Raw genomic sequence first — 57,671 nt, forward strand, 5'->3', positions numbered from 1 at the left:
CCCGGTGTATGTCGCCCCTGCGGCGGAACCGCAGCCGTTGGTGCATGCCACGCTGCAGGCCGCCAGCGCGTTTGGCATCCCGCGTTTTGACAGCCCGAACGGTGAGATGATGGAAGGCCCCGGCGGCGTGGCGATTGCCGATTTGCGCATTCGCGATGGCCGTCGCCAGTCGCTCTATCGATCCTATGTCTATCCGCGGATGTATCAGCCCAACCTGACGGTGGTGACCCACGCGCTGGTGACGCGCCTGTTGTTTGAAGGCAAACAGGTGGTTGGCGTTGAGGCGGTGATTAACGGTCAGCTCTGCCGTATTGGTGCGCTGTGTGAAGTGATCCTGTCGATGGGCGCGATCCAGACCCCGAAAGTGCTGATGCAGTCGGGGATCGGCCCGCAGCATGAACTGCGCAAACACGGCATTGAGGTGGTCGAACACCACCCGGGCGTGGGGCAAAACCATCAGGATCATATCGCTTTCGGCTGCACATGGGAGTACCGCACACCGCAGCCGATCAACGCGGGCGGCTGCGAGTCGACACTGTACTGGAAGAGCGATTCGCGGCTTGATGCGCCGGATCTTCTGCAGTGCCAGCTTGAATTCGCCGTGCCGTCACCGCCGGAAGTGGGTATTGACCCGCCCGAGCATGGCTGGACCATGTTCGCCGGGCTGGCGCGACCGAAAAGCCGTGGCAGCCTGCGACTGACGGGCGCGAATCCTGACGATCCGCTGTTGATTGATCCTAACGTGCTCAGTGAGCCGGAGGATCTCGAAGCAGCCTTTGCGACCGTTGAGCTGTGTCGGGCCATTGGCAACCATTTGCGTTTTGACAACCTCATCAAGCGCGAAGTGACGCCGTTGTACCGCGAGCGCCGCGAGATGGAACAGTTCCTGCGCAACTCGGCGGTGACCTTCTGGCATCAGTCCTGTACGGCAAAAATGGGGCGCGATGCGATGTCGGTCGTCGACGGGCAACTGCGGGTGTATGGCATTAAGAATTTACGCATCGCCGATGCGTCAATTATGCCGAGAATCCCCGTTGGCAACATCATGGCGCCTTGCGTGGTGATCGGTGAACGAGCTGCCGATCTCATCAAAGCGACGCATGGATTGCAGACGATGGGATCGCATTATTTCTGAGAGGTGGCGACTGGAGCGCTCATTGTGAAGGATGAGCGCTCTTTTTATTTTCGTTATGTCGAGCCTGTTGTGTTAAGCCAGTACGCCAATCGGCCAGGGAACGAACTCGTTTTCGCCTAATCCAAGTGCTTCACTTTTACTCTGTTCTCCCGAAGCGACTGCGATAATTTTCTCAAAAATGGCTTCTCCCATCTGGCGCAATGTTGCGTCTCCGTCAATGACGACACCGCAGTTGAGATCCATATCTTCTTCCATGCGCTGATACATGGGGGTGTTACTGGCTAGTTTGACGGTCGGCGCAGGCATTGAGCCAAAACAGGAACCGCGTCCGGTGGTAAAAGCAATCATATTGGCGCCGCCGGCAACCTGTCCCGTTGCCGAGACCGGGTCGTAGCCCGGGGTATCCATAAATACCAGGCCTTTTTGCGTAACGGGATAAGCGTAACGGTATACTTCCATCAGCGGAGAGCTCCCGCCTTTTTTCGCCCCGCCCAGCGATTTTTCCAGTACGTTTGCCAGCCCGCCCGCATTATTGCCAGGGCTGACCCGACCATTAATCTGGCAATCACGTCCTTTGTTGTACTCCAGCCACCAGTTGATGCAATCGACGAGTTTTTGCCCCACTTCCGGTGTGACTGCACGTGCAGTAAGCGTGTGCTCAACACCGAATATTTCGGTGGTTTCTGAGAGGATTGCGGTTCCACCTTGCTCCACCAGCAGGTCCATCGCGACACCCAACGCCGGGTTTGCCGAAAGGCCGGAGAATCCGTCGGAACCTCCGCACTGAAGCCCTACGGTCAGATGCTCCACGGAGACCGGCTGGCGTTTGATCGCATTAGCATGAGGTAACATGGATTCGATAATGGTGATACCTTCGTCAATGGTTTTTCGCGTACCGCCGGTATCCTGAATCACCAGTTTGCGCAGCATCGGATTCTCTTCGAGTCCCATTTGTTCAAAGAACCCGTGAATATTATTGCGCTCACATCCTAACGCGACGACCAACGCACCCGCAGTATTCGGGTTATTGATGTACCCGGCCAGCGTACGACGCAGCAGGTCCATCGGTTCGCCGCTCATTTCCATACCGCAGCCGAGTTCGTGAACATAGGGGACAACGTTATCAACGTTTGGCCAGGCCTGAAGACGTTCTTGCGTAAAGTGTGCGGCAATTTTGCGCGCCACTGTTGCGCCACAGTTTCCAACCACAAACACACCGAGAATATTACGCGTTCCCACACGACCATCTTCGCGAACATAGCCGTTGAAGGTACGTCGCTGCTCTGGTGGTACGGTTTGTACAGGGTGATAATCGCGGCTGAAGGCGTAATCACGCTGAAAATCTTCAAATACAATGTTGTGACTGTGCAGCCAGGTACCTGCGGGTAGATCGTCTGACGCAAAACCAATGACGGTATTGTATTTGAGAATAGGTTCGTCCTTTTTAATCAGTCTTGTCGCGACCTTATGACCTAATGGCACATCCTGCAGAGTTACAATATTTTCACCGACGATAGGTGTGCCAGCTGCGATAGCGACCCGGGCGACAACAACGTTATCTTTTTCATCAAGGCGAATAACCGGAGATTTTGTCATTACAGTGCTTCCTTATTTTATTCAGCGTCTGCCCGCGCATTGGCGAGCAGAACTCAGGGTTCAGACTTCACGTTTTTGCAGGGCTGTTGCGCCTTCACGCGGGGCGATTTTCAGACGCTCAATTTTGCCTACGATGAACCAATAGCTGCAGACAGCGATGATGCCGTGGGTACCCACGAAGACCAGCGCATTGGCAAAGGAGTTAGTTTCCTGCAGGATGTAGCCAATCACCACCGGCGTGACGATGCCTGCAATGTTGCCCAGGGAATTGAACAGACCGCCAGTGGTGCCGATAATCTCTTTCGGCGCGGTATCCGCAACAACCGCCCAGCCCAGTGAACCGAAGCCTTTGCCAAAGAAAGCGGCGCTCATCAGGAACATTACCAGCGCTTCTGACCCCACGTAGTTACAGAGGATCATGCTGGCGCTCATGGTCAGACCGATGGTAATCGGCACTTTACGCGCCAGGCTCAGGTTATTGGTTTTACGCAGCAACCAGTCGGAGAAAAAACCACTCAGTATGCCGCCTACCAGCCCACAGATTGCCGGGACCGAGGCCATAAATCCGGCCTGTAAAATCGACATACCGCGTTCTTTCACCAGATAAATTGGAAACCAGGTCATAAAGAACCAGGTGATCGCCGAGATACAGTATTGGCCAATAAAAATGCCGATCAGCATCCTGCTTTTAAACAGTTGAGCGATTTCCTGCAGCCCGGCACGTTTACGCTCATCTTTTATACTGGGGACGGTATCAAGTTCCACCAGCGCGCCACCTTCTTTCAGATATTCCATTTCTTCGTTGTTGATCCCGGGATGCTTAGTGGGGACATGGAAGAACTTTGACCAGCAGAAGGCAATCACGATGCCAATGACCCCCATCACGATAAACACGTGATCCCAACCGAAGGCATGGCATAACCAGGCCATCAGCGGCGTGAAAATGGCGAGGGAGGCGTATTGCGCGCTGTTAAAGATGGCACCGGCCACACCGCGTTCCTGAGAAGGAAACCAGGCGGCGATGATACGTCCGGCAGAAGGACCAACCGGGGACTCGCACACACCCAGCAGAAAACGCAGGATTAGCAGGGCAGGGACAACAAACGTGATATAGCTGACCAGCCCCATCAGAACGGTCATTACTGACCACAGTAAGATGCCCAGAAACATGGCGCGTTTAGAGCCAATTTTATCCGCGACCCAGCCCGCGGGCGTCATACTGATGACGTACGCCCAACTGAACGCGGAAAAGAGATAGCCTATTTCAACAGCGCTAATACCCAGCTCTTTTTGCATTTCTGGACCCGCGACGGATAACGTAGCGCGATCGCCGGTGGCCAGCGTTAACACCAGGGTAATCATAAACAGAATGTAATAGCGGGCATGCGTTTTATTATTTTTAGTGCTCATAATGCACTCTCCAGTTCTGACTCTCTCAGCCAGATGATGTTGTAGGGTAGTGAAGGCAAATGCGTTATTTTTTTATTTGTAAGTAGTGTTTCGCGCCGTTCACCATATGCGGGGTGATAGCCGTCACCAGGTAGTGTGCGCCCCAGTTTATCGCTTCTGCCGCGCGTTCCGGTGTACCGACATACGTCCCGGCGATATTGCCACTGGCGGCGATTTTGCGGATACAGCGTTCAATGGTGTCCAGTACGTCACGATGGTTCAAATCGCGTCCGTAACCCATTGATACGGCTAAATCTCCCGGGCCGACGAAATAAACGTCAGCCAGTCCCGCAGCCAGAATGTCATCCAGGTTATCTACCGCCTCCACGGTTTCAATATGTACAGACAGCACCCGCGACGCGTTGGCTTCGGTCAGATAACGTGCTTTATCTGCGCACATACCATAATTTGCCGCTCGTGGCAGGAAGGCGACTCCGCGATCGCCTTGCGGCGGAAACAGCGTTGGCCGACTGGCGAGGCGGGCGTCTTCTACGGTATTGATCAGCGGTACCTGCACCCCGTCAGCACCAAAATCCAGCGCTTTTCGCGTGTATTCGGCACGGTTGTACGGAACCCGTACCAGACAAGGCACTTGCTGGCTGTGCGAGGCGCGTACCATATCTTCTACCGTCTCTGGATTCATATTGCCGTGCTCGTTATCGATAAGCACAAAATCAAACCCCATCGCGGCGGTAAATTCAGTGAGCGCCGCAGAGGGGAAAGTGACAAAGCAACCGTGTAGTGGCCCCTCGCGGAGCCGTTGTTTGAAATCAGGGAAACGCATCATTAACTCCTTGCCTGCACTTCGATGCCGGAAAGCTGCTCAAAGACTTTAATAATGTTTGAATGGTCTTCGTTTCCTGTCCCCTGGGCCATGCACGTTTTGTACAACTCACGCACCAGGCTTGCGATCGGCATCGGGGAGTCAATACCCTGGCTGAGTTCCATCGCCAGATTGAGATCTTTGTACTGTAAGCGGGTCATGAAACCGGGGTCGAAGTTACGTTCCAGGATCAGGTTTCCACGGATATCCAGTGCGCCGCAGCGTGCGTAACCCGCAGAGAGCACTTCCACAATTTTGGCCGGATCCACGCCCGCTTTGGCACCCATGACCAGCGATTCACCCAGCGCGGCCATGGTGGCAGCGGCCAGTACCTGGTTGCAGGATTTCACTACCTGACCTGCGCCATGACTGCCAACATGCGTTACCCGCCCACCTAACACCTCAAAGATGGGTTGGCAGCGGGCAAAAACGTCCGCGTCGCCGCCGACCATGATCGACAGTGTTCCGCCCTTCGCCCCTTTGTCGCCGCCGCTTACCGGGGCATCCAGCATATTCGCGCCCAGCGCTTTGATCTTTTCCGCAAAGTGACGGGTGGCGAGGGACGATATAGTGCTCATATCGATAACCACTTTGCCTTCCCGCAGCGCAGAGGCGAGGCCGTTTTCCCCAAACAGTACGTCTTCGACCTGTGGCGTATTGGGTACCATGGTGATGGTAATCTCTGCTGCTTCCGCCACGGCACGCGCCGAGGTCTGACCGACGGCACCATCGCGGGAAATCTCTTCCACATCCTGTGCCACAATGCTGTAGGCATGGACGGTGTAGCCCGCTTTCAACAGGTTGCGCACCATCGGTTTGCCCATAATGCCCAGACCAATAAAGCCTAAAACTGGTTTCATGCGTATCACCCTTAATAAGTTTGGTATTCAATAATGCTGCGTAATTCCGCAACATCTATTTCATCGAAGGCGCAACAATCTCGATGGCTCAGATAGGCTGCAGTGCCTGCGGCATATCCGGTTAAAAAGCACTGCGCGGTCACTCTTGCCGAAGCCAGAGCTTCATGTTCTGCACAGAGTGTTCTGCCCGCAGTGATGAGGTTAGGAACGTCCTCTGGCAGTAATGTGTCATAGGGAATGTCATACCAGTCGTTGTCGAGATAGAACATGAAGATGCCGTCCTGCCCGTGCGCTTCAATGCACCAGGCGCTGCTGGCAACGGCTCTCTGACTTTTTTTGGCCTGAAAGACATCATCATTAGACAGGCAACGTTGACCTTCGATCGTCCGACTCTGGCGGATGCCAATTTGCGCCGCGACATCGTTGAGCCGGGCGTTTTCGAACCCCGGCACCCATGCACGCAGAAAACGTTCATATTCACGTACCTGCTTACGCCCTTGCTGCTCGGCAAAGGTCAAATCTTCCGCGCAGGTCGCGTCAATGGGCCTACCGTCATCGCGTAATATGCTGGTGACGTTGCACATGACTTCGCCGGGACGTGGGGAGGGCAGCAGATAAATATGCTTGCGTGGCAGGTAGAAACCCTGGGCCTGCGCGGCTTCCACCCATGTCTCTAGTTGATCCACAGGATGGCCGATGCCGCGCGCGATATCGACATTGCCCATGCGGAACACCATCGTGGGGTACTGCACCATCCCGTTACGTCCGCAGGTATAAGGCACCCCGGCTTTTACGCACAGATCACCGTCACCAGTGGCATCAATAAAACGGCGCGCGGTAATTAACTGCCGGCCGTTTTTATTTTCAATAATCACCCCGCGCAGCTGATTGCCTTCCATCACCACGTCGGTGGCGAGGGTGTGAAACAACACCTTAGCGCCGCTGTCGGCCAGCAGATCGTCGGCGATCTCTTTCCAGGTGTGTGGTTCATGAACCACCAGACAGGTCTCGCCGAACGGGAAGGGATCACTGACGGCGCCGCGATGCTTCAGATGCTGGTAAAACTCACCGGCAAAGCCGTGTACTAACTGCTCATGAGGACCTTTACCCGAGGTAAATAGTCCGCAAATTGCTCCTGACATGCCTGCGGTCGCCATACCACCGCAAAAACCATAGCGTTCGATCAGCAGTGTCTTTTCCCCGGCGCGCGCAGCTGCGGTGGCTGCGGCAACACCGGTTGGACCACCACCCACAATCAGAACTTCAACGTCGTATGCGATGGGGAGTTCCCTGGCGGCTTCGTACCAGATTTGCATGATGTGCCTCCTTCACAACAAGGGTGAACATTCACCCTTGTTGTGTGATGTTTAATCGACGTTTTTTGCATGGATGCGGCGTTTACCCAGCACCGCGCCCTGTGCAATCGGCTGTACCAGTTGCGCATATTGCGACAGGTATGTGCCGCTGCCGCCGCCGAGAGGCAGAGGTTTGGGTTGCCACTGCGCCAACCGGGTGTCAATCACCTCCTGCGGCACGTCCATATTGATACTGAGATCGACGAAGTTGATGTGTACGGTCTCACCCTGTTCGATCACCGCCAGTGGCCCGCCAGCAGCCGCTTCTGGCATCAGTTGACCGACGATAATGCCGCGGTTCAGACCGGAAAGTTCGCCATCGGTGATCACCGCGACATATTCAGCGATCCCTGCGCCGTTCAGCGCCGCCACGAAACTACAGGCGAATACTGTGCCGGGGCCGCCTGCCGGGCCCATGTTGCGCAGGACAATCACATCGCCTTTCTGGATCTTGCCTTCACCCAATGCCTCAATGGCTTCGTCTTCGCCTTCGTAGATATTGGCTGGGCCGGTAAACTGCTCCAGTTCCCCCGGCACGGCAGAAAGTTTGACGATGGCACCATCCGGGGCGAGATTGCCGCGCAGGATCGCCACGCCAGGGCGCTGGCTGACCGGGTTATTCAGGCTGCGGATCACTTCATGGTTTTTCACCACTGCGTCTTTAATGTTCTCACCCACGGTTTGTTGCGTGACGGTCAGCGCATCCAGATTGAGGAAATCGCGCAGCTGGTTCATCACCGCGGTGGTACCCCCCGCTGCTTCCAGATCTTCTGTACGGAACGGACCGTTAGGGCGAACAGAAGTTAGTAACTTGATGTTTTTACCGTATTTTTCATACAGGCTGACGACATCGATCGGCAGTTCAGCTTCGGTGGCGATTGCGGAGAGATGACGAACGGTGTTCACCGAACCACCGACGGCCAGCACTGTCATGACCGCGTTCTGGATAGCTTTTTCTGTGAGGATTTCGCGTGGTAGAACCTGCTGTTGGGTCAGTTCAACGATGCGTTTCCCGGCGGCCTGTGCGTACTCTTTCACTTTGCGGCCGTTGGCCCAGATGGGCGAGTTGCCAGGTAGCGTCATGCCTAATGCTTCAGCCACGATGTGCATAGAGTTGGCCGTCCCCAGACCCGCGCAAACGCCCGGCGACTGGATCGCGACATCGGTCATGTCGGTCAGATCTTTTTCACTGATCGCACCGGTTGCCAGGGCTCCTACCTGCTCGTAAACGTCATCGATATCGAAGAACTGGTCGTCAAATTTCTCGTTCGAGCACTTGCCACCCACCTGGTAGCCGCAGGTCAGCAGCAGGGACGGCACATTCAGTCGTGCGGCTGACATCAGGTGTGCCGGTGTTGTTTTGTCGCAGGAGGAGAGACAGATCATGCCGTCCAGCACGGCGCCTTCCATCATGCATTCCACTTCATTCACCATCAGGTCGCGGGTCGGCATCAGATACCGCGCTTTTTTTCCCGCGCTGGTCACGAAGTCGCTGGGTGCGACAGTGCGCACTTCAAAGGGTAATCCCCCTGCGTCACGAATGGCCTGCTCAACGATCCGGCAAAGTTCGTCCAGATGGACATAACAGCAGGAGAGCTTGTTGGAGGTATTGATGATCGCGATCTTCGGTTTATGCATGTCTTCTTCGCGGATCCCCATGCTGCGCCATTGCGCACGACGTACTGCCCAGCGGGTCGAGCCCGGCTTAAAATTGCTTCTGTACATCATGAATTCCTTTATTGGGTTGTGGTTTTATGATTCGAAATATCCTCTTGTTGGGTTGGTTGTCCAACCAATTTTTAAGGGAAATGCAATAAAGGTCACAAAACGGGGGGGTTTTTGCCTTTTTGATCCTTGTGGAGGGAAAGATAGGGCGCAGAACGGCCAACAATGATATAGTGGTCCATCCAATTTTTTCGCCGCAGTGATTGAGTACGACGTAATGCAGTGAAAGCCACTGCTCACAAGTGTGATATGTCGTTGTGAAGAGGTAATGGTATGCCGGATAAAAATAAATTCACGATGATCCCCATTAAGCGCACGGACGTTTTTCAGTCGATCATCCAACACATCACTAATTTCCTCGACAGTAAACAGATCAAACCGGGTGAGCGTCTGCCATCCGAGCGCGAGCTCGCCAGTATGCTCAATGTCAGCCGTACCTCGGTGCGTCAGGCGCTGAAGGTACTCGAATCGTCCGGACGTATTGAGACGCGCGTGGGCAGCGGAACCTTCCTGACGGAACCCCCGGCGGTGTCGCTTAGCGATACCCATAGTCTTGAAAGGTTGATCGAAGGTGGGGTGACAAAAGAGTTCTTGCGTAATCTGATTGTGGCACGGACGTCAATCGAGCGAGCCATCTTTGAAGACTACGCCTGGCGCGCCAATAAGTCTGGGATTAACCAGCTACGGGAGCTGATCGAGCTTAACCGGGAAAAATTCTCGAGCCAGGATTGCGATGATGATGACAGCGCGCTGGATCTGAGTTTTGAAAAAAAAGTGGCCCGGTTGGGCGGCAATCCGATCCTGATCAACATGCAGGAGCAGTTGCACCATTTATGGGTGCTGGCATGGCGGCAGTATGGTTTCACACCGGAGCAGACCGAGGTGCTGCATGAAGAGCACTTAGCGATTATGGACGCGCTGGCGGCGAAGAACTCAGCGCGCGTTGCCGATCTGATCGTCCAGCATGTGGATAAAGAGATCGACTGATTGCGCACAAAGCCCGGTGATACCGGGCTGCTCGAGTTAAACCGGTAAGGATTGACGGAAAAACAGGAGGCCTTCCTCAACGGATGACTGCGTGATTTTATGCCCTGCGTGTGGATCGATGATGCAGGTCAGTGAATCACTGTTGATAGCCTCCCGGAGGCGTTCGGTGTACTGTACGTCGACAATCGTATCTTGCTCACCGTGCCAGAGAAAAAGGGGGCGTTGAGCCAGAATAGCTTCTTTTCCTGCGACGTCGTAAGGGGCCAATCCGCACAGGCAATCTGCACTCATATTGCCTGAAGGAGGATGAATCGCAGGGATGGCGTCGGTAAAATAACCGCTTGCCATGTAGGCGGCGCCGGCCTGAATAGCCGGATAACGTGCCATCGCCCCCAGCACCGCAAAACCGCCCATTGAGGTACCCAGCAAGCCGAGTCGAGAAATATCGCCCAGATTATCCTGCTGACACGCTGCGATTAATACGGGAAGCTCATCCAGGGTGTGTTGCAGGATCGGCCAGAAAGAGGCGGCGCGACGCGTTGCATCATCCTTCACCCCATGCAGCGCCGCCTGTGGACAAACCACGCTGTAACCTGCCTTCGCGAGCATATAACCCAGATTGGCATCTAACTCGCGGGAGGCCATAAAGCGATGAAACAGTACGATGAGCGGTCTGCGGCTGGCATTACCGTCTGCTGGACGAAACCAGAGCGCAGGCGTGTTGGCAATCAGACGGTCAGAAATAACAATGTCCACTTTTATCCCTTCGCAATCAGATGGCGTTCCAGTACGTCGATATCCGGGTTAAAACCCAGACCCGGCGCTTGTGGCAGTTCCATCACAGGTTCGAAATGCATAAACGGATGCAGGATTTGTTCAAACATCAGCCATGGTACTTCCAGTGGAACGGGTTTTGGCAACACGCTGAGCAGATGGGCGCTGGCAAGGAGCCCGGGACCATAATAAAAACAGTGTGGCAGTAGGCTGACGTTCTTATGCGCGCGCGCGTGTTTGATAATGTCCAGTACGGCGGAGATACCGCCAATTTTGGCGACACTGGGCTGAAGTACATCTACTGCATCAAGCGCCATACTCAACACAAACTCTTCGCTGTTGTTAAAGTTTTCTCCTGCGGCAACGCGTGCGCCCGTCATCTGACGCAGGTAACGGAGCTGGCTTATGTTTTCTGGTGGGAATGTCGGTTCTTCAACAAAGTCGACACCTGCAGCATGGAGTTGAGGGAGAATCTCTTCTGCCTGCTGCGCGTTCCATGCGCAGTTGGTGTCAACCATCAGAGTGACCTCATCCGGCAGCGCCTGGGCAACCGCCACAATAGCCTGCGGATCTCGTTCGTGCAGTTTAATATGCCGATAACCCTTTTCAATTAAGGGATTAATACACTCCATGAGTTTAGCGACATTTCCGTCGAAACTGGCGAGGCTGGGATACAACTCAACCTCGGAGCGCGTGCCGCCGAGCAATTTCCACAGCGGCAGGTTCTCTGCTTTGCCACGCAGATCCCACAGGGCGATATCCAGTGCGGAAAGTGCATACATCATGGCGCCGCCACGACCATAGCTGTGAAAGGCATAGTGTGCTTTCTGCATCAACACCTCTGTGTCGTCGCACGTTTCGCCTGTAAAGAATGGGGCGAGTAATCCGCTTAACAGCGCCATACTGGCGGGATTACAGGCGTGACCAAATGCTTCTCCCCAACCGGTAAGTCCGCTATCGGTTTCGACCCTCACCAGCAGCGCATCCAGGGTGGGGTTTAGCGACCGCGCGGCATTAAAGAGACCTTCTTTATCGGTGGTGCGCGTCATTGTTGGCGTATAAGGCAGACGGACCAGAAAGCTATCTATGTTCGTAATACGCATAAAATGTCCTTAATGATGAGAGAGCGCGAACTGCACACCCAGAGATGCGGGATGCTGAGGCGTGCTGACAAGAGGGCGATCGATCGCCGCCGTTTCCAGACAGACAAAGTGTTGCCAGCCGTCATCCGGTATGTCGCTTGTCTGTGCAGCCCGTTGCTGCCAGGGATTCCACACCACCACGTTGCTGTTATTGACATGGGTGAGCGTCAGGGTTCTGTCCGGGGTGACGAGCATCGTCTGCGGTTCCGCATCCGAACAGATCGCGCCAAATTCGCCCTTCAGGGAGAGTGGCGATGGCAGATTTTGTCGCGGTTTCCCGGCAACAGTGTCGTAGCCTTGCGTTCCCACTCCGTGAATACGCGTAGTACGAATATCTGACGTCGCGAGATAGCTGTGCAGGGCGGCGGTGGTGCTGTAATTACCGTGAGCGGTTAGCAGCAATTCGCAGATCTCTGCCGTGAAATTCAGCGTCAGCTCCAGTTGAAAAGTGTGGTTCCACCACTGGCGAGTTTGCGGTGTCTCACAAAGGCGCAATGTCAGAGAAAGGGCGGTTCTGGCACTGTCGAGCGTCGTTAACTGCCACGGCATAATTCGGGCAAAACCATGAAATGGCTCACCGCCAAGGTCGGTGAACCACGGCCAGCAAACGGGCACTCCGCCACGAAGGGGAATGCCGGCTTTAAACGGCGTGTTATCGCTTAACCACAGTACGGAATTTGTTTGTCGCAACGGTCTCCAGGCGAGCAGATGCGCACCCTGTAAGGCTACGGCGGCGTCGCAGTAGGGCGTCTGTATCACCAGAATATCCAGTTCATCCATTTTCCGCCGGGTAATACCGGGGCTGAGCGTCTCCAGCACCGGTAGAGCGAATAGCTGTTTAATTATGTTCATCGTCAGACATCCGTCCGTGTAGTGACATTTTGCTGCCGTAACAGATCGTCGTTCATCGCATAGCGCGCCAGCGCGGGACGATCGAACGTGATGCCATGTCCTGGTGCTTCGCCTGGGCGAATGGTGCCGTTTACGACCTGACAGGATTGAGAAATTATTCCCATCTCGTGCAGACTCGCCCCCTTTAACCCCTCGAAGAGCTGGATATTGGGCAAGCCACAGCCCAGATGCGCCATCAGTTCCATACCGAAATGCGGGATTACGGGGATGTTGTGGCTTTCAGCTAATTTCGCGATTTTCACAAACTCGGTAATTCCCCCCACCCGATACACATCCGGCTGAATGTAGTCACAGGCCTCCTGTCTGATCCAGTGAGCGAACTGGTATTTGGTGTACAGGCTTTCACCAACGGCCACCGGAATCGGGCATTTCTGGCACAGCAGACGGTGACCGTTGATGTCGTCGCTGAGCAGAGGCTCTTCCAGCCAGTACAGCCCGACCTGATTNCATCCGACGAGCCGCATCACCCGAGGACCACTTCTTGTTGGCATCTACGGCGATGTTAATCGATGGTCCTACAAAGTTACGTACCGCCAACAGGCGAACCAGATCGTCCTCAACATCCTCGCTGCCGATTTTCATTTTGACCGTGCGATAGCCTGCGCTGAGGAAACCTTCCATTTGGGCAAGCAGGGCATCAATGGAGAGATGCAGGTTCACGCCGCTGCCGTAACCCGGTAAGGTATCCCGATAGCCGCCGAGCAGTCGGTATAGCGGCTGGTTTAACTGCTGANNAGATAATGGTCAATCAGGTTTTTAAACGCGCTGCCACCGTTACCGGTACTGAATGTCCAGCCGGTGCCTGTATGTCCGGTATCGGTTTTTAACCACACGACCACAAATTCCAGACTGGAGAACGCGTAGTTTGACGACCCCCAGTTCTCAGTGAGCGGGACGCGGTACAGCCCGGATTCAAAATCGATAATTTTCACGTTGTCCGCCTCTTGCGCTATGCGAGGGATTTATGTCCGTCACGCTGGGCCGCTTTTTTCACAAACAGCGCCACCACAGTCGCTCCCAATACGCCGAGGCAACCGGCGAGAATAAAGGCAGCGGCGTAAGAGCCTGAGCCGACAATAAAGCCGGTCACGGTAGGCGCGACGATGCCAGAGATATTGGCCAGACCGTGCATCAGTCCACCCGCACTTCCGACGTATTCCTTCGGCGCGGCGTCCTGAATCAACGTCCAGTAGGCTGGGGCAGCAATTTGCATGAAACCAAAGGCGATAGTCATCAATGCGACAGCCCCCATCGCGGTTTGCGTCTGACTGATCAGCCCCACGCAGACGGAGCAGATGCCGAAACAGGTCACCAGTACCACTTTGCGGGAGAAGAGCTGTTTGCCGGTTTTACGGTAGATGAAGTCAATAATGAAGCCACCGGAAACGTAGCCGAGCGTCCCGGCAACCCACGGCAGCACGCCGACCAGGCTCATGTCTTTCAGGCTGATCCCCGTGGTATCGACGAGGAATGTCGGGAACCAGTTCATGAAAAAAAACAGCACGTAGTTGAAGCAGAACAGCGACAGCGCTGTGGCGAGAATAGACGGCTGGAGGATCGCACTCCACATGGAAGGGGCCGGGGCGCCAGGCTTCGCATCTGGAATGAGCACGTCCTCATCGCCTTCAATCAGTTGGGCTTCATCAGCAGATACCCGTTTGTTATCCCGGGGCCTGTCGGTGGCAATCAGCGCCCAGATAATGGCCCAGGTAATGCCGATGAAGGCAATGATGACAAAGGAAATACGCCAGTTGAACGTGATACACAGAAAACCGACGATCGGACCGGATATCGCCCCGCCCAGCGGCCCGCCAGCCTGGTTAATGCCAACCGCACGGGCGCGCTCATTCAGCGGAAACCAGTTATTCACCACTTTGTTAGCCGTGGTAGAAATAGGACCTTCCCCGGCACCGAAGAAGGCGCGAGCAATAAACATGGTCCAGAAGTTAAAACAGCCTGCCGTCAGGCCGCAAATAATCGACCAGATGGACATTGACCAGGTAAACACCCGTTTGGGGCCAAATTTATCAGCCAGCACGCCGCCGATAAAATTAAATAAGGCATAACCAATCGAGAAACTGCCGAAAATAATACCTTTTTCTTCAGGTGTCAGATGAAAGTCTTGAGTAATAAAAGGCATGGCGTAGGCTAATGCCGAACGGTCGAGATAATTAATGATCATCGCCAGCGTCAGCATGACCAGAATGACACGACGGAATTGCGTATTCATAGGGGGACCCTTCACTAATATGAGGTTAGCGGTAAAAATAATGCACAATTTTTCGTAATGATTATTTTATCGTTATTTTATCCAGTCATTCCCTGACCGGATCCAGATAGCGTATTTTTCGGGTGACATAAAAACCACCATCGAGCGTTAACATAGCTCCGTTAAAACTGTGAATATCCGGATCGGTTAACAGCATACTGGTTTTGGCAATGTCTTCAGCGTTAACATATTCCAATAGTGGAATGCCATCGTCTTTATGCAGTTGCTTTAATTGCTCGACAAACGCTTTTTGTTGCGGATCTTCTTCACTAAAACCACGGAATATCGTATTGATTTTAATGCCATAAGGTACCATTTCCTGAATAGCGGAGCGGCAGATATTCATCAGGGCCAACTGGCTGGCGGCACCATAAGAGTAGTACTCAGTGGGCACTAGCGCCGCAATATGTGCGAGCGTGACAACGCGTCCTTGCACGCCTTGTTGCACCATTTTTTTACAGGCATTTTGTACCCACCATAATCCTCTTTCCAGATCGTCATTCATCGTTTCGGCAATGATATGTTCGTCATCGTCCAACATTGAACCCTGGCGTGGTGGCGGGGAAATGTAGATAAACGCATTCAGTTTTTTCTCGCCGTTAGTCATCTCGTCAATAGCCATGGCCATTTTGTGAAATTCAGTTTCCTGACTAAAATAAACGCTCCATCCCTGTTGGGAATAATATTTTTCCAGCGTGGATAACAGGTTGGGTTCAGCCTGACCGCCGGTAATCAGAATGGTATTTTTGTTTTCCATTTCTATTCTCCTGATTAAATGCAGCGGATATGCTGGCCGCCATCAATTTTAATAAAATCACCCGTTACGACGGCACCGTGTTTTCCTGCCAGATAGACTGCGGCGGCACCCAACTCTTCAATAGTTGCGGGCTGGCCAACAGGAATGGTTGCCAGCAACTTCTTCCGTCCTTCATCGGTTGCCAGTTCGGGCTTCGGATCATTGATATTTGTATCGACGAACCCGGGCCAGAGTTGGTTTACTGTAATGCCATAGCGTGCCAGTTCGAAGGCCATTGACTGACTCATCTGATCAATTGCAGCTTTGGTCGCAGCATAAACGCCCATCAACGCCATTGGGCGGCGAGCATGTCCGGAAGCAACATTGATGATGCGACCACGAATACCTTTTTTTACCATCATGCGTGCAGCGTGGCGTGCACAATCGTAGGTACCTTTGATGTTGATGTTTACCGCATGGTCAAAGGCGGGTTTACTGATATCAAGGAAGGGTTCCCAGACGCAAACGCCGGCGTTGTTCACCAAAATATCCAGGCGACCGAAGTGGGTGTCGACGTCCTCAAACATCTGGCGAACCTGCTCTGGATGAGAAATATCGGCCTGAACCAGCAGCGCGCGCCTGCCAAGCCCGCGAATGATGTTGGCAACCTGCTCGGCTTCCTGTGGGTTGATAACGTAGTTGATGACAATATCTGCACCCGCCTCAGCAAGGGCGCAGGCGATGCCTTTTCCTATCCCTTTCATGTTTCCCGCACCGGTCACCAGTGCAACCTGGTTTTGTAGACTCACGACCTTCTCCTTTTAAGTGTGCAACACGCGATAGCACTGTATAGAGCCTTGTGTTGACGATATCTTAATCGATTAATCAACAACTGATATATTAGTTGGTTATTAGATTTGCACTTTGCAAAAAAAACATCCATCATCTGTTGGGTTAATTACGATGGAGATCACAAATTTTGTCGTAACTGTCTAATTAACAGAGAATTTCTAATTTTCATTTTTGTTGTGTTAGAGGGATAATGCCCGCAACTCAGCAGGGAGAACGCCCATGAATCCGCCCGTCAATAAAATGAACCAGGCCTATGAAGCCATTGAAAGCATGATTATTTTTCAGGATCTTGCGCCAGGTTCGATGGTGTCCGAAGCGCAGCTGATGGAGCTGACAGGCTTTGGACGTAGCCCGGTGAGGGAAGCGTTACAGCGTCTGGCAAATGACCGGCTGGTGGAGATCTATCCGTATAAAGGCGTATTTATCCCTGCCATTTCTGTTGAGGTACAGCTCAAAGTGTTGGAACTGCGCCGCTGCGTGGGAGAGTTCGCGGTGCGTCTGGCAACCCGACGCGGTACGCATCAGCAGAAGAAAGAAATGCTGCAACTGGCGGAGGCCTTTGAGGCGATTAACAATATTTCTCAGATGCGTCAGTTTGGCGCATTGCTAAAGCAATCCTATGCATTGATTGGCCTGGCGGCAGAGAATGAGTACTTGCAGCCGTGTCTTTCCCCTCTACAGGGGCTTTCCAGCCGCTTCTGGTTTGCGCAGCTTAGCGCCAGTAATCAGCATGAGCTGGTGAAAGCCTCGCAACTGAACGCTGTAATGCTGCGCAATATCTGTCATGGCGATGAAGAACTGGCCGCCAGCGCCTCGAAAAACGTCAACGATTACTTCACCGAATTTACTTATAAAGTGCTGGCCCGCTGATGCGATTTTCTGAAATGTGAACGATACATCCAGAGCTGTGGCTGGATTAATATAAAGCTATGCACTTGTTAATTCTTCTTTAACCAGGAAGCTAAGAAAATAGGCGAGTTGGATTTGCCCCTATATATCCAGACGCGTTTTCTCTCCATCGTTTTTTCGTTGGGCCTATCGATGGGCCTAAAAGGTTCGGATTTAATTAGTTGGCTTCAGACTTCGCGGGACAAATTGAGGGCACAAAAAAGCCCGCAGGGCTTGCGCCGTGCGGGCTCTCAGGACTTCATCGGATGACTCTGGTAATCACCGATGGAGAATTTTGGTGGGCTGGCGGAGTCTGAATTGATGCTGTAATTGTTTGAAATATTTAATTTAATGTCTGGTTCAACTTCCTTGGGTACCTATATAGGTGCCTAAAAATTTTTTCACTCCTTTTGATGAGAAAAGAAGATGGGATACAGACTGTGCGAGGTGATATCAAGTTGAGTAGCCACACTGAAAAAAAGAATGGCCGCGATCAATAACCTGTTTGACTGCTTCAATTTTAACTGTTTGGGATAACGTTTACCGCTCATGGACACCTCTCTTTAAGTCATCTTAAATGGAATGATTTCGAGGTTTCTGTTAAACCCGTGGCGATTCACACCTCCGTGCCTCTTGATCTCTCGGCTAATCGTTGAGGGAGTTCTTGATAATTTGGCAGCGATGTCCCTGATGCTGTGTTTTGCTACCAGCCCTCTGGATATCTCCTATCTTTCATTAAGCGAAAGCGCTAACCGGTACCGCTTTCGGAGAGGGGGACGGTACCCACCAGTCTGGTGGATAGTGGGCATGATAGAAGAATGATATCTGTCGAACATTCTGGCGATATCATGCAGGGAATCATCTTGCTTATATCTGTCCCAGATAATCGCCTTCTGTTCTGGAGTGTAGTAAATGCGCGTTCTTCGTTTCAAGGCAACGTCCCCCCTTGATTAAGGATAGCGTTGCACCGACCCATTGAACTCGCAGCCAAGAGCGGACATCAAGATGTGTTAATCAATCGGGAACAGGTCAGAGATACAGATTAACCGTCCCGTTACAGATACCAAACTGCATGGGCATTGCAACTACCATTCTCTTTTCAGGTCTTACTGAAAATAATTTTTAAAAGTAGAGTACTAGGAAACCGACTTAGCCAAAAAATGGGATTTGAAGATTATGATCTTACCTCTTATCGACTTGTTTAGAACTCCATACACAAACAGTTACATGAACTGCTGTTTGATATCCCCATATCAGGCAGCAGTTCATGCTGCCAAAACTGTGGGTACAGACCAAGGATTAACTTTCCATATCGAAGACGCTATAAAGCAACACCCTTCGTGGTTGTCTTACATGCCAGAAACTACACCTAAGCCGATTGCAGAATATCAAGGAGATACTTATTGCTGTGATCTAAAGGCAGTATCAGAAGCAATTTGCTTAATTGGTAGGCCGGTGATGCCAGGTCAATATCTATTTCATGGCGGAAAGTGGCCCACTGAATATAAACACGGCGCTATATTTGAAACCACTCGGCCATTATCAACAACATTATGTCCCAATATCGCTATGGGAGTTCCACAGTGGCATGGTAGAGCATATCGTAATAATGCAATTGATCTATTTGTACTTCGGGTTAGTGAACCACGTGCAAAAGGTTTTTTCTTTAACAGTAAAGATATAGATACAGGGCACGAGAAAGAACTGGTTTTTGAGCAAGGGGTAAAATTAACACTTACAAGCTGTGAGGATATTCAGGAAATTCCTGTTGCCGATTTTAATCTTAGTAGCTCAGTACAAAAGACCAAAGACGTAACTGTAAGAGTTTTAGCTATCGAAATATCCTGATTTCAAAACATTGGTCAGGGGATGGGGCTACGAAATACAGCTCGGTTTTTTTTCATTGCCCCGTTCTCTTCACAATGCTTAACTGTTTTGTTTACAATGGTCCTAAAAATTAAAAATGCAAATATAATAATTCTATCTTTAATAAGGTATAATTATTTGCCCGAAAAGTTAGATGAATTGATTAATTACCTCCTTATCGGAATTACTTTTCAATGGATTGTACGTTATCAGTTTTTCAGGGTCTAATATCCATATATCTCGCGGGCCATAATTAGTAAGCCTTCGGCCCGATAAATATATGCTCGGTTCACTATCCATCCTGTTCATCCACAGAACACCAAGTTTTTGACTTGATAAATGTTCATAGATTTTTAGGACTTGGGGCGCACCTCCAATTGATGAGTTTTTGAATTCATAAGAACTTTCATTAACCTTGTAAAGCATGTCTCGAATAACTTCAAATGGTTCCCATTCAAATTTAACAGTATTTTTTATGCCTCTTTCTAAATTATCCAGCTTCCCTCTCGATTTTAATTTTTCACGAAGCATAGCATTAGCTTTAATTACATGTTCTTCATCACCAGTAAATACAACAGGTGATCCATATATTTCACGTGCAGGATCCGCACGAAATGAGTTGGTACTCTTTTGGTAGGTGATGTGCCAAATCATGAATTTTTTTCTTATCCATGAATATCCCCCGAATATGAATTTTGCATCGGGTATATCCATGTCACCTATAGCATCGTGAATTTGCTCTCTCAGTCGTTCAAAAATTTTAAGAATATGGGTTTTGAGTTCTTTAATATCTTGGGCTCGTGAGGAGCAACGATCATATATGTCAATTGCTGATGCCACTTGATGCATCAAGGGATATGCCCAACTAGTATCACCCGCGAAACATATGAAAGCATCTGAACGAGGCAGAGTTATTATCTTCTGCCCACAATCCATTTTCATACCACCATTTAATCTACTATCTGATACTACAATCAATTCTTTGCAATTTCTTAAAGTTCTTACCCAAGCTGCGGCTATAGTCATCTCAAGATCCTTAATTAATTGATTTTGTAGCCTACTCCAGTTGTTAAACATAACACAATGCTTGGTTAGATTCTCACTCAGGACAGGCTTTCATCCCAAATGCTTGCCTAACTCGTACCAGATTGTGGTGCAAGATTGCGATCTGACCGCTTTTCGCTCTAACCTGCCGTTCAGTTGCCTCTTAAAGGAAAACGTCAATCTCTGACTTGGGCTGCAGATAGGTATACCATCGAGCCTATCTGATACTGGATACAATTACAGATTACCCCACAGCGCTTTTCTGACAGAGGCTGGTCTGATCCCCATTAGTTCAAGATTATGGGATTTCTCATCCCACTCCTCTTCGCTGCGGCACGCTATTACCCACTGTGCTGCTGCAACGGATTTCTGCAGAAAAAGAGCCTGGAAATAAGCCGCATCAACTTCAGACAGAGAATGGCCTAAAATCACCACCTGCTTAACCTCGCTCAACTCCTCAAAAACAAGCCGGTGTTTAGCAATAAGCTTCTGTGAAGGCTTAAAAGTCGCGAAGAAATAGTCATCAATGATGCTGTTCGCTTCCATGATCCGGGTATCAATCTCTGCGATATCGGCTCTTTCGTTGAGAGAGGGGCGGGATCCCGGCTCCCAGGCATGCCCCAGAATCAAATCATCGTCCCTCGTCTCCGCAGAACCGTGGATGTGAAGAACACGCTCCGGTTCGACTCCGTAGACACGACTAAGTGTATTGGTGTAATTAAAGCTCAGAAAGGTTGCCTGTGGATCCAGCGTAGTCAAGCGGTTAGGTGCATTTGTACACGAGGGTATCGGCAACTGACGGATCCACAGTCCGAATTGGTAACGCAGACCCTTAGAAAGGCGTCTGACTACCTGCTCCACCTCATACTGAAAATCATGATGACCTGCATCACTCCAGTCTTCATCGCCGTAAGAGCTCATGAAATGGCCAAGATTGTTGATAAGCATGTCGGCATCAAGACCTGCTAATGCAGTTTCAAGATCACACCAGTCATCATCCACGGGTAGATATTCTTCAACGTCCCGGTAGATATCCGAATCCCTCGCCCGAAGGAATTCCTTAAAATGCCACAGGCTTGAGGGGATGCAATGCCTGAGATCGAAGCCATTCCCGATAACATAGAGTGTTGTTGTCTGCATAGATCCTCTCACGACGCATTGCCAGTTTGCGTTGAAATAACTGAACATCTCCTGTTTTATATCAGTAGATACCCTAACCACACCGGAACATTATGGAAAAAATCATCCCGACAGTAGTTCAGTTTATCAAGCTTGGTGAGGCTGGTGAATGGGAGCGGCAGTGTCTGTCAGATGGCACACTTCGGTTTGGTTATAATCAAACACCGAACAGTCTCTGTGTTGAGGAACGATGGGAAGATGTTCATGATATTTGGCTTAACATCCGTGATAGGCGTCAAGCCGTCGCGACCAGTGACGTAAGGCAGATTAAAACTTTCTACACGGCAGGAGCAGAGACAGTATTCATCACCTTTTGGGGCGGGTTTCTTTACTGGTGTCGCCCCATAGGTCAGGTAGAGGTCCTGGAGGATGGAAGTCGACTCCGAAAGACGGTTGAAGGGTGGAAAAATACCAGTATTGGTGGTGCACAGCTAACGACAGATCATCTGAGCGGTGACCTCTTAAGGGTTCAGGGGTACCGGGGAACGATATGCAACGTAAGCGCACATGATTATGTTGTTCGTAAAATAAATGATGAAGATCTATCTGCCGTTTCAGCTGCGAAAAAGGCTGAGGAGGCATATCTAATCGCAATAAAAAATCTGTGCCAATTGCTGACTTGGCAGGATTTTGAACTACTGATTGACCTTATTTTTTCAACCAGTGGGTGGCGACGCACCAGCATTGTCGGGAAAACACAAAAAACGCTGGATCTTGAGCTTGAATTGCCCACCACCGGTGAGAAAGCGTTTGTACAGATAAAATCGTATGCAAACGCAGGTACTCTAAGTGAGTATGAAAAACGTTTCAGGGAAACTACTGCTTATAAAAGAATGTTTTTTATCTGGCACAGCGGGCCTTTATCCGAAAGTATCAAAGCTGACTGCATTACGTTAATCGGCCCCGATAAGTTAGCCGGGCTCATTCTGGACAGTGGCTTAACAAGATGGCTTCGTAAAAAAGTTTCGTGATATTCCGACCTTACCGTTGACCCATATGCAAAGCATCTACGTGACAAAACCTGCAACGCTATCTTACGCTACAACACCATTAGCCCCAACCGTCAGACTCGAAACGCATTCCTTGGCAATTCGGCGGCGTGCCTGTTATCCATATATTAATCACCTACGGAGCACTACGCCTGCGATATCTCCCACCGTAAAACCCAGTGTCATAAGCTCATCAATACTCTGTAACAGCTCGCCGGTCATGTTCATGGTCGGTGGCTCGCTATTTCGGAAATACAGACCTCTATAGTCGGGATACGGATGGCGTGTAAAGCAGAGTGAAAAAGATGATCGATTAAATCGATCGATTTTATAAAATTGATCTGCAAAATGAATTATCCGGCCAAGTAGTACCTGTGCTAGATTTCCAAAAACTCATTTAACGTATTGTTTATTAATTTATTTCCTGTCTTCTGGCGGGCAGCCTTCTTTTGTCCTGTGGGCACGGCATGGGAATGCGACAGCAGGTGATGGAATGAAAAGATGTGCTAGATGTAACAAGAAAAGAGGCGTTCTGGACCGGATTTTCGGGCTGGATAAAGAAATCTGCGATGACTGTCTGATGGTGGTTAACCAGGAAATCAGAGAAAAACGAGTGGTATCCACACCTGTACAAAAATCACCTGAACGCTCTTCCTGATAATGTTTCTTACCCGGCAGGTTATTGCCCCTGATAGGGTGACAACTCTGAACCTTCCCTCTGTTTACATTCCCTTAGTGCAATGAAAATCAACATCGATATCAGCGTCATCATTCCTGCCTTCAATGCGGCAGACAGCATCGGGGTTCTGGTCCATACGCCGCTTGGCGAAACAACGCTCAGTACTGAAATCATTGTTGTGGATGATGGCTCAACCGACGAAACATGGACGGTACTCAGCGCCATTACAGATGAACGACTAATTCTCATTTGTCAGGAAAATCAGGGTGTGTATGCTGCCCGTAATGCTGCACTGGCGATTCACCGTGGTGAATGGGTGGTGTTCCTGGATGCGGATGACCGGGTTGCGGCAGATTTTCTGCAGGAGCGGCTGCGCACAGCCCGCGAAGCACAGGCCGATGTCGTGCTTTTCAATGCCCGGCATACAGATAGCGACGGACATCTGCGGCATGCCGTTCACCGCAGACAGCCTTACGGTCAGACGCTGACGGGTCAGCAGTGGATACGCCATTGCGTCAGTCAGAGGGAATGGCCGCATTATCTGTGGCTGCAGATAATCCGTTCAGCGTATATTCGCGAGCATGACCTGCGATTCCAGGAAGGGAAAAGCCACAGGGACATTCTCTGGACGATACAGCTTGCCGCCGCAGATGGCCGATTTTATTTCTCTGACAGACAGGATTACCTGTGGGTGAATAACCCGGCGTCAATTACCCACCGCCCGGATTATTACGATATCCGCGCGTTCAGCTATTGCGACGTGATTGCAGATATTTTGGCACTCAGTACACAGACGCAGTACCGATCTGTCAGACGAGCGCTAGTCAGGCATGCGCTGGTGGAAAGCCGCCATTTTCTGGGCCTGTACCGGCGCAGGGTGAATGACCGGCTGGCGGTCCGGGCGCGTTTTCGTGCGCGGATAGCCTTTCGCCATCTGGTATCCGGCGTGAGCAACCTGAGCGATGTCTTTTTCCTCCTGAAGCTGGTCCGCAATATTTATCTGCCTGGTGTCCGCAATACTCCCGCAGCCGTTTCGCAGGTGCGGCGTTAATCCATGGATATCGCAACGCTTCTGGCGCGGTCGTGGCAAACTGCGACAACGGGTGATGACTCCATTCGCTCCGCAAGGGATATCGTCGAACACTGGTATGATAAAGGCGGTGACCTCACCCGACGGACCCGACGGTTTATGCTGCGGGAATGCCTGTGGATAGCCGCACATTACCGGGACACTGAAACGGTACTCACCCGACAGTTTCGCCTGCTGGCCGTGTTACTGTATCTGGGCGGTTATTTTCCGAAAGGAAATGCCGACGGCATGCTACCGGAGAAATGTTTCATTTTACTGAACGCCCCGGAATTAAGCCCCATCCTGACAGACGATACGGCCCCTGATGTTCTGGCGGCGTCCTGCCACACCCTCTTCTACCTCAGACGGATATCTCCGTTAAGGTGTTACCGCCATACGCGCTGTCTGAGCGAACATCTGTATCAGCTGATGGAGATCTGATAAAAGCGCCAGTCGTTGTACTGGCGCCTGAGGGACTGATCGTTGACGGTGCCGTCGTTAACGATCAGGGCTAACGTCATTATTTCCCTCCGCTGAATTTGCCACCTGTGATGTCAGTAACGGTTTTATATCCCTTGCGGGTCATCAGTCCGGTAGCCTTCCGGGCGCGGAGCATATCAATGCTACCGATAAACGGAGACTGCTCTTTCACGCTGAAGCCGTGACGGTCAGTACGCACCAGGTCGTACTTTTCCACGATAAAATTCACCGCGTCACACAGTGAGATTCCCGCATCAATGTGCTTCTGGATCACTTCGTCGTTGCCAAACGGTGTGTCGTTCAGCATCAGACCGTAGTGTTGTTTCAGCAGATACTTCAGTAATTTTCGCCAGATTTCGACTGACGACAGACGTGACGATGCCGCCCTTTGAAGGGACAGGGAATGTATTTGCATGGTTTGCGCTCTTTGTTGGCTAGTTTGACTAAGGAAAAGCGTCCGGGGTTTATTCGGTTGTTGCAGACGCCGGATAAATTACGATGTACAAATAACCGCAGGAGCCGAGTGTATCGGCCTCACATATCAGCCCTTTTACGTGGAGCGTGATGCAGCGCTGAATGCGGGGCGTGAGTTCGCTGCTGGCCAGCATAAGCTCCATCTGCTTCATCAGTACCGGAAATACCTGGTCCAGATGGCGTAAATTTGCGTCATTAAATGTCCCGGCAATGCTGGCGCGGTCAGCAAGGTAATGCAGGTGGTTACCCTCCTGTACCAGCCGTGCACCAAAACACGGCGTGATGTTGCGTCTGAGGCCCCACCAGGGTTCCGTGATACTATGGTTGATTACACGGGTTGCTTTCTGCATGTAAGTACTCCTTAACGGTAAGTCAGTTCAGGATGACGCTGCGGAGGATCACATACGGACCATTGCGGTCCTGTCGGCGTTCAGCAAACACGGCCAGCACACCCCGGATATCCTGCACTTCCCTGCCGCGGTAATGGCAGATACTGCCGGACCACTTATATTTCCCGGTACAGAAACGAAACAGCCGGGACTCAGAATGCTGGCGGTATATCGCCATTGCCTGACGTTTGCTGATGATTTTCATCGTAATTCTCTCCCTAAAGCCAGCCACGCTCGGCAAACGAGACGATGTCCATGCCTCCCACGACCAGATGGTCCAGCAGGCAGATATCCACGAGTTTAAGTGCCTGTTTCAGATGGTCAGTGAGCAGTCGGTCGGCATGGCCGGGTTCCGCATAACCTGAAGGATGATTGTGTGAAAGTACGATGGCAGCCGCATTGTGTTTCAGTGCTGCCTTTATCACTTCACGGGGATGTACCTGCGTATGGTTGATGGTGCCGGTGAAGAGCGTTTCATGAGCAATAAGACGATGCTGGTTATCAAGGAAGAGCGCCATGAAGACTTCACGCTCCAGCGTGGTGAGCTGCAGACGGAGCCAGTCACGGACCGCCTGGCAGGAGGTGAATGCCTCGCCGGGTTCGCGTAACTGGCGTTCCAGCAGGGTCAGTGCGCGTCTGATGGTGCGCTGTGCGGTGGGAGATATTTCCCCGCTGTCGGGGGGACACGTGGTGGTATTCATTTGCTTTTCCTGTCGGTTGACGCGTCGGGCGTAGATGTGTTGTACAGTTTCACGGCAACGACGAACCCGTCGTGCAGGGATTTAAACCATGACCAGATATGGAAGAGAGGGGTACCTGTCGGGAAATGCAGGAAGGGTTCGTCGGTCACAAGGTCACCGTCCTCATCCCCGACCGTTGTTTTCCCCAGGGCATCAAGGTGAGACAGTTCATACAGCATGGCGGGACGCTCAGTCGATAATGCGCATGATAGCGTTACATTCCGGCTGATGCAGCGCATAGTCACGCAGACGCCAGTAATGTTCCGTCATGGCGTCGCATTCCGTGCGACAAGCGTGATGACTGTAAGTCATCAGACAGACGGCAATCCCTGCGGCTTCGGCACTCATGTCTGCGGCGTTGCCATTCATGGCGTTGAACAGCGACCAGAAGGCATCACTGTCCGTTTCCGGAACCATGAAGGCCCCGCCGTTGCTGAGAGTATAAAAATTCCAGATACCACCGCTGTAGTCAGCGCAGAATCGGTCCATCCACGCAAAGACCTGCGGTTCAAGGGTTATCCACTGCGGGATGTTACCAAAGTGCTGCGGCCAGAACTCCACACGCTGTTCGTCCGGTACGGGCGTGGCTGTCAGCGTTGGTTCAGAACCGCCATTGCCAACCAGTACAGCTAACTTATTGTTAATATTGATAATATCTGTCATGTTAATTTTCCTTATGCATGGATATGTCAAATGGAGGTCTCAGGCCAGGGATTGATTTCGGTGGCAGGGTGCAGGTGATTACCTGCCCAACAGCTCCATCATGTTTTCCGCCATCACCCAGAGCGCACGGTTTAACTTAACGTCGCTATCAATCCCGTTTACTGCGCGGGTGTGGGTACGTTTACCCTGCGCGGTACGGCCACTTAGCCCGCCTTTCAGCAGGTTTTCCTGAATGCGCTGGTAAGTGGTCCACAGGTCATCGCTCTCGTCCTGCCAGCGGCGGGGTGCAAGAATTTGCGCTTCGGTTACTGGCTGGTACTCTTCCCCAAAACGGTATGTCAGTGCCGCTGTAGCCAGTGCATGTTGTGCGGGTGACGGGAGTTGCAGGGACTGCATGGCGTCACGTTTCTCTTCCACCCGGTCAAAGACGCTGAGAACCTCATAGGCCCCCTCAATCACCTTCCCGACAACGTCGCCCCTGTGTGGCACGCGGATCTCGCCGAACGACTGTCCGCAAACGAGCGAATTGGTGCAGACGCTTCGGAATATTCCCGGCAGTAACTGAAAACTTGATGCGCCATCGTGCGAATTCAGAATGATGATTTCCGGTACCTGCTGACCGTTTATCTGACCGGCACGACGCAGGCGCAGCATATGCTTTGTATGTTCCCGTCGGCTCTGGTCGCGCACTCGTGACTGACAGGCAAAGAATGGCTGGAACCCTTCACGTTTAAGGTTCTCCAGCAGGGTAATAGTGGGTATGTAGGTGTACTTTTCGCTTCTGGAGTCGTGCTTGTCTTCCCCGAAGACGCTGGGGACATGTTGCATCAGTTCTTCGTGGGTTAAGGGACGGTCACGGCGAATCTGGTTCACCCGACCAAAACGGCTGGCTAATCGCATAGTTGATTCCTCATCTGATTAATCTGAAGGCGTAAAAGCAAAAGCCCCTGCTCCGTGAGGAGGCAGGGGCTGGATGTGTTGTTCTCAATGAACGGATAGGGCGGGATTACAGCGTATCCAGAATCTTCAGTATCTGCGCCATCAGGGCGGTGATAAGTGCAGTGACCAGCAACGTGACCGCTTCCCGGGCTGTATCAATGCTGCTGTCATCGTAGCCTGCCTGACGCAGACGAATTTCAATAAATTGACGGGCCTGATGCCCGCCGCACCAGGTCAGTGCCTGGGCCAGGGTCGTCACCAGCATTTTCAGAAAGGTCATAGGATTTACTCTGGACTGCGCAGCGGCAGCCCATTGGTCATGTGGAATTTTTTAGGTTGGGAAACGTTAATCAGGGGCGGGGGACTCAGTGGTAAGTATAACGCCATCCCCCCTTATCAGTAGTGACGACGACTTCTGAAGCCACGCAGTTATTATAAAAACTCACGCTGACGGACTGCCCGTAACGCAGGGTAGCAGGCAAAATAGTTTCTTTATTGCTGGAGTACAGATATTTCTGGTTGGCAATGCGACAGTTTCCCCGGTTCACGTCAATATTTTCGACTTTCACGGTGTTATCCAGTGCAGTGACCACGACCGTGACGTAGCGTGTTCCGGCAGGGTGAACCTGATTACTGGTCTCCACTTTGATGGATGGCGTTGGCTCTGCCAGCGCCAGGGCTGACAGTGCAAACAGTGCGGGCACCAGCATGTGTTTAAATTTCATAAACTGTTCCTTTTAAAAATAACGTAATCAACAGGTATTAAATTCAGATGCAGGCTAGAGTGCATCTTTACCCATGCAGCCGTGGGTCCCGAATACTGGCAATACCTTTGCTGCCCCAGCCAGCGTGAATGTGGCATCCTTAACACCGTCTCCGGTTACTGAGACCTGTTTGCCATTACGTAGCTGACCCCAGGCCAGCGCCAGGTTATTACCGCCCACTCGACTGCCAGATTCGCTGATGTCGATGGGGGCTCCACCGTCGATACTGACCTGAAGGTTTTTATCTTCATCCATACTGACCTGATGCCCGCTGGCGTCAGTGAATATGACCGTGGCCGGTTGCGAGCCGTAATCCTCACAGGTCAGAGACAGTTGCGATTGACTTTCCCCATTGATAACAAACTCTGATACTCCCTGGCCCCAGCCCCGGGTCCAGGTGGTTTGATTACCGAAGGCCATTGCCACTGCCGGTACCAGCGCACAGGTCAGTAGTAAAGGGTGAATCATTTTTCTGTTCATTTTTGTGCACCTCTGGTTTTCGTAAAACGCTACCCGGAAAGGGTATCTGCATGTTTTTTAGTAGAAGACAGACAGTCATAAGCATCCCGTTGGGATTTTATAGCTGCAAAAAAGGAGGGGATAACGATGAAATTCGATCGAACCGATCGACAAAATTGATCGTGGTTCAGTAAATATATTTACCGTAAACCTCGCCCGAGTTTATCGATGGTCCGGTTTCACTTCGGAAGGGTGATATATATCTGAGATTTTATTGAACACAGGCTGAGGAAATGCATCACTGAGGCGGTATGGCGCAGACACCGTCCTCTGTGACAGGAGGAACACTAAAAAAGCGGTTATAGAAGAGATTACAGGCTCTGTGGTCGCTGGTGTCAATGTGAAAATATTTTGCGATGTACTGGCTGAGTATATGCTGAAATTCGTCGTAGATTTGTTGAGACCCCCGCTTGTGCTTCACCCTGATTTCATCGACTAAACGATAACATTGCTCCAGCAGGTGGTCGGCGTCGCCGTTCAGCAACGCATGAAACGCGGCAACGGCAAATAATTCATTCGCAGGCCCGGCATTAAGCCAGACGCTGACTTCGGTACAAACCAGCGCTTCCCATAGTGACATCAAATTCAGGCGTAAGGCTTCCTCTTTTAACAGACGGGTTAGTGGAGGGAATGCGTAAATATCAGTGTCAAATAGCCTGCGTGACAGACTTAAATCAGCAAAGGCAAGATGCTTAACTCCGTACAATGCTTCCTGTACAGCATCTGAACCGTATTTATCCGTTAACGCTTTCAGTAAGGTCGATTTAACCGGTTGAGGTGTTTCCATTGCTTTTATGCCACTCAGCACTCCTGACTGACAGCAGGGGATAAAATCCTTCATCATCCGGTTTATAGCAGCAGGTGCGATGATAATGTTTCTGGCGATATTTGCACCGCCCTTAGAGTTAGGGTAAATGTGGCATAGCTCAAGATCCAGCCAGGGGATTAACCTTTTTGTCGTATCAGCAACTCTGTGCCCGTTCAGCATATTATACGTTTTTTGGTGGACAGCTTTGCGCTGATATAACCGAATGAGGTCTGCAATATCCGTCGGACCGGTGATACTCCCCAGTCCAAGGGAATTATTTTTTAGCATTGATTCTACGTTAATCCAGTAAGAGTGCTTAACCAGTCTTATAATGGCATCGTCATCGATTAACCTCCGGGCTTTATCCCGATGTTCCTTACAACAATAAAACTGATTACGGGTTTCAGATATACTGATACCACAGGCGGGATACTGGCATATTAATGCTGCTCTTTCCGTTCGTCTGGCTGCATTTAACTGTCTGCCCTGATAATGTACCGGGCATAGCCGTAATATCCGTTCGGCGGGTGAATGGCCGATCTGTGCCATGCAGTTATTTCTTTTACATACGGCCATAATTAAACTCTTATTTAATGTGATAATGTATTTGCTTTTGTTGTTAATAACAATGATGCTATTTTTATATGTCATTAAATATATTTATTAATCAACATTAATTAAATGTTAATGTATTTGTCTCAAATGAGTAAGAAATACACTAGCAAAACACATTGTGTTAAATTACATGTTTTGATGGCTATTAATGGTTCATATCCACAGAGCCTTCCACCAGTCGTCATTATCTGTTTTTTAGCACTGTATTCTGAGAAAACCCCGCGCGGATTGCGACCAGTCGCGACTGGCGCGGGGTTTTTGCCTCTGTGGCTGTTTTTCGAAGACATTTAACCGGTTTACGCTCTGGCCATTCGGGTCTCTGTAGTGAGGTGTTCCGATTAATATTCCAGCCTGTTAAAGTCAAAGTATTCAAAACCATACCTGCCAGTGACATTCTCTGGCGATGCAATAATCGGATTATGTCCGTTCTCCAGGAATGCCGGTGGAATACACCATGAGTGGCGACATTCCAGGGAGGGCATGGCAATATACACCGCAGAATGACGGCCGGGACGAATAAAACAAATCAGACCCAGTGCGATTAACTGCTCAAGAACAGATTGTGATTTACTGGCGTCACGCAGCCGGTTCGGGCCGTTCCGGTTTACCTCATTTTTCCTGAGTGGATATCCCTCATTATCGAGAAATTTCTCCTTAAGCCACCTGAACATCTCGTAAACGTCCTCCATAAATGCATTCCGTTCAGAAGAAGGGAAAAACAGCCTTTCCGCTTCTTCAAGATGCCATTCCACAATTTTGAAGGCGGCCTGGATGATCCCCCGCGAAATACATAAACTCTCAGGTGAATACATATATGTCAGAATGGCCGCAACCCTGAGGGCATTCGCCCCCGCTTTGGCTGCAATTTCACTGATATGTTCCATCTGTTGTCCGGGGGCTGCTTTACGGCTGAGCTCTGACTGTTTTTCTGCCCAGTAAGCGGTCGCATCATCAGATAACCTGAGCGTTTGTTTCTGCGAGTCGTTACTATAAAAACGCACCTTCTGCTTATCAAGTAACTGGTTAATTTTCTGGTGGAATACATTTAATGCTTCATCAGACTTAGCGTGACCTGTATTGGTGCGGCGACGACCCAGTGTGCTGATGGTATTGATGTAAAGAAACCGTGACAGAAAACCACTCCCCTTGCTGAGTTCACCGTGGTTGCGGCAGTAATTTTCAAAGATCGGAGGCTGAACCATTAATGCCAGGGTCAGACAGGCATTGATATCGTACTCTTCGCCGCCCGGGCGGTGGTATTCATAGGTCTCCCCGTCCCAGGCTTTATTCAGTAAACCGAGGTTGTTTTTCAGATACCCTTTAAAAAAGGTAATTGCCTCATCTGAGACCACCCCGGCTTCAGAGTACCGGCTCAGACCTTCCAGGAGCGCCTTTGCGGTGGTGTCATCATAAAGCATCGCCAGGCGGGTCGGAGGCTGCTGCCGGGTTTCTGCATGTTCATCTAACAGCCGTTCTTCCTCCGTCCCCTCAGAACCGCTTTTGATGGCAGTGTACAGATTACTGGTCAATGCTTTCTGGTGTATTTTCCAGATATTGTCAGCACGCAGGTGTGCCTTCATCAGACCGTCGTGCTGCTGCTTCATTTGCTCAGCGAACCGGTAAAAAGGCTTCATCACTTTTTTGCTGATACTGGTCTTACCTTCACCGGAGACCGCCAACGTCAGTAGATACAGTGCACAGTGCATCGGATCCGATGAGTGTGGTGGTACCACCTCAATATGAGCCTGACAGGCGAGGGAAGCGGCTGCCAGAGCATCAATGACATCCCGCATCACCGGCGGGAACGCGCAGACAGGGTAACCCTCCGGGGTTCTGTTTTGTACGGGAATATAAGGATCCGGCATTTTCGGAATGACAGTGTATGGCAGTAAATTCTGCATGTAATATTCTCCTTGGTTACTGTTTTCAGTAACGGGTTAGTTGTGAATATAATAAAATAGCCAAGCGTCAAAATTTATTTAAAGTAATAATCTTACCCAATAAATAATCGCATTCTGTTTCCTTGCAACTGGCAAAAATATGTCGCAGCGAGCGCATATTTAAATCAGAGACGTTGTTATATAACCTGCGTATCCTCCTTTAATTTTTACCAATACTATCTCATCGCTTATGATGCCTGCTGGCGTTCCAGCAGCCATGCATCTAGCTCTGACTCAAGCCAGCCGACGGACTGCATACCCAGCCTGCGCTGTTTCGGGAAGGTCGGGTCGTAACGCGGTGACTTCGGGTTGATCCAGTCATAGATGGTTGAGCGGGCGATGCCCGTTTTGTTAACAACGGCGCGTATGCGCAGTATCCTGATATCTTGTACAGACATATCTGTTAATTCCCCCTGTTCTTTCGATATGGACGCAATTGTATGGTGCCGGAACAGGTAATGGCACCCGCCTGGTGGCTGTAGCAAAAAAGGCATTTTATAACAACGAGATAGGGTTTTTTTTAGGGTTTTTTTCCCGTTTTTTGTTGGTGACAGAATGTTTTTTTTTCGAAAATGGTGTCGGAAGCGTCTGGCTAAGGGCAAGAATGAGTCGTTCAAGGTGTCAGGCAAGGAAATTTACTGGAGTATAGAAATTGTCATTCGAAAAGAGGGACTTCATGGCTGATTTAGACAGGGATTTTACCCCTGATGAGTTACTCATCGTATTTCGTAAAAAGAGGAAAGCGTTACGTTTTCATCTCGGGGTCAGACAGAAACATATCGCCAGGCAATGGCTGAATAAAGATACTGAAATTGTTATCGTGCTACAAACAGGGAGACAAACGAAGGATGAAGATTTAGCGCGGCGACTTGCTGATGAGCACGGAGAGAAAAAATGGCGGCGTTATCTGAAAATTTTCAGTCTTTCAGAATGGATGATAAAGGGGATCAGGAACGATATGTCTGAGGCTGAACAATACTGGGAGCAGGGAACATCGGCTCTCGAATCTGATCCAGATCATGCGGTACAATTAATGCTGAAGGCTATCGCGTTGTTGGATCGCGGTCTGAAACGCAGTGAATCCGCAGCAGGTAAAAGAATCAAGGAACGGCATAAACTCAATTCTGCTTATGGCGGAAAGGTCAAAGCGACACGTTTTGATGGCGTTAAAGACGAAGTGATAAAACACCTGGAAGCGCAACCTGAGGGCTGGGAAACTAAAACCGATGCCATCAACGCAATTATTAAAGCGTTAAGGCCCTATATTGAGGAGCATGGATGGCCTTCCGCACAGGATAAAAACGACTCACGGGACGCGGCAATGGTGGAGGCAAGCCAGAGCAAGTTGTTGGCTGAATGGTCAGTCAAAGACAAAAGAGTGAAGGCGGCGTTCGCGAAGGCAGTACAAAAACGTATCGGGGTGTCGCAAAATCGATAGTCCGGTACCTTGAGAGCGCGTACGTGATTCAATGTGACTGCCTTTTCTCAGATGTGGCTGTGCAGAAGAGCATAGAGCTGATAAAAAGACGATACGAGCTCCCCTGAACATCATCGTCTTTTTAGCGATACTGACAGGGTTGATAGCGATACAACTTTTTAATGAGTAATCTGTCGGGAGTACCTTGCACTTTTTAATGGTATGCCGGATCACACTGTCCAATCTGGCAATGGTATTCGTTGTGTAAAACCGCCTCTGCCGCTGGTACCCCAGGTCATGGGTTAATGCTTTGTAGTCCTTCTAAGATATGAGCCGCAGGCTATTACGCACCATGTGAATGATACAGAACTTAATCCGCTCTCCGGATAAACTGCATTAATGGCGTCAGAGATGCTCTTCAGCTCATCAACTTAGGTGATGAGGATATCTTAACTTCGGCACAACTCAACTCATAGCTTAATTAGTTGATAAAAATCAGCGTGGGGCCCCTCGCTATATCTGCTCATAGATCAGGTTTGACCTGACGCAGCTATCACACAAAACTAAACCAGCTACTCTTAAAATCCGAGAATGTACAGTCTCTAACGGCTTTCCAATAGTTACCGAAATTCTCAACGACTAGGTAAATGTCATCATACAGCGGTCAGTTCTGCATCCCCAGTATATTTGCTCGTATGTTAACCTAGCATTAGTACGACATCATTCTTAGGCGAATGGCCCAGCAGGCTTTTTACTCCTTAAAAATTCACTTCTGGTTAAGTAAATTATTCAATGATTTTTGTGATTTAAATCAATTGGTTAATTTTAATTGCGATTTGCTTTTAACCCTAGCGATTTAGACGTATTATTTTAAGATTAATCCACTTGCCATGCATTCCCTGCCACATTTGAAATGTGGATGGAGAATTATTTTAAGGTTATATATCATGGAGTTATTGAAGTTTTTGGCGGCGATTTTAGTAATTTACTTGTTGTTTTTTAGAAAGAAAAAACGTAAATCTCCAAAGTCTTATGCTTCAAGCCCCGTGAAAGCACCGCCAAAAGAATGGCTCGCTGACATCAAGAAAAAAGAGGCGGTTGTGCGAAACGATGATAGTGAAGACGATAACCTTGCAACTTTTACATTGAGCGGTGGCCGCGGTGTTGAACTTCGGGTGACAACCAATCATTACCGGAACACCTCAAAGTCAGCAGGTGCACTAGCTCGATGGGTACTTCCGGGTGAGATGATAACTGTAGCTGGTGTAGCAATTAGCGGTGGCCACATTTACTTGGGGCAACGTATGAAGCCCTCCGGTCAGGAATCAGTCGGCTATTATGACGATGGAAATGAGGCATCATTAATTGATGACACATGTAAGATAAAACCTACTTCTTATCTTTACGAGGACAGTTCATTAGGATACTGGCCCAGTTTTTCCTCTCTTTCCCCAGAAGCACGCGGTGCGTATGTCAGTTGGCTCGCCAGCGATAGGTCTGATCCATCGTGTCCTATCGGCTATGTTTTTATCTACCTCTACGGCCTGGAAAGAAAAGCGCTCATAGATTCCACTGACCCAAAATTCCCTGATGCTGAGTTCCGTAATCTGTTCAAAGAAGTCGCTCGGTTAAGATCCGTATTCATTGAGAACCGCTCATTCCGTGGATATTCGGCCCAGTTACTCGAAGCCATGTCTATTCTGCGCCCGAACATGGGCTTAGCCACTGAGCTCGATAGCAATTCAGGTTTCAGCAACAGCATGCAATTTAAGCTGGCTCTGGCAAAAACTGTACATGAAGGAGTTCCTGTATCAGCTGAACTGGCGTTGAACTGGGTAATAAACCACACCGAGTATTCGCTGCGTACCCCGGCTCGCCGCTGTGCTAAAGAGTTTGCTGCGCTTTTCAAACGGCGTTACACCCTCAAATATGGTGAAGGGATGGTCGTTAAGGCGAATAAAACGCGCCTAAGGTTAGATTACACACCAGCAAGTCCTAGTTTGCGAGGTGTTCGACTCCCTGTTCCCGACCTGCCTGATCCAAGTGCGTTGAAGAGCCCTGTCCAGAAAATTATGGCTCTTGCCGACATATGTACGGATGAACTTGATGCTTATAGTCGCTACCTTGGTAGGAAAGGTACGTCAGTCAATGATACGGCTGCAATTATGTTGCTCCCTTCAGAGATCGTTAATGAAAGCGCAGAAAAAATATTAAGCTCATTCAAACGCTGGGCTGATGAGGCGATCCTCGTCAAGGAGGGGTTAGTCTCAGTTGCTGACTTTTGGGCACATATGAATGCCAGTTGCCCCAATAAGATCAATAAAAAAGAGGCCGATTTGATGCAGGCCTTTGCTCTGAAGATGGGTTACGGTCTGGCACCTGACCCGTATTATCACCATGTGAAGGCGGATGTTGATGGGACACTTGTTCTATTCCCTGCCGCCGAAGGTGGACGCTTCTCACCTTCTTCTGAATTTATCTCAGCAGTAATGACGCTCAGATTAGGGGCGATGGTCGCCTTGATTGACGATTCTCTTGATCAAGCTGAACAGAAAGTGCTTGAGAATGCCATCAACAACAATACTGGCTTCACCGATGATGAAAAACGCTCTCTACATGCGTATTTAACGTGGCAACTTCATACCCCAGCCAATATGACAGGAATGAAAAGCAGGATTGAGTTGATGGGGGCCGCGGAAAAAGCTGCTGTGGGTAAAGTTATCGTTAGTGTTGCCTGTTCGGATAGGACAATAGCGCCTGCCGAAATCAAACAGCTTGAGAAGATTTATTCAAGTTTGGGGCTGGATCCCTCATCTGTCTCGAGCAATATCCATCAGCATTCCGCAACTGAACATGATCTCGTCTCGTCTGTACCAACTGATCAGCCAGCAGTAGGGTTCACACTGGATGCTAATGTACTTGCCCGCCACGAATCTGCCACGGATGATGTTCGTAAATTGCTGAACACAATTTTCACCGAAGAAGAACCTGAAGAGCAAGAAAGCGCTCCAACCTCATTAACGGAGGCGGGGGGGCTAGACTCCGCACATAGCCAGCTTTATCGCAGTTTGCTGGAGAAAGAACAGTGGTCCCGGAAAGAGGCGACAGAATTGTGCGGAAATTTGAATTTGATGCTCGGCGGTGCGCTTGAGGTGATTAATGACTGGTCCTATGCGGTGGTTGATGCTCCGGTACTGGACGATGCCGATGATGATATCTGGGTTGACCTGGAAATTGCCAAAGAATTAGAGGGATAGTGAATGTCTGTAACACGTATAAGAGTGAAAGAACGCGACGCTATTATTCAGTCACTTAAGTCAGGTGTAACGCCAAGGATAGGCATTCAGCATATCCAGGTTGGCCGCGTGAATGAGATCACCGCTCTCCACCAGGATATTGAGAGGATTGCTGACGGTGGTGCAAGCTTCAGACTTATCATCGGTGAATATGGTTCTGGTAAAACGTTCTTTCTGAGTGTTGTGCGCTCTATTGCGCTAGAGAAGAAGCTGGTGTCAGTCAGTGCAGACCTTTCTCCTGACAGACGCATTCACTCATCGGGAGGTCAGGCTCGTAATCTCTACTCAGAGCTTATGAAAAACATGTCCACCAGAAACAAGCCTGATGGTAATGCGTTACTTAGCGTTGTTGAAAGGTTCGTTACGGAGGCAAGAAAGGAAGCTGACACGGACGGCTCCGAGGTTTCATCAGTTATTCATAAGCGCCTGGCTGCCCTGTCAGATATGGTGGGCGGATATGACTTTGCGAAGGTCATTGATGCATTCTGGCGGGGGCACGAACAGGATAATGAAACGCTAAAATCCAATGCTATTCGCTGGTTGCGGGGAGAGTACACCACCAAAACTGATGCCCGTAACGATCTAGACGTTCGGACTATTATCTCAGACGCTTCATTCTATGATTCTTTAAAGTTGATGAGCCTTTTTGTCCGCCAGGCAGGCTATGCCGGTCTTTTGGTCAGCCTCGACGAAATGGTGAACCTCTTTAAGCTGAATAATACGCAAGCAAGAACAGCGAACTACGAACAGATTTTGCGGATTCTGAATGACTGCCTGCAAGGCTCAGCCGAGAACATTGGTTTTATCCTCGGGGGGACGCCAGAGTTTCTTTTCGATCCGCGTAAAGGTCTTTACAGCTATGAGGCTCTCCAGTCGCGTCTGGCGGAAAACCGGTTCGCGCAAAAAGCAGGAGTGATTGACTACTCATCCCCCACTATGCATCTTGCCAGCCTGACCCCTGAGGAACTGTATATTTTGCTGAGAAATCTTCGCCATGTTTATGCAGGCGGAGATCCAGAGAATTATCTGATACCAGATGAGGCTCTGACTGGATTTCTGCATCACTGTAGTAAAACCATTGGAGACGCTTACTTCCGTACCCCCCGTAATACCATAAAAGGTTTCCTGGACATGCTGGCCGTGCTGGAACAAAACAGAACGATGAACTGGCAAACTCTAATCGAGGGTGTGGCGATTGAAGAGGACAGGCCCAGCGATATGGATGACGCCACTACGGAGGAAAGCGATGACTACGACGGACTGGCGAACTTCAAACTATGAGCAGTGCCTACGATAGCCTCGATCCCCGCGTCCGTAAGTGGGTTTACAAGCAGGGCTGGTCTACATTAAGGCCCTTGCAGGAGAGTTCTATCCCGGCAATTTTAGCCCGTGATCGAGACGTGCTAATCAGTGCAGGTACAGCAGCGGGTAAAACAGAGGCTTTCTTTCTTCCTGCCTGTTCGGCAGTTGCAGATCTCAAGAATGGATTTGGCATCGTCTATATCAGTCCGTTGAAGGCATTGATTAACGATCAGTACCGTCGTCTTGAGAGCCTTGGAGATGCATTGGAAATGCCAGTGACTCCCTGGCACGGGGATGTACCACAAAGCAAAAAGAAGAAGGCTCGGACTAACCCTGCGGGCATTTTACTGATTACACCTGAGTCACTTGAGTCTTTGCTCATAAATTCAATGGGCTGGCTCAAACAGGCGTTTTCTTCAATCGCATACATCGTTATTGATGAGTTTCATGCTTTTATTGGCTCAGAGCGTGGTGTACAGCTGCTTTCTCTGCTCAATAGAATTGACCATGTGCTAGGTCGCCAGGTAAATCCAATTCCCCGCGTTGCATTGAGTGCCACGCTGGGGGAACTGGAGAAAGTGCCCGAAATGTTGCGCCCGGACAAACGACTCCCCTGCGTAACTGTTACAGATAGTAATAGCACGGCCACTCTTCAGGTACAGGTCAAAGGATACCTGGAGCGAGTGATCCAAAATGAGGAAGAACTTCAGAGTTCTGCTGAACATGACGTTTGCGCTGACATTTTTAGACTTTGCCGTGGCGATTCTCATTTGGTCTTTGCAAACAGCCGAAAGCGCACTGAAAGCATTGCGGCAACGCTGAGCGACATGTGTGAGGAACATATTGTTCCCAATGAATTCTTTCCCCACCATGGTTCCCTTGCCAAGGAATTGCGGGAGGCGCTTGAAACTCGTCTTCAGAAAGGAAATTTGCCCACAACAGCTGTTTGTACAATGACGCTTGAGTTGGGAATTGATATCGGTAAGGTTAAGTCGGTTATCCAAGTTACGCCTCCGCATTCTGTTTCCAGTCTGCGTCAGCGTATGGGACGTTCTGGGCGACGCGACTCCCCATCAGTTCTAAGAATGCTAATTACAGAAAATGAGCTTACTGTGACTAGCAGTATCGTTGACCACCTACGGCTGCAGTTGGTCCAGTCGATGGCAATGATTAGATTGATGATCTCTAAACAATGGTTTGAGCCTGCCGATTCCCAGCAGATGCATTACTCCACGCTGCTACACCAGATTCTTGCAATTACCGCGCAATGGGGCGGAGTTCGTGCCGATCAACTCTGGTCACAGCTATGTCAAACAGGCCCGTTCCGTAATGTGAATATAGGCGATTTCAAAAGCATGCTTAAACATATGGGGGCATGTGGCCTGCTCACTCAACTCGCTAGTGGAGAAATGGTTGTTGGGGCAGAGGGGGAGAAACTGACTAACCATTACACGTTTTATGCCGTGTTCAACACACCAGAAGAGTTCCGCATTGTCACCGGAAACAGAACCCTTGGAACAGTGCCTGTGGACTCCCCACTGCTACCAGATCAGCACATCATCTTCGGTGGGCGGCGCTGGAAAGTGACAGAGATCGAGACAGAGAAAAAAGTTATCTATGTAGAGGCGACCAAAGGCGGTCAGCCACCACAATTTAGTGGGGGGGGGATGTCTGTTCATGATGCTGTTCGTCAGGAAATGCTAGCTATCTATAGGGAAGGTGATTACCGCATAGCAATAGGAAGCAAGAGAGTAGATTATGCCGATTCTGCCGCCAGAAGCCTATTTGCGGAAGGCAGTCGTAACTTCCAGAGTTATAACCTGCAAAATGAGTATTTTCTTACGAGCGGCCAATACTGTTACATCCTTCCCTGGATGGGAGATAAGGTTGTCAATACGATTACAGCCTTGCTCATACGTTGTGGCTTTAAAGCTAATTCATTGGCTGGAGTTATAGAAATTGACGGCTCAAGTATCACTTCTGTTCAACAGGCTCTTAAAGGCCTGCTGCTATCAGGCTTGCCCTCAGCGTTTGATCTTGCTGTAAATGTTCCAGAAAAGTACTTAGATAAATATGATGAATATTTACCAGAGTTTCTGCTTGCGAAAGGATTTGGGGAAAAAGCGTATGACATTGAAGGCGCGTGTACCTGGCTGAAAGAACATCTTCAGTAAACTGGTTACGTAATAAGGGAGAGATGTACCCCTAAGATTGAGGACGATTGATAATATCAATTTTTGCTCTTGGCTCGGATCTGCCAGAAATCGAGATCATAAGGTCTGCTTTGAGCGAAAAGCGGAAGTTCGCAGTTGATCTCGTTGCCAAACAGTCACATTACTAGCATTGCGGCGTGTTAATCAACGGGTAGCAGATCAACCATCTCAGGTCTCTCGCAGCGCCAACAGCAATATCCCCTTAAGAAATATTGATTCAGATGCTTAAGAATGCTGAGACGGCTGTTTTATTTGAAAGTAGTCCTTTTGCGGACATGGCATCGAAGTAACTTTTTAATGCCTCACGCTTAAGAGCATCATTAGTGTTCCACACAGGTCCCAAGTACTTCACCCAGAGTTCAACCTCCTCGACTGTGTGTAATTTTGACGACACTAAGGGTTTAACGGCTTCTATGATGCTTATAGCTGTATCTCTATTGATTACATTGTCTGGTATCGACCAATGTGCCTTACCAAGACAATCCGTATAAAATGATATTTGCTTCAATTGATCCAATATAAAGGGATGTTCTGATTCATCGCTGAAAATTGGTGCAAAATCGTTAAGATTCCTAGCGCCTTTTTTAACTGCATCAAGAAACACCCACATCATATTTTTTTCAGTATGTGAGCGATACCTGTGCCAAATCTGTTTGATATCTTTGCCATCTTTCAACAGCGACATCTCTCGAAGTATTGACACCTTTCCTGCTTCTTCTATAGCTAAGATTGCCAGAGAGGTAGCAGAGGGATAGCGTTCTAAATCAAACAAAGCAGAGGCATCGTTCAGAAGCCTTCGTGCGTTAGATGATGCAGCATTCATGCCTTCTACAATTTTCTCTACGGCAAGTGTATTTTTCCATTGCTCTAGTTTTTTTGCCATAACGTTTGCTCGAGTTAAAAATTTCATCAATCTTAGGACACATCATTCCTGTTGAAAAGCTAGATGCCCTACTGTAAGTGTAAGTATCCCTGCAAAACGAACCATCAATTTTTAGAGGACCTCTGGCGCTCCAGATTCCGCTCTTGGTACACAGCAGACCGTTTGCTTTGCATCGAAATCTTAATCTTTTTTTCAGCAAATGGCCCTTCACTTCACCTTTAACGCCAGCACATCAGGTTGAACGGTTCCCGTGATCACGGCTCCGCTATTACGTTTTTTTATTTTTTAAAATTTTTTCAGCCAATTCTGCACCAATTTTACCTTTCATTTCTTTTAATATTTTAAAAAGAGTAAGCTCATTCTTGTAACGCGACTTCCTTTTAACGTAAAACTCTTGATATTCTTCAGGTGATATTTCTGATAGTAGATATCTTTTCATTAATTCAGTTGGTTCAATTAATAAACCTTTGGCTTGTTCTTCATTCAAAGCAGGAAGCATTAAGAAGAATAAAGGTTTTAACCGCTCTGTTATTGCTATCAACCGTTTCAAATAATGTTGTGGAACACCTCTTATTGCAAAATGCAGTGACTGCTCAGATTCATTTAGAAAGTCAATTGCTTCACGCTTTGAAAAGAATAAGGGTATTACATCTCTTCCGTTATGTTTTTGTGCAAACTTGTAGTATGAACCTGAAACATTATCTTCCTCTCTTTCCATCAAAATCCAAAAAGGCTCGCCGATCCAGTCTTTTGTAGGTAAGGTTGAATTTATCAAGTAATCGGCAACCAATATGTTAAATTTTGGTAAATCATCAGTTGTCAGTAAAGTAATGCCATGTTTTTCTGCGTATTCTTGTGCACCACTTTGGTAACCAGACTTACTGACTATTACCCCGATAATATTCCCAATATCTGTGATTTTGTTGCAAAATGGCATAATAGTATCGCGATCAAGCGGGCGATTGTGATATTTACACTCTATCGCTACACGATGTATAAAGCCTGCATTTTCAAATTGGTAATATACATCAATTTGATATTCACCTTTTAATCCCTTAAGGATAACGTTACGGCTAACTTCCACTCCATTGTCTCGTGGGTTAAGTAAGGTCGAGTAGACATATTGGGTATAACTTTCTAAATCATTCCAGGTTTTAAGCATTGTCATTTTTCCCTTATAAATCATTTGAATAGAGTGCCTGATGTACTCGCTGTTCTAATTATCAAAACCATACTACCATTCTTTCATCTGGGGATTTTAAGCAATTTGGAGATATATCCTACATAGACGAAAATAGCTTTTGCTTCCCATTGGTTCAACCCTCATTTACCACATTTGTTGCACCTATACTGACTTCAGCCATCTCAAGCTCTTTTCTTTAACATAGTCCGCTTCTGGCACAGAGCGGACGATATAACTGAGCTGAAGGTCCGCTGAGAGCGAGGAGCAGAAGTTATATTAAAAATTAATTAGCACGTTGATTTAATCACCATGAAGGATAATTAGGTTTCTTTCCTCTTAAAAGAGATACTTTGTCAATTATCTCAACAGAAGCAGTTCTATAACCCTCCTGCTGAAGTAGGTGAACTGCATAATCTCTTAATTCTTGCAAAGTGGAAAAGCCGTTACTTTCGATGAGTATTATAATTATCTTAATATACTTAAAGATTTGTTCAGAGGATTCGTTCGCGTTGACGTTAAGTTCGTAAAAATCTTTACCATCATGAACAAGCTTGTTTCTTACGTCAGTATATAACTCGTCATAAACTTCTAGGTTTTTCTTAAATTTGATTAGTGAGTTATTACATGTAAGTGCTGCAATGTAGGTCCTTTGCTTCCATCCTTTCCAATCTGGGTCAATATTAGCAAGACCATCAAGTGCAAAGACCAGGTTTAGAAATTGTGATTCCGCGCCAATTGAATAAAAAGATTGCCTACATGCCCTAACTACGGAGCTAACTAATTTTGAAAGTTCATTTTCAACGATTCCATCGTAGATAGAAGATAAATATTGCAACCCAGGGTAATACAAGCTGTCAACCTGAGGGCCTAGCCAATTATTACTCACGGCAAGGGGTCTTGATATTCCACTTATCTTAATTGGTTTAAGATGAGTCATCTCACGAGGAATGATTTCTACATCATAAAATCCGTCAGAGCGTTGACCTGCAGGATTAGGGGTATATTCCATGCTTGTAAATGAGCTGTGAGAAAATCTGACTAAATCAAGCGCATATTCAGCTATAGACAAACACATGTTTATAACATGGCTGTTATGATCAATGCTTGAATTAAGTTTTAATAAATCAATATATGGTAGGTCACAGTTAAACTGTATATACGAACCATCTTGCTCTGATAATCGCTTATGTGACTCTTCATCAAATTGTCTTCCGCAATAAAAAATATACTTTCCGATCTCAATGGTTTCCTGAATGAAAATCTTCTCAATCGGCACAATAACTATGCACTCCATATTTTTGTTTTTACCCTCTAATTCAGCTAATTCTAGGTTAGAGCTTCTTGATTTAGCTAACTCTATTTCTACCCACTCAAAGCATATTGAGAAGTCTTCTAGAATTTCGATACTGCTTTTTTGATAACTATCCTTGGTGTATTTAAATGTAATGCCATCTCCTTCAGGATAGGCACTGGCCCAATATCCCATATCTCTTAACTTTTTTAGAGATGTTGAGATATCGTCGACTTTATTAATAAAATCCTCTTTTCGCCATAAAACATTGCCAGTGCAGTTTTCGTACGGTGGTATTAAACGAGCTTTCATATAACTTCCTTATTATCCAAGAGGATGTGACTGAAATTTTTATCAGACTTATCTACAATAATATAAATTGACATGAAAAATCTACTCAACAATTAACCGTTATGATTTGCTTGCGACGACTAAAACATGCCGATGGGTCGCATCCGCTTTTGGCACGAAGCGGACTGCACTGAAGCACTACTATGAGTGATGGGTGGACAATGCAACTAACAATGCAGTGAATTTTTGAATGATATCGAAAGTCCACAGGAAAGCTGGAATTGAAGTTGCTCGAGGTATTAATTGCCGGTCTGAACAACATCATCATATCTAATTTTAGCAGGAGATAAACATGGTGTTTGTATTTTTTGAAGTAATGGACGCACTTCCAACTAAATGGCCATGTGAATCAAAAAGAGTTTAGACGCACAATCATATTTATTTATATTCATTCGCGAGCATTGTTATTTTTTCTGCCGATAGATAAGGTAACTTAACTCCGATATATTTCATAATTTGGCGATTGCGTTTGGCACTGCCTACCTGTTTTTTCAATAGGTTAAATTGGTCATCGTTGTCTAATACTTCACTATATACTTGGTTGCTTAAACCAGAAATAGAGGAAATATAATGCTCATCTATTTTTCTGCAACACTTTATTAAAAAGGTAATCAGTGTCGTTGCTTCTTTTAGTGTAACTTTGTCCGCATCATAGTCCTCTAATGTTTTCATTACATCAAAATGATAAAAATTATCATATAAAAAAGAAATCTTAGTCTCCAAGAATCTCTTGTCAGAAGAGGATAATCCAGCATTTGAAGTGCTGGCATGGACTATTTGATTGCGCCAATGACACATAAGCTCAACTAGCAAATACCATTCCTTTTCTATTCCAGGTATAGATTTGCAAAACTCAGAAAATCTTCTCGCTTTTGAGTCATTGGTAGAAAGTTTTTTTTTGAAATTCAAATCAAAATTGAGTTTCTTCCAAAGCTCATCATCACTAATGTTGCTCATATATTCAAATAGAGCTTCAACTGCAAACACCAAAGAAGAACGAACTGCAAATCTACGCGCAGCAATGCAGGATTTTTCTAAATTTTTAGGTTCCCATTTGATATTTAACTCAGGATTTGGAACTGAATTGGCAGGCAGATTGGAGAGAGCAACAGCTATAGTATTAAGATTATGTACGCTATATCCAATTTCATTTAAAAAAAATTTAAGGTATTTAGTCTCAGTCATCTGCTTAAACCTTGGTGGCATTGTCAGGATTTGAACCCGCATTTCTAGATTTCAAAAAATTTTTAGTTTCCAGTGTCTTATCCAATTAGACGATGATGCCAGTACGTAGAACAGTATACTTTGCGCAATACTTTCGTCAATGATTATGGTCAGCAACGTCCGCTCTTGGCACAGAGCGGACGATCTAACTGAGCTGAAGGTCCGCTGAGAGCGAAAAGCGGACAGTGATGACAGCATTCTTTTGAATCAACTGCGGGGCAGATGGTAATGACACAGGCTTTATGGTCTGATAATCGTCGCTCTGAAAGCGATCATTCCTGCAATCCCGAGTCTTCTTGTTCCGGAAAGCGGTTTTATAAACGTGTGTGTTTGTGTCAAGCATCTCAACGGAAATAGTTCATGGGACCGATGATTAAGTCCCGCCCCACACAATGAACGCTTCGGTTCGCTGGCCAGCCTGAGTATCTGTCGACTGCGCGAACCGGCAGAGCGCGACTCCGCCGGGCCGCAAAAAGAGTGGTGTTTCAGGCCTGAAGACCATGATCTGATGGAAAACGAAGGGGACGGATATTAAAGCAGCACCTCTCGCAGTCTGATGGGGACGTCTCCCCTTGGGAATACACTGGCGCTCAGACTGTATGAGCCTGCCGGCTTCCCTCCAAGTATAATCATTACAGGCTCCAGGCACTGGTAGTCAGAGTTCGCTGCAATGCTTGTCATGGACCTGTAATCATCCCCACTTGGCTCGGGTGAGCCTCCTGGATGAAAATGCCACTCACCAACATAATACAATCCCGTTTTCCATCGGGCATGAAGTAAAGGCCTCAGCCCTCTGACGCCCCGTTGAAATGTCGTCCGGCCAGCGAGTGAATCCGCTGGCCGGGTCGTGGCTTCCACGATCANCACCTGTTTCATTTACTCCAGCTTTAAGACATTCGGAAACCATCTGCTCAATGGTTGAGGAGCTAATGACGACCGTATACAGAGCACCCTCACTCGAAAAAGTCACATCTTTAATACTCATGCGGCTCTCTCTCGACAGTGCCATCAGGCATCTGCTTAAAATATTCATAGATTCTCCCTGGCGCACTGACCACCCGGCAAATGAATTTTGTACCGACGGCCGCCCATAACTGTACGTCATCGGCACGGGCCGGAAATACAGGGTGCCAGCACCCGATGCCTTCTATTCTCGCCTCATCCATGTCGATCTCAGGTGACGCCGAGGCGTTGAAGTGGCTGGGAGCCAACCGGAAAAGTTGTTTCACTGGCAGCAAATGCAAATAAACCTTCAGCCCGCCATGTCATAGCTAGGCTGATAAATATTTTTTCACTTTGCCAGTCAAATGCCGCCAATGATTTAAGAACACCATCATCACCGGTACAATCAATGATCACGTCATACTGACGCAGTGAGTTTTTTGCGACCTCACTCTCAGGGGGAAACGCGCAGCTGAATGAACGTGCACTTGCGTCAGGCAGAATTCGATTCAGATGTTCAACCAGCGCGGCCGCTTTGTTATGGCCAACTGACGTCATTGTCAGGGCGTGACGGCTCAGATTTCCTGTCTGTAGGAGGTCTGCGTCCAGAATGCCTTGGCTGACAACACCTATGCGCATCAGGTTTTCTGCAATCATGCTGCCCAGTGAGCCAGCACCGATTATCAACACCTTTTTGCTGCGAATGTCGTTGGCTGCTTCGCCACGTGTTCTGAGCTGGTCGGCAGCCCAGTTCTGCGTTCTCACCCACCTGATGGGCTCCTGTGAAAGTGGCTGTTCGCGATCCCAGGTTCTACGATTCCGTTCCGTTGGGCGGAATCCGGGGCGTTTTGTCATTGTATTACTGAGGCCGGCCAGACGCAGCGCCAGCCAGTGAATGCGCGCTGGCTCATCTCCGATTTTGTTTTCCAGCGGAAAACCCAGCAAGAGTAATCCGGGCGCGCGTTGCTTGCGCAGGGCTCTGACAGAACGGCCAATATCTGAAAAGAGGTCCGGCAGTGATAACCCGCATTGTGCGAAGCAATTGCTGAGCTCCTGCCAGGTCCTGGGTGCCTGCCAAGGAGCCAGAACGGGGAGGGTAGGCAAAACAGACCACACTGCGTTCGTAGTTCTCGCGCCTTTGCGCATGAACGGGGACCATTTGGTTGTCCGGATTAGCTTTCCTTTGTTATCAAAAAACTTACGCAAAAAAAGGGTGCCGTGCGCGCCGGGCAATCCAGTGCTGCTTGCAAACCCCCATTCTCCTGTTTTCGATGCCCAGAAGGGGAGATCATCAATCTGTTCGTTAAAACCGATCACGGTAAAGGGTGACTGATCGGGGAAGGCGGGGAGTTCAACAGCATCCCCGATTGTGGCCAGTTTTTCCTGTGCAGCGGCGTCAATCCAGAGCAGCAGCCTGCTGAGTCGCCAGCTGATTCTGTCGAGTAATGCTTCGGGTTCCAGCCCCCATAAGTTACGACCAAATACGGTGGGCGTATTCTCAAGGCACGGATTTCCTGAGGTCCATTCACGGGTAGACGTATCTGAAAAGTTGTAGTTTTGGTGCTGAAACGTGGCTGAAATACCTTCCGATTTATCGGGATAAACCTCTATGCGTATCAGAGTTTCTTCCTGCCAGAGGACCAGATGCCAGACGCTGTTGTCTGGCATGAAGCTAGAACAGGGTACGGAAAGCTCTGCGGTGAATTTTAGCGACCATCTTTTGTCAGCAGAGAGCGCCCAGGCATTGTTCGTCCGCATCCTGGGATCATTATTGATCAGGGTGAGCGCTGCCCGCAGCTCTGCTGGCACTTGCTGAACGACTGTACTCAAGCGAAGCGTCCGGTTTTCTGTGGTTCTGCTGGTTTACTTGGCGTTGTAAATCCACCGTTGCGATCGCCGCCCTGAGGGCCGGGTAAAGGAAACTTGGATCCGAACAGTTGGCGCCAAAGTTGTGCGCTTTCCTGAGGCTCCTCAGACGCCAGCGCGTTACGGGCAATTTCCGCCGCACCCGCAATACCCTCATAAAATGAACAGAAATCTTCGGCTGTTAAGCGCGCCATCACGTCATGCTCTGCAACCCCGTGATCTGACAACCACGGCTTACTTTTCTGATTGTAAATGGCTGCCCAGCGCGATAAAAAAGTGTCCATCAGTTGAACAAGCCCCTGGGCCATTGATGTGGTGCCATTATCCAGCGCATTTCCAATCAGATGTTCCAGCGGATAGCCTTTAGGATATTTCGGCAGGTCTTCGCTGTTCTGCTGTCGCCACCATTTCACCGCCCTGACAAGGTTGATGTAGTGACCGTTGCAAAGACGGTTTTTCTCGGCGGTCCATCTGATCTGCGCGAGTGGATGTGTCCGGCCCCACTCATTCTTTTCTCTGTCAGGAAGCACTAACGGGTGCGCTTTCCATTCTGAAGCGGGGGCGTCCTCTACCTGCGCACTGTTGCTCTCAGACAACCATCCCGTATTGGGGGTCCAGCTTTTATTCAGGCGCCAATCAGTTTGCTCTTCCAGAGAGTTAACAGTCAGAACTGACTCTGACTTATAGAGCTGCTCAAGATGGCTTTTTTCTGCCCCTGACTCTGGGATGGCGGTGATCACCAGGTCCAGTTCGACATAGGAGAGGGTAATACCAAAAGAGCGCCCCTGAGTTTCCCATTTACCCGGGTAATACTTTTCGAGGAATGGGATGAACAGGTCCATTGCATCAGTGGGAGACATCCGGGTATGATCAAGATTGGTCACCACGACAATATCAACATCAGGGCGCTTATCGCCGAGCGGACGGATTGCCGTTGAACGACGAATGCTGCCCTGCAGGAAAGTTGATACGACAATTTCCTTGAGTGGTCCGAAATTCTTCAGGCGCTCGCGCAATGTCCTAGCACCACTTTTCCAGTCCTCCTTCTGTGTATCAGTCGGCCTGATATTTGCTAAAAATTCGTTGAACTGAGGTTGAAGTTCCATGGTGATTAAACCTTAAATGAAGGAAGGTAGGAGCCATCTCGTTGGCGTTGAAAGTCAAACTCGTAAAAGACGCATGGCCCCAGAAAATCCGTGTGCTGGCCAAGATAAAAATTAACGGCATTTGGCGCAGCGCTGAAAATATGCAGGCTTGCCTCAACCGGTAAATCTGCATCCATGACTACATCGGATACCTGTTCGGCAAGCGCTACGGCATGTGAACCGTTTTTCACAGATCGTTGCCCGTGCCCGTTTGCGGGGGTAACGTGAATGATACGTCCTATTTCAGGCTGATTTTCGAGTATGTATGCACGTGCTTTTGGCAGCGCATTTCTCGCGATGCTGAGCACTACAGCGACATCGCTTCCGATTCCGACAGTCTCGGTTTCGATAACCGCATCAGGTTCATCCTGCGATTCGTTCTCAGACCAGATGGAGTCGCCCATTCTCCCTTTCTGGACCAGTTCGATTTCTACGCCCGACTTGTGACCCAGACATTTGCCGGCAAGCATTGCAATGGAGCTGTGGGTATTTAGATACAGCCGAACTTTACGCTCCGTCTGCCTTATACCTGTGAGGAAGGTTTCTACTTGGGGCTTAATAACATCATTCCACTCAATGCCCGGGGAGGGAAATCGACCTTCGAAGAGAGAAAGCAGGGATAGTGTGTGTTCCGGAAGCGCATCCATGATGTCCAGTGGTCCATCGCTGAAAGAGCGTAGCGCAACATTTCTGAAGCTTTCAGGTGCTTCCGATCTGATCCAGTTCTCTTCCTCGCAAAGGGCTGTGAATTGCTCTCGGGTAAAGCGATAACGTTCCTGACTGCGTAAGGCACGCGCAGCGCCATCGAAACGGAAGTCCGAACTTGTTTCGCAGGTTATCAAGCCAATGATCTGGAAGCAGGTATTAACTTTTTCACGCATCGCTTCAAGCGTGGGCTGTGACTGCTGAATATGAAAACCAGTAAGCACCTGCTCCAGCTCCTGGTCTGTGGAAAGCTTAAGATGTTGGCGCCAAAGCTTGCGAACCTTTCCCTTACGGCTCCTGTCGGTCGTGCCATCAAACAACTTATCGAGTCGTATTGAGCCATCCACATTGCTGATTATTTCACCAAGCAGGTCCTCATCGATAATTCGATCTGTCGTGACAAGGTGAAAAGCAGAGTTGGCAGGCTCAGTTGCTTTTGCCTGTTTTAGTCTTTCAAGGATCGAGAAGGTTTCAGCACCAATGAATGCAGGGTCAATTAGGTCCTCGAATCCGAAGCTAGCGGCTTGTGTAACGTGAAACTTAATTTGATAGTAATCGGCCTGAATCCGATCGGGTCCGGTGCTGCGGCGAGGGGGGTTATAACGCGTAATCACGTCATCAAACGCTTTAGGGCCATCGGCTTCATAGGAAACTTCTATGACGAAATCTTGTTGGGGATTTTTAAGCCGGGATGCCTCAATCCAGAAATACCGAGCCTGATAATCATGACCGTGCCAGTTAGCCAATACAGAAGTCGCCATGAGATTCCTCCCAAATAACAGTGATGTTTTGAAGCTATCACGTCAGAGGATACTGTTCAAGAAGACAGTGTTTATTGCAGATTATGGAATTCATTTACGACTTATTCTATTTAAAGAATTGATATTAATATTAAATAAAAGATTGTAAAAAATAATATCAATCAGACTTCAGTTAAACTGAAGAACCAAATTTTTTTAATTCCCAGACGATCTCTGAAAAAGAGCATTTAACTGCAGACTTATGTAGGGTGATCAACTTTTGAACAAAGTGACATTGATTAAAGGTGTGATTATTGACTATGTATTCAAGACATAAGAGTCATCACAGTCATCATACCTAGTGCCCCCTTCAGCTCCCCGGCGTTGCCGGGGTGTCAGCCCGACTGCAGTAACCGACGGGTCGGTAAGCTTCGCCGACTCACCAGACGTGGCATTTCTGGGGGCTGATGTAAAAAATTAAACACTAAGGATCAAGGATGGTTCGCTCTGAGCGAGGAATGGATGACATGCTTCCGGCAAACTAACATAGCACGATGTAAGCAAGTTCCGCTTCTGGCACTATACGGGCTAAAGCAGACAGATTAGATGAGATAAGGGTATAGATGAATTATCCATACCCTTGAAGAATTACTTCCCAGTTGATTTGCTTGGTTTCAGTCCTGGGGTATTGCCGGGTGTATCCTTATTATCACGCCTGCGTTGATCGGGTTTTCCTGTTGATTTTGCAATTGGTTTTGGACCAGGTTTAAGCCCCATAATCGTGCTCCTTAGCATTGTCAGAGGTTATTCCTCAGTGTGGATATAAGGGGAGCTGTAAGAATTATCAAGCTAGGATGGGCGGTGGATAATGACTGCTAGACTATTATGTGAGCAATGTCAGTTTTTGACATATAGTAACCGGTTTGATACTGAAGTAGGTTGCAGATTGTTCGCGATGCGCCCTCAGCAATGAGGGCCACCGCGGAGATTGTCAGGCTGATTTCGCCAATTGCCGATGCAGGACCTGAAGACTAGTTCCCGCCCCTGCCCATGCAGCAGCCGAGCCGACCACATACAGGTTTTGCTTGGCGCGTGAGACGGCTACATTGATTATGTTTGGCGGGCTTGCCGCCCACTGACGCGCCCTTTGCTGACTCGCTTTCGGCGCACCTAGCAACAGGATTACCGTGTCTGCCTCTCGGCCCTGGAACGTGTGGACTGTGCCTACACGATCACGGCACCATTCATCCAGTTTTACGCCGAACGTTCGCAGCAGGTCGGTTTCTCTGTCGAGACGCCGACGCATGTTCTGCTCTACGATCTTGAATGGTGTAATGATAAATACGTCTGGATTTGTAATGCCCGATGCTGCCAGCTCTTTTAGCATTCGTACAACCGCTTCTCCCTCATCGGGACACCACTTCGTCTCAGCGTCGCCATTGATATCCACCCAGCGAGATCTCCCCAATGCCGAGCCGATAGATCCAGGTCTTTTAGGCCCGACAGCATGGACCATTTGCTTGGCATACGCGATGGAGTTAGAAACGTCGAACATTGGGTTCTGGCAACGCCTGTGAACGAGGAGTGGCAGCCCGACTTCTCGATCACCTATGTCCATGACGAAGGTGGATTTAAAGCGCGATGCTTGATCAGCAAGGGTCTGCGTAGATGCTGCGGGGGCAGACCATTCGACTTGGTCAATGTCAAAGAACTTGCAGATTTCGGCGTTCAGCTTTTCAGGAAGTGAAACTACAGGTGGGATTTGCAACGGGTCACCTACCACGATGGAGCGCTTTGCCCGCATGATTGCTCCAACTGCTGCCTGAGGAACGGCCTGGCCTGCTTCATCTACCAGAAGCCAGCCAATGCTCTCTGGTGGTAGATCCCCGAACATCGTCCGAACAGAGGCAAATGTCGTGGACACGGTCGGCACAACCATGAAAAGGCTCGACCAAAGGTCGGGGAGAAGTTCACGGTGAGCGGAAGACTGGAAGGCACCAGCCACCATGCCCGACATCAATAGCCCAAGATTGTGTTGCAAGCGGCTGGCCGAAGCATCGATGAACGTTTTATGCACAGTCAGGGCAGCGGCGAAAAGATCCTCCCGCAGGCGATGAACCTCATCGGGAAGCCATGGCGCAGTCAGGTGGATAGCCTCGTGCTCGCGCTCGAAGAATCTCTCATCAACGACCCTGTCTCCCATGCGGTTTCGTGCCTCTGCCTCGGTTGCCTTCAATTTCGAGACAGCCTGATATTTGCTGGAAATTTCCTGGTCGAGTTGCTGTAACTGTGACTCAGTATTGCTCCACTCAGTCCTTGCAAGCTCCAGGGCCCTGTCTGTCTCCTGCGCCCGTAAGACTGATTGCTGCAAGGTCACCGAGAGTTTCTGCAGTGTCGATCTCCACGACTTCCAGGCCGCAGTCGCGAACAAACGGGAGAAGAAACCTGGACGGCCAGCAAGATGGCTGTCGAGTATGATCTTATCCTGCTCAATCTGCGATTTTGTCTTCTCATGCTCCCGTTGGCAGGATTCAGCAGTCTGGTGTGCCTCTTCGACGGCTTCATTCAGACTCGGACGACGCTGTTCCACACTTTGAAGTTCGGTGGTCGCTCCCTTGAGCGCCTGGATATCCCGTCGCATCTCTTCGATGCTGGCGATTTCGGCGTCTACCGTCTCCTTGAGTTTAAGAAATGCGGTTCGCGCTTTCAGCCAGGCCGCAGCAGCGTCCGCTTCATTGGTGCTGGGCCGCTCATTGACGACCACGCTGGGCAGCACGCGATCAATGATTTCGCCAGTTCGTTCGTCCTTGATCTCACGCATGACGTTTATGCCGCGAGCTGCTTTCAGGTAGGTAAGGAAACCACCGTCTTCATTCCACCAGAAACCTTGCTGGAACGCGCCTCGGTTGCTGCTTTTGCCGAGAGCCGCGGCGATCAATCCCCAGGTTTCGACAGGGACGGAGGGGATGTCGGCCTCGGCTTCGGCTTCGAAATAGCCGGCGCGTTTGGGGTTCGCTATCAGGTCGCTGATGGACCGAAAATAGGCGATCTGTTCATGGCGACCATTGGCTTCCTTGAGAGGAAGTTCTTTACTGACGTTCTCGACCGCTTTGTTATTGGAGGAAGCTACGACGATCTCATGGCCCTTTAAGGATGCATGTAACTTGTAGAAGTGTAGGAAGGCATTGGAGCCGAATGCCAGCTTCTCGCCTGTGGTGGAAAAGGCATCCTGCGGTTTGTTGAAGCCGGACATCGCCGTGGCCCGATCGAGAATGCACCCAACGACGATATCCCGGAGAAGAGTGGTCTTTCCGGTTCCAGGAGGCCCATTGACGCCGATGATACCTGGTGCATCATTCAGCTCAGCACGCGCCGCATTCACGGCAGCCTGTTGAAGCAGTACCAATGGATGGCCGCCTTTCGAAGGCCAACGAGCCTGCGGCATGAGCGACGGTGCGACGAATGGCTCAACTGCGGAAATGGGCGATAGCACGTCGATTTTCCGTTCAGGCCTGCCAATTCCCATATAGCGGCGCAAACCGGTTCCGGCTTTGCCCGTCTCGAGCAATTTTGTTGCTTCACCGAGATCTTCAAGATAGAAGGAATTCAGTAACGAAGGTTCAGGCGGCGCCTTGGCCTTGAAATGCTGAAACACCTTAATCGCGAATGTGGGTGGCTCAACCAAATGCTCGGGTACATCGAACTGAGACACAAGCCATTTATAAGTGTTAAGAACGACATCCAAATCGATCGGTATGGGTTCTCCATCCTCGTTGTGGCGGCGAACCATTCGATCCAGATGCTCGATAATGCGCGGCTCAACATTCGGCCAATTCCCTAAGCTCCCAAGCTTCAGATCGAGAGCCGGTTTGAGTGCCCAGGCAAAACTGGAAACGGCGACGCCTTTGTCCTCAAGCACATAACCTTCCTTGTCGATCAGGATCGAGCCGATGGCTGCTTTCTTACCGTCCGGGCGTGAACTCTCCTCATCCTCGCCAAAAACCTTGACCAGCTCGTCCGTCGCCTTGTCGAGAGCGATGGAGCCGAGGACGACCTCGAAATAAAGCTTATAACTGGGCTTGCTGCGGGCATTTGGTCCCCACGGAACACCTCGCTCCAATAGAGCAACCCTGGAGCGGTCGCCCGTTGCCATATCCTCTGGGCGTTTATAACCTTGAGGCGACAGTGCTTCGAGGGCTGTCCATGCTGCCAGTATTGCTCGCGCATCATTCGTCTTATTTGGTGGAGAAAAAGACGGGAGCGGGCCTAGATCGATTTGGTCTTTGTCGAATTGCTCTCGCATGGCAGAGTCTGGGATGGCCTTCGGTTGCAGTTGCTCTTTCGCTACAGGCGAATTGTGGGGCACAACTCGTGAAGATTGTATGGACACCGAATCGGGATGGCGTGTTGATGTGCTTGAAGCCGAGATGGCGACTACACTGTGGCCGCTAAGAGCCAATAGCGATTGCTCTATTTTAGCCGTCAGCGTCCGCGCCCTGGCAGTGTTGCGAAAGGTCAGCTCGCTCAACAACACTTCAAGTTCACTAACATTGTTGCTGGACTGCTCGAAGATTGCTTCCAGATCGAAGATTGATTTTTGCGCATACTGCCGTGTGTTCATTTATTTCTGCGGTTCCATATCCCTTCAATTAAGAGATATTATGCTAATTAGCTTGATTTCTAAAACTATTAACTTCCGCTTGAAATATAAAGTCTCATTCGGCCCACTACTAAAGTGGGAACCGTCATTAATTATCCGTTACCCCGCTAAACGCATTCCTCTCATACCTCCCTCAATCATACTTCCGCGATCAGCAGCCATAACAAAATCAGCCCACCATTGCATCATCGGTCGCCGTTGCTCAAGGTAATCACTGCGGTTATAAGCGCGACGTACCTCCTTTTTGTCTACATGAGCCAGTGCTGCTTCAATGACATCAGGCAGAAATCCTTTCTCATTGAGTGCCGTACTAGCGATAGAACGTAAACCGTGTGATACGAGTATGCCTCCTAAGCCAGCACGCTTGAGTGCAGCATTCACTGTCTGGCTGTTCATCGGCTGGGTAGGCTTAATGCGACTGGAAAAGATAAATTCTCGATTACCACTTAACGGCTTCATCATCTCCAGTATCGCAATTGCTTCATCTGACAATGGAACAGTATGGTCGCGGTTCATTTTCATGCGTGCTGCAGGAATCTTCCACTCTCGCGCTTCCATGTCTACCTCTTCCCAACGAGCTTCAGCCGCTTCGGCAGGGCGGGTGATGGTAAGAAGTTGCCACATGAACAGGCATCGTGTTGAAAGGCTAATGCTGGCCGTACGCATCGTCTGCATCAATTGAGGTAGCTGATCCGGTCGAATGCTTGGCATGTTCTTCTTCTGCGGCTTCTCAAAGGCTTTACCGATATTAACGCTGGGAACAGCATCAATCAGCCCTGTGTTTTGGGCATAGATCATGACCTCATTAATGCGCTGGCACAGGCGACGAACGGTTTCCAGTGCTCCTCTGGCCTGAACCGGTTGGACGGCCTGAACCAGCGTGTGAGCTTTAATATCTGTAACGCTAATGTCGCCAATCGCAGGAAAAACATCTCTCTCAAGAGAGCGCCAGATATCCTCTGCGTAGTCTTCGGTCACGCTGGCTTTCTTCACATTCCACCAACGTTCAGCCACGAGCTGGAAAGTATTGGTTTTAGCTTCCAGCGAACTGCGAAGTTGTTCTTGCTGATGTTCCTGAGGGTCGATTTGTTTCGCCAGAAGAGAACGAGACTCTGCGCGATAGTTTCTTGCATCGGCAAGCGTAACTGACGGGTAGGGGCCAATGCTCTTCTTCGCACGTTTCTTGGTGACAGGGCGAATGTAGCGAAACTGCCAGATTTTACTCCCGCTGGATTTGATGAGTAGCTCAAGGCCATCACCATCATAGAGAACGTAGTCCGCTTCTTTGGGTTTGGCTGATTCGATTTCCTTAACGGAGAGAGGTTTGGTTTGTCTTGCCATTGCCGGGTTTCCATAGTTTTAGGCACCTCAAAAACAATAAAGCTTTATGAGGTGCCTAACAAGGTGCCTAAAAGGTTCGGATTTAATTAGTTGGCATCAGACTTCGCGGGACAAATTGAGGGCACAAAAAAGCCCGCAGGGCTTGTGCCATGCGGGCTCTTAGGACTTCATCAGATGACTCTGGTAATCACCGATGGAGAATTTTGGTGGAGCTGGCGGGAGTTGAACCAGCGTCCGTAATTTTGTAACCAACTAATCTATAATAACTTATCAGGTGCTCCGATTTGTGCGGCTCCCTTACGGCTCCTTTCAATTCCTGTCACTGACCCGGTCAGGTTTTCTCTCCGTATTGCCATCATATTCTTTCAGATAGCGTCCATAGTGACGGAAGAGCATTTCCGGCCCTTTGTGTCCCATCTGCGTTGCCAGCCAGAAAAGATTAACACCGCCGC

General features: G+C 49.2%; 49 protein-coding genes and 4 pseudogenes (1 of these 53 running past the window's edge). 11 read left to right on the plus strand and 42 right to left on the minus strand.

Annotation, left to right across the window (positions count from 1 at the left end; genetic code table 11):
* Positions 1–1,135: GMC family oxidoreductase (locus GM30_RS09085; protein WP_049848354.1), on the plus strand; the 1,135-nt coding region annotated here is incomplete at its 5' end.
* Between the two features lie 72 nt (positions 1,136–1,207).
* Here the strand turns inward: GM30_RS09085 and GM30_RS09090 are convergent.
* The 6 genes from GM30_RS09090 to ilvD form a co-directional block, all read right to left on the minus strand.
* Entirely contained in the window at positions 1,208–2,731 is a 1,524-nt protein-coding gene (locus GM30_RS09090; RefSeq protein WP_049848355.1) for a UxaA family hydrolase, read from the minus strand.
* Positions 2,732–2,791: 60 nt separating this feature from the next.
* On the minus strand, positions 2,792–4,141 hold the full coding sequence (locus tag GM30_RS09095; RefSeq protein ID WP_049848356.1) for an MFS transporter: 1,350 nt from the start codon (positions 4,139–4,141) through the stop codon (positions 2,792–2,794).
* Positions 4,142–4,205: 64 nt separating this feature from the next.
* A complete protein-coding gene (locus GM30_RS09100) occupies positions 4,206–4,967 on the minus strand; it encodes an HpcH/HpaI aldolase family protein (RefSeq protein WP_238582626.1) in 762 nt (253 codons plus the stop codon).
* The gene (locus GM30_RS09105; protein WP_049848358.1) at positions 4,967–5,863 is read right to left on the minus strand and encodes an NAD(P)-dependent oxidoreductase; all 897 of its coding nucleotides are present in this window, start codon (positions 5,861–5,863) and stop codon (positions 4,967–4,969) included. The genes GM30_RS09100 and GM30_RS09105 overlap by 1 nt, the downstream gene beginning before the upstream one ends.
* Positions 5,864–5,874: 11 nt before the next feature.
* The gene (locus GM30_RS09110; protein WP_049848359.1) at positions 5,875–7,179 is read right to left on the minus strand and encodes an FAD-dependent oxidoreductase; all 1,305 of its coding nucleotides are present in this window, start codon (positions 7,177–7,179) and stop codon (positions 5,875–5,877) included.
* Between the two features lie 51 nt (positions 7,180–7,230).
* Positions 7,231–8,943: a dihydroxy-acid dehydratase gene (gene ilvD, locus GM30_RS09115; protein WP_080993409.1), complete on the minus strand. Its 1,713-nt coding sequence runs from the start codon at positions 8,941–8,943 to the stop codon at positions 7,231–7,233.
* A gap of 273 nt (positions 8,944–9,216) precedes the next feature.
* Here ilvD and GM30_RS09120 point away from each other — a divergent pair, with 273 nt between their 5' ends.
* Positions 9,217–9,930, plus strand: a complete 714-nt coding sequence (locus GM30_RS09120) for a FadR/GntR family transcriptional regulator (protein WP_049848361.1) — start codon at positions 9,217–9,219, stop codon at positions 9,928–9,930.
* 36 nt (positions 9,931–9,966) lie between these two features.
* Here GM30_RS09120 and GM30_RS09125 read toward each other — a convergent pair whose 3' ends face one another.
* From GM30_RS09125 to GM30_RS09160, 7 genes and pseudogenes are all read right to left on the minus strand, one after another.
* Complete coding sequence (locus GM30_RS09125; RefSeq protein WP_049848362.1) at positions 9,967–10,686, minus strand: serine aminopeptidase domain-containing protein; 720 nt, start codon at positions 10,684–10,686, stop codon at positions 9,967–9,969.
* A gap of 2 nt (positions 10,687–10,688) precedes the next feature.
* A complete protein-coding gene (locus GM30_RS09130) occupies positions 10,689–11,807 on the minus strand; it encodes a mandelate racemase/muconate lactonizing enzyme family protein (RefSeq protein ID WP_049848363.1) in 1,119 nt (372 codons plus the stop codon).
* A gap of 9 nt (positions 11,808–11,816) precedes the next feature.
* Positions 11,817–12,698, minus strand: coding sequence for a D-hexose-6-phosphate mutarotase (locus GM30_RS09135; RefSeq protein ID WP_049848364.1), 882 nt, complete (start codon positions 12,696–12,698; stop codon positions 11,817–11,819).
* A 2-nt stretch (positions 12,699–12,700) separates the two neighbouring features.
* Positions 12,701–13,379: pseudogene (locus GM30_RS09140) on the minus strand (enolase C-terminal domain-like protein).
* A gap of 328 nt (positions 13,380–13,707) precedes the next feature.
* A complete protein-coding gene (locus GM30_RS09150) occupies positions 13,708–14,988 on the minus strand; it encodes an MFS transporter (RefSeq protein WP_049848367.1) in 1,281 nt (426 codons plus the stop codon).
* 85 nt (positions 14,989–15,073) lie between these two features.
* On the minus strand, positions 15,074–15,784 hold the full coding sequence (locus GM30_RS09155) for an SDR family oxidoreductase (protein WP_049848368.1): 711 nt from the start codon (positions 15,782–15,784) through the stop codon (positions 15,074–15,076).
* Positions 15,785–15,798: 14 nt separating this feature from the next.
* Positions 15,799–16,572, minus strand: coding sequence for an SDR family NAD(P)-dependent oxidoreductase (locus GM30_RS09160; RefSeq protein WP_049848369.1), 774 nt, complete (start codon positions 16,570–16,572; stop codon positions 15,799–15,801).
* A gap of 262 nt (positions 16,573–16,834) precedes the next feature.
* Between GM30_RS09160 and GM30_RS09165 the strand changes: the two genes are divergently transcribed.
* A complete protein-coding gene (locus tag GM30_RS09165) occupies positions 16,835–17,485 on the plus strand; it encodes a GntR family transcriptional regulator (RefSeq protein WP_049848370.1) in 651 nt (216 codons plus the stop codon).
* Between the two features lie 449 nt (positions 17,486–17,934).
* Here GM30_RS09165 and GM30_RS26085 read toward each other — a convergent pair.
* Together GM30_RS26085 and GM30_RS24105 are read right to left on the minus strand one after the other, a co-directional pair.
* Positions 17,935–18,060: pseudogene (locus GM30_RS26085) on the minus strand (transposase); the annotation flags it as partial.
* Between the two features lie 51 nt (positions 18,061–18,111).
* Positions 18,112–18,435 (minus strand): annotated as a pseudogene (locus GM30_RS24105) (helix-turn-helix domain-containing protein); the annotation flags it as partial.
* A 244-nt stretch (positions 18,436–18,679) separates the two neighbouring features.
* Here GM30_RS24105 and GM30_RS27140 point away from each other — a divergent pair.
* Positions 18,680–19,351 carry a hypothetical protein gene (locus GM30_RS27140; protein ID WP_238582627.1) on the plus strand — a complete coding sequence of 224 codons (672 nt, stop codon included), beginning with the start codon at positions 18,680–18,682 and terminating at the stop codon, positions 19,349–19,351.
* Positions 19,352–19,519: 168 nt separating this feature from the next.
* Here the strand turns inward: GM30_RS27140 and GM30_RS24115 are convergent, their stop codons facing one another.
* Both GM30_RS24115 and GM30_RS09180 read right to left on the minus strand, forming a co-directional pair.
* A complete protein-coding gene (locus GM30_RS24115) occupies positions 19,520–20,395 on the minus strand; it encodes a hypothetical protein (RefSeq protein ID WP_072094083.1) in 876 nt (291 codons plus the stop codon).
* Between the two features lie 255 nt (positions 20,396–20,650).
* Positions 20,651–21,553, minus strand: a complete 903-nt coding sequence (locus GM30_RS09180; protein ID WP_049848450.1) for a bacteriophage abortive infection AbiH family protein — start codon at positions 21,551–21,553, stop codon at positions 20,651–20,653.
* Positions 21,554–21,645: 92 nt separating this feature from the next.
* On the opposite strand from GM30_RS09180, the gene GM30_RS09185 reads away from it, so the two are divergent.
* The 3 genes from GM30_RS09185 (at position 21,646) to GM30_RS09195 (ending at position 24,770) form a co-directional block, all read left to right on the plus strand.
* Positions 21,646–22,563, plus strand: coding sequence for a hypothetical protein (locus GM30_RS09185; RefSeq protein WP_049848371.1), 918 nt, complete (start codon positions 21,646–21,648; stop codon positions 22,561–22,563).
* A 758-nt stretch (positions 22,564–23,321) separates the two neighbouring features.
* Entirely contained in the window at positions 23,322–24,311 is a 990-nt protein-coding gene (locus GM30_RS09190; protein WP_049848372.1) for a glycosyltransferase, read from the plus strand.
* A 3-nt stretch (positions 24,312–24,314) separates the two neighbouring features.
* Complete coding sequence (locus tag GM30_RS09195; protein WP_228712114.1) at positions 24,315–24,770, plus strand: hypothetical protein; 456 nt, start codon at positions 24,315–24,317, stop codon at positions 24,768–24,770.
* Positions 24,771–24,849: 79 nt separating this feature from the next.
* Here GM30_RS09195 and GM30_RS09200 read toward each other — a convergent pair whose 3' ends face one another.
* The 13 genes from GM30_RS09200 to GM30_RS09260 form a co-directional block, all read right to left on the minus strand.
* Positions 24,850–25,224 (minus strand): TA system toxin CbtA family protein, encoded by a 375-nt coding sequence (locus GM30_RS09200; protein WP_049848373.1) that lies wholly within the window; start codon positions 25,222–25,224, stop codon positions 24,850–24,852.
* Between the two features lie 49 nt (positions 25,225–25,273).
* The gene (locus GM30_RS09205; protein WP_049848374.1) at positions 25,274–25,633 is read right to left on the minus strand and encodes a type IV toxin-antitoxin system YeeU family antitoxin; all 360 of its coding nucleotides are present in this window, start codon (positions 25,631–25,633) and stop codon (positions 25,274–25,276) included.
* 22 nt (positions 25,634–25,655) lie between these two features.
* Positions 25,656–25,877 (minus strand): DUF987 domain-containing protein, encoded by a 222-nt coding sequence (locus GM30_RS09210; RefSeq protein ID WP_025107335.1) that lies wholly within the window; start codon positions 25,875–25,877, stop codon positions 25,656–25,658.
* Positions 25,878–25,890: 13 nt separating this feature from the next.
* On the minus strand, positions 25,891–26,373 hold the full coding sequence (gene radC, locus GM30_RS09215; RefSeq protein ID WP_049848375.1) for a RadC family protein: 483 nt from the start codon (positions 26,371–26,373) through the stop codon (positions 25,891–25,893).
* Positions 26,370–26,591, minus strand: a complete 222-nt coding sequence (locus GM30_RS09220; protein WP_049848376.1) for a hypothetical protein — start codon at positions 26,589–26,591, stop codon at positions 26,370–26,372. Before GM30_RS09220 ends, radC begins: the two co-directional genes overlap by 4 nt.
* A 10-nt stretch (positions 26,592–26,601) precedes the next feature.
* On the minus strand, positions 26,602–27,075 hold the full coding sequence (locus GM30_RS09225; protein WP_049848377.1) for an antirestriction protein: 474 nt from the start codon (positions 27,073–27,075) through the stop codon (positions 26,602–26,604).
* A gap of 78 nt (positions 27,076–27,153) precedes the next feature.
* Complete coding sequence (locus GM30_RS09230) at positions 27,154–27,975, minus strand: DUF932 domain-containing protein (RefSeq protein WP_004136895.1); 822 nt, start codon at positions 27,973–27,975, stop codon at positions 27,154–27,156.
* A gap of 106 nt (positions 27,976–28,081) precedes the next feature.
* Positions 28,082–28,294, minus strand: coding sequence for a hypothetical protein (locus GM30_RS09235; protein ID WP_004136899.1), 213 nt, complete (start codon positions 28,292–28,294; stop codon positions 28,082–28,084).
* An 85-nt stretch (positions 28,295–28,379) separates the two neighbouring features.
* A complete protein-coding gene (locus tag GM30_RS09240) occupies positions 28,380–28,739 on the minus strand; it encodes a hypothetical protein (RefSeq protein ID WP_004136901.1) in 360 nt (119 codons plus the stop codon).
* A 54-nt stretch (positions 28,740–28,793) separates the two neighbouring features.
* Entirely contained in the window at positions 28,794–29,258 is a 465-nt protein-coding gene (locus tag GM30_RS09245; protein ID WP_049848378.1) for a hypothetical protein, read from the minus strand.
* Positions 29,259–29,535: 277 nt separating this feature from the next.
* Entirely contained in the window at positions 29,536–30,654 is a 1,119-nt protein-coding gene (locus GM30_RS09250) for a hypothetical protein (RefSeq protein ID WP_238582628.1), read from the minus strand.
* Between the two features lie 404 nt (positions 30,655–31,058).
* Complete coding sequence (locus GM30_RS09255) at positions 31,059–32,621, minus strand: YfjI family protein (RefSeq protein ID WP_049848380.1); 1,563 nt, start codon at positions 32,619–32,621, stop codon at positions 31,059–31,061.
* 227 nt (positions 32,622–32,848) lie between these two features.
* Positions 32,849–33,058, minus strand: coding sequence for a helix-turn-helix transcriptional regulator (locus GM30_RS09260; RefSeq protein WP_049848381.1), 210 nt, complete (start codon positions 33,056–33,058; stop codon positions 32,849–32,851).
* Between the two features lie 278 nt (positions 33,059–33,336).
* Here GM30_RS09260 and GM30_RS09265 point away from each other — a divergent pair, with 278 nt between their 5' ends.
* Positions 33,337–34,098, plus strand: a complete 762-nt coding sequence (locus tag GM30_RS09265; RefSeq protein WP_004114617.1) for a hypothetical protein — start codon at positions 33,337–33,339, stop codon at positions 34,096–34,098.
* Between the two features lie 303 nt (positions 34,099–34,401).
* Here the strand turns inward: GM30_RS09265 and GM30_RS27880 are convergent.
* A pseudogene (locus GM30_RS27880) lies at positions 34,402–34,508 on the minus strand (transposase); the annotation flags it as partial.
* A gap of 516 nt (positions 34,509–35,024) precedes the next feature.
* Between GM30_RS27880 and GM30_RS09270 the strand changes: the two are divergent.
* From GM30_RS09270 to GM30_RS09280, 3 genes are read left to right on the plus strand one after another with little or no spacing between them, the layout of a single operon-like run.
* Positions 35,025–37,334, plus strand: coding sequence for a tellurite resistance TerB family protein (locus GM30_RS09270; protein ID WP_049848382.1), 2,310 nt, complete (start codon positions 35,025–35,027; stop codon positions 37,332–37,334).
* Positions 37,335–37,337: 3 nt separating this feature from the next.
* Positions 37,338–38,654, plus strand: coding sequence for an ATP-binding protein (locus GM30_RS09275; protein WP_049848383.1), 1,317 nt, complete (start codon positions 37,338–37,340; stop codon positions 38,652–38,654).
* Positions 38,651–40,849, plus strand: a complete 2,199-nt coding sequence (locus tag GM30_RS09280; RefSeq protein ID WP_049848384.1) for a DEAD/DEAH box helicase — start codon at positions 38,651–38,653, stop codon at positions 40,847–40,849. The genes GM30_RS09275 and GM30_RS09280 overlap by 4 nt, the downstream gene beginning before the upstream one ends.
* Before the next feature lie 256 nt (positions 40,850–41,105).
* Here the strand turns inward: GM30_RS09280 and GM30_RS09285 are convergent, their stop codons facing one another.
* From GM30_RS09285 to GM30_RS09335, 11 genes are all read right to left on the minus strand, one after another.
* A complete protein-coding gene (locus tag GM30_RS09285) occupies positions 41,106–41,771 on the minus strand; it encodes an AbiV family abortive infection protein (protein WP_072094084.1) in 666 nt (221 codons plus the stop codon).
* A 268-nt stretch (positions 41,772–42,039) separates the two neighbouring features.
* Positions 42,040–42,933 (minus strand): restriction endonuclease, encoded by an 894-nt coding sequence (locus GM30_RS09290; protein WP_158239073.1) that lies wholly within the window; start codon positions 42,931–42,933, stop codon positions 42,040–42,042.
* A 325-nt stretch (positions 42,934–43,258) separates the two neighbouring features.
* A complete protein-coding gene (locus tag GM30_RS09295) occupies positions 43,259–44,557 on the minus strand; it encodes a hypothetical protein (RefSeq protein ID WP_049848386.1) in 1,299 nt (432 codons plus the stop codon).
* A 417-nt stretch (positions 44,558–44,974) separates the two neighbouring features.
* A complete protein-coding gene (locus tag GM30_RS09300; protein ID WP_072094085.1) occupies positions 44,975–45,781 on the minus strand; it encodes a hypothetical protein in 807 nt (268 codons plus the stop codon).
* A gap of 570 nt (positions 45,782–46,351) precedes the next feature.
* Entirely contained in the window at positions 46,352–46,696 is a 345-nt protein-coding gene (locus GM30_RS28190) for a Mov34/MPN/PAD-1 family protein (RefSeq protein WP_072094079.1), read from the minus strand.
* Positions 46,697–46,993: 297 nt separating this feature from the next.
* On the minus strand, positions 46,994–48,592 hold the full coding sequence (locus GM30_RS09310) for a ThiF family adenylyltransferase (protein ID WP_049848389.1): 1,599 nt from the start codon (positions 48,590–48,592) through the stop codon (positions 46,994–46,996).
* On the minus strand, positions 48,589–49,734 hold the full coding sequence (locus GM30_RS09315; RefSeq protein ID WP_049848390.1) for an SMODS domain-containing nucleotidyltransferase: 1,146 nt from the start codon (positions 49,732–49,734) through the stop codon (positions 48,589–48,591). Before GM30_RS09315 ends, GM30_RS09310 begins: the two co-directional genes overlap by 4 nt.
* Before the next feature lie 5 nt (positions 49,735–49,739).
* Positions 49,740–51,239 carry a CBASS system CD-NTase-associated protein Cap4 gene (gene cap4, locus GM30_RS09320; protein WP_049848391.1) on the minus strand — a complete coding sequence of 500 codons (1,500 nt, stop codon included), beginning with the start codon at positions 51,237–51,239 and terminating at the stop codon, positions 49,740–49,742.
* A gap of 970 nt (positions 51,240–52,209) precedes the next feature.
* Positions 52,210–55,839, minus strand: a complete 3,630-nt coding sequence (locus GM30_RS09325; protein ID WP_049848392.1) for a DEAD/DEAH box helicase — start codon at positions 55,837–55,839, stop codon at positions 52,210–52,212.
* A gap of 138 nt (positions 55,840–55,977) precedes the next feature.
* Positions 55,978–57,219 (minus strand): integrase, encoded by a 1,242-nt coding sequence (locus GM30_RS09330; RefSeq protein ID WP_049848393.1) that lies wholly within the window; start codon positions 57,217–57,219, stop codon positions 55,978–55,980.
* Between the two features lie 309 nt (positions 57,220–57,528).
* Positions 57,529–57,671, minus strand: partial view of a site-specific integrase gene (locus GM30_RS09335; protein ID WP_049848394.1) — the 3' portion only. Its footprint extends 1,036 nt past the window's final position; 143 of the gene's 1,179 nt are visible here — the last part of the coding sequence; the start codon falls outside the window, past its right edge; it ends in the stop codon at positions 57,529–57,531.

This window comes from Trabulsiella odontotermitis, assembly GCF_001188485.1.
GTDB classification, from domain to species: Bacteria; Pseudomonadota; Gammaproteobacteria; order Enterobacterales; family Enterobacteriaceae; genus Trabulsiella; species Trabulsiella odontotermitis_A.

What these genes read in the sequence shown, in the direction of transcription:
- GM30_RS09195 (WP_228712114.1), top strand. Translation starts at nt 24,315, where the DNA reads ATGGATATCGCAACGCTTCTGGCGCGGTCGTGGCAAACTGCGACAACG.
- GM30_RS09295 (WP_049848386.1), bottom strand. Translation starts at nt 44,557, where the DNA reads ATGAAAGCTCGTTTAATACCACCGTACGAAAACTGCACTGGCAATGTT.
- GM30_RS09225 (WP_049848377.1), bottom strand. Translation starts at nt 27,075, where the DNA reads ATGACAGATATTATCAATATTAACAATAAGTTAGCTGTACTGGTTGGC.
- GM30_RS09230 (WP_004136895.1), bottom strand. Translation starts at nt 27,975, where the DNA reads ATGCGATTAGCCAGCCGTTTTGGTCGGGTGAACCAGATTCGCCGTGAC.
- GM30_RS09240 (WP_004136901.1), bottom strand. Translation starts at nt 28,739, where the DNA reads ATGAAATTTAAACACATGCTGGTGCCCGCACTGTTTGCACTGTCAGCC.
- GM30_RS09245 (WP_049848378.1), bottom strand. Translation starts at nt 29,258, where the DNA reads ATGAACAGAAAAATGATTCACCCTTTACTACTGACCTGTGCGCTGGTA.
- GM30_RS09130 (WP_049848363.1), bottom strand. Translation starts at nt 11,807, where the DNA reads ATGCGTATTACGAACATAGATAGCTTTCTGGTCCGTCTGCCTTATACG.
- GM30_RS24115 (WP_072094083.1), bottom strand. Translation starts at nt 20,395, where the DNA reads ATGACTATAGCCGCAGCTTGGGTAAGAACTTTAAGAAATTGCAAAGAA.
- GM30_RS27140 (WP_238582627.1), top strand. Translation starts at nt 18,680, where the DNA reads ATGATCTTACCTCTTATCGACTTGTTTAGAACTCCATACACAAACAGT.
- GM30_RS09200 (WP_049848373.1), bottom strand. Translation starts at nt 25,224, where the DNA reads ATGCAAATACATTCCCTGTCCCTTCAAAGGGCGGCATCGTCACGTCTG.
- GM30_RS09280 (WP_049848384.1), top strand. Translation starts at nt 38,651, where the DNA reads ATGAGCAGTGCCTACGATAGCCTCGATCCCCGCGTCCGTAAGTGGGTT.
- GM30_RS09290 (WP_158239073.1), bottom strand. Translation starts at nt 42,933, where the DNA reads ATGCTTAAAACCTGGAATGATTTAGAAAGTTATACCCAATATGTCTAC.
- GM30_RS09285 (WP_072094084.1), bottom strand. Translation starts at nt 41,771, where the DNA reads ATGGCAAAAAAACTAGAGCAATGGAAAAATACACTTGCCGTAGAGAAA.
- GM30_RS09090 (WP_049848355.1), bottom strand. Translation starts at nt 2,731, where the DNA reads ATGACAAAATCTCCGGTTATTCGCCTTGATGAAAAAGATAACGTTGTT.
- GM30_RS09100 (WP_238582626.1), bottom strand. Translation starts at nt 4,967, where the DNA reads ATGATGCGTTTCCCTGATTTCAAACAACGGCTCCGCGAGGGGCCACTA.
- GM30_RS09150 (WP_049848367.1), bottom strand. Translation starts at nt 14,988, where the DNA reads ATGAATACGCAATTCCGTCGTGTCATTCTGGTCATGCTGACGCTGGCG.
- ilvD (WP_080993409.1), bottom strand. Translation starts at nt 8,943, where the DNA reads ATGTACAGAAGCAATTTTAAGCCGGGCTCGACCCGCTGGGCAGTACGT.
- GM30_RS09220 (WP_049848376.1), bottom strand. Translation starts at nt 26,591, where the DNA reads ATGCTGTATGAACTGTCTCACCTTGATGCCCTGGGGAAAACAACGGTC.
- GM30_RS09135 (WP_049848364.1), bottom strand. Translation starts at nt 12,698, where the DNA reads ATGAACATAATTAAACAGCTATTCGCTCTACCGGTGCTGGAGACGCTC.
- GM30_RS09180 (WP_049848450.1), bottom strand. Translation starts at nt 21,553, where the DNA reads ATGCAGACAACAACACTCTATGTTATCGGGAATGGCTTCGATCTCAGG.
- GM30_RS09165 (WP_049848370.1), top strand. Translation starts at nt 16,835, where the DNA reads ATGAATCCGCCCGTCAATAAAATGAACCAGGCCTATGAAGCCATTGAA.
- radC (WP_049848375.1), bottom strand. Translation starts at nt 26,373, where the DNA reads ATGAATACCACCACGTGTCCCCCCGACAGCGGGGAAATATCTCCCACC.
- GM30_RS09110 (WP_049848359.1), bottom strand. Translation starts at nt 7,179, where the DNA reads ATGCAAATCTGGTACGAAGCCGCCAGGGAACTCCCCATCGCATACGAC.
- GM30_RS09330 (WP_049848393.1), bottom strand. Translation starts at nt 57,219, where the DNA reads ATGGCAAGACAAACCAAACCTCTCTCCGTTAAGGAAATCGAATCAGCC.
- cap4 (WP_049848391.1), bottom strand. Translation starts at nt 51,239, where the DNA reads ATGGCGACTTCTGTATTGGCTAACTGGCACGGTCATGATTATCAGGCT.
- GM30_RS09325 (WP_049848392.1), bottom strand. Translation starts at nt 55,839, where the DNA reads ATGAACACACGGCAGTATGCGCAAAAATCAATCTTCGATCTGGAAGCA.
- GM30_RS09120 (WP_049848361.1), top strand. Translation starts at nt 9,217, where the DNA reads ATGCCGGATAAAAATAAATTCACGATGATCCCCATTAAGCGCACGGAC.
- GM30_RS09095 (WP_049848356.1), bottom strand. Translation starts at nt 4,141, where the DNA reads ATGAGCACTAAAAATAATAAAACGCATGCCCGCTATTACATTCTGTTT.
- GM30_RS09260 (WP_049848381.1), bottom strand. Translation starts at nt 33,058, where the DNA reads ATGTCTGTACAAGATATCAGGATACTGCGCATACGCGCCGTTGTTAAC.
- GM30_RS09275 (WP_049848383.1), top strand. Translation starts at nt 37,338, where the DNA reads ATGTCTGTAACACGTATAAGAGTGAAAGAACGCGACGCTATTATTCAG.
- GM30_RS09205 (WP_049848374.1), bottom strand. Translation starts at nt 25,633, where the DNA reads ATGCAGAAAGCAACCCGTGTAATCAACCATAGTATCACGGAACCCTGG.
- GM30_RS09190 (WP_049848372.1), top strand. Translation starts at nt 23,322, where the DNA reads ATGAAAATCAACATCGATATCAGCGTCATCATTCCTGCCTTCAATGCG.
- GM30_RS09185 (WP_049848371.1), top strand. Translation starts at nt 21,646, where the DNA reads ATGGAAAAAATCATCCCGACAGTAGTTCAGTTTATCAAGCTTGGTGAG.
- GM30_RS09105 (WP_049848358.1), bottom strand. Translation starts at nt 5,863, where the DNA reads ATGAAACCAGTTTTAGGCTTTATTGGTCTGGGCATTATGGGCAAACCG.
- GM30_RS09155 (WP_049848368.1), bottom strand. Translation starts at nt 15,784, where the DNA reads ATGGAAAACAAAAATACCATTCTGATTACCGGCGGTCAGGCTGAACCC.
- GM30_RS09270 (WP_049848382.1), top strand. Translation starts at nt 35,025, where the DNA reads ATGGAGTTATTGAAGTTTTTGGCGGCGATTTTAGTAATTTACTTGTTG.
- GM30_RS09315 (WP_049848390.1), bottom strand. Translation starts at nt 49,734, where the DNA reads ATGGAACTTCAACCTCAGTTCAACGAATTTTTAGCAAATATCAGGCCG.
- GM30_RS09300 (WP_072094085.1), bottom strand. Translation starts at nt 45,781, where the DNA reads ATGACTGAGACTAAATACCTTAAATTTTTTTTAAATGAAATTGGATAT.
- GM30_RS09255 (WP_049848380.1), bottom strand. Translation starts at nt 32,621, where the DNA reads ATGCAGAATTTACTGCCATACACTGTCATTCCGAAAATGCCGGATCCT.
- GM30_RS09210 (WP_025107335.1), bottom strand. Translation starts at nt 25,877, where the DNA reads ATGAAAATCATCAGCAAACGTCAGGCAATGGCGATATACCGCCAGCAT.
- GM30_RS09250 (WP_238582628.1), bottom strand. Translation starts at nt 30,654, where the DNA reads ATGGCACAGATCGGCCATTCACCCGCCGAACGGATATTACGGCTATGC.
- GM30_RS09235 (WP_004136899.1), bottom strand. Translation starts at nt 28,294, where the DNA reads ATGACCTTTCTGAAAATGCTGGTGACGACCCTGGCCCAGGCACTGACC.
- GM30_RS09265 (WP_004114617.1), top strand. Translation starts at nt 33,337, where the DNA reads ATGGCTGATTTAGACAGGGATTTTACCCCTGATGAGTTACTCATCGTA.